Source organism: Nocardia sp. NPDC024068, assembly GCF_040638875.1.
Lineage (GTDB): Bacteria > Actinomycetota > Actinomycetes > Mycobacteriales > Mycobacteriaceae > Nocardia.
In genome coordinates this window covers 112878-167768 of sequence record NZ_JBEZYU010000001.1, presented here as the reverse complement: position 1 = coordinate 167768, position 54891 = coordinate 112878, and the positions used below count along the sequence as shown (strand labels likewise).

At 67.0% G+C, this 54891-nt stretch carries 58 protein-coding genes and 2 pseudogenes (2 of these 60 running past the window's edge); 35 read left to right on the top strand and 25 right to left on the bottom strand.

The genetic code is table 11. The features are described from left to right. A protein-coding gene (locus AB0F41_RS00845; protein ID WP_357420565.1) for an SDR family NAD(P)-dependent oxidoreductase crosses the window boundary here: on the bottom strand, positions 1–649 show its 5' portion. The gene continues 152 nt to the left of window position 1, outside the view; 649 of the gene's 801 nt are visible here — the first part of the coding sequence; the start codon lies at positions 647–649; the stop codon falls past the left edge of the window. A 216-nt stretch (positions 650–865) separates the two neighbouring features. Between AB0F41_RS00845 and AB0F41_RS00840 the strand changes: the two genes are divergently transcribed. From AB0F41_RS00840 to AB0F41_RS00825, 4 genes are all read left to right on the top strand, one after another. After that, a complete protein-coding gene (locus AB0F41_RS00840) occupies positions 866–1753 on the top strand; it encodes an alpha/beta hydrolase (RefSeq protein WP_357420563.1) in 888 nt (295 codons plus the stop codon). Between the two features lie 111 nt (positions 1754–1864). Beyond that, positions 1865–2563: a class I SAM-dependent methyltransferase gene (locus tag AB0F41_RS00835; protein ID WP_357420562.1), complete on the top strand. Its 699-nt coding sequence runs from the start codon at positions 1865–1867 to the stop codon at positions 2561–2563. A gap of 47 nt (positions 2564–2610) precedes the next feature. After that, positions 2611–2898: a metalloregulator ArsR/SmtB family transcription factor gene (locus AB0F41_RS00830; RefSeq protein ID WP_357420560.1), complete on the top strand. Its 288-nt coding sequence runs from the start codon at positions 2611–2613 to the stop codon at positions 2896–2898. Between the two features lie 2 nt (positions 2899–2900). Continuing rightward, complete coding sequence (locus AB0F41_RS00825; RefSeq protein ID WP_357420559.1) at positions 2901–3290, top strand: VOC family protein; 390 nt, start codon at positions 2901–2903, stop codon at positions 3288–3290. A 69-nt stretch (positions 3291–3359) separates the two neighbouring features. Here the strand turns inward: AB0F41_RS00825 and AB0F41_RS00820 are convergent, their stop codons facing one another. Next, entirely contained in the window at positions 3360–3986 is a 627-nt protein-coding gene (locus AB0F41_RS00820; RefSeq protein ID WP_357420557.1) for a hypothetical protein, read from the bottom strand. Positions 3987–4171: 185 nt separating this feature from the next. On the opposite strand from AB0F41_RS00820, the gene AB0F41_RS00815 reads away from it, so the two are divergent. Together AB0F41_RS00815 and AB0F41_RS00810 are read left to right on the top strand one after the other, a co-directional pair. Next, a complete protein-coding gene (locus AB0F41_RS00815; protein WP_357420556.1) occupies positions 4172–4570 on the top strand; it encodes a hypothetical protein in 399 nt (132 codons plus the stop codon). Between the two features lie 4 nt (positions 4571–4574). After that, complete coding sequence (locus tag AB0F41_RS00810) at positions 4575–5138, top strand: PadR family transcriptional regulator (RefSeq protein ID WP_357420554.1); 564 nt, start codon at positions 4575–4577, stop codon at positions 5136–5138. Between the two features lie 3 nt (positions 5139–5141). On the opposite strand, the gene AB0F41_RS00805 is transcribed toward AB0F41_RS00810, so the two are convergent. Then, positions 5142–5708 (bottom strand): TetR/AcrR family transcriptional regulator, encoded by a 567-nt coding sequence (locus AB0F41_RS00805; protein ID WP_357420552.1) that lies wholly within the window; start codon positions 5706–5708, stop codon positions 5142–5144. Between the two features lie 59 nt (positions 5709–5767). Here AB0F41_RS00805 and AB0F41_RS00800 point away from each other — a divergent pair, with 59 nt between their 5' ends. Beyond that, positions 5768–6508 (top strand): SDR family oxidoreductase, encoded by a 741-nt coding sequence (locus AB0F41_RS00800; RefSeq protein ID WP_357420550.1) that lies wholly within the window; start codon positions 5768–5770, stop codon positions 6506–6508. Positions 6509–6517: 9 nt separating this feature from the next. Here AB0F41_RS00800 and AB0F41_RS00795 read toward each other — a convergent pair whose 3' ends face one another. Further along, positions 6518–7024 carry a carboxymuconolactone decarboxylase family protein gene (locus tag AB0F41_RS00795; protein WP_357420549.1) on the bottom strand — a complete coding sequence of 169 codons (507 nt, stop codon included), beginning with the start codon at positions 7022–7024 and terminating at the stop codon, positions 6518–6520. Between the two features lie 33 nt (positions 7025–7057). Here AB0F41_RS00795 and AB0F41_RS00790 point away from each other — a divergent pair, with 33 nt between their 5' ends. Together AB0F41_RS00790 and AB0F41_RS00785 are read left to right on the top strand one after the other, a co-directional pair. Beyond that, complete coding sequence (locus AB0F41_RS00790; protein WP_357420547.1) at positions 7058–7588, top strand: MarR family winged helix-turn-helix transcriptional regulator; 531 nt, start codon at positions 7058–7060, stop codon at positions 7586–7588. Between the two features lie 31 nt (positions 7589–7619). Continuing rightward, positions 7620–8717 (top strand): DUF4185 domain-containing protein, encoded by a 1098-nt coding sequence (locus AB0F41_RS00785; RefSeq protein WP_357420545.1) that lies wholly within the window; start codon positions 7620–7622, stop codon positions 8715–8717. 37 nt (positions 8718–8754) lie between these two features. Here AB0F41_RS00785 and AB0F41_RS00780 read toward each other — a convergent pair whose 3' ends face one another. Both AB0F41_RS00780 and AB0F41_RS00775 read right to left on the bottom strand, forming a co-directional pair. Continuing rightward, positions 8755–10344 carry a GMC family oxidoreductase N-terminal domain-containing protein gene (locus AB0F41_RS00780; RefSeq protein WP_357420544.1) on the bottom strand — a complete coding sequence of 530 codons (1590 nt, stop codon included), beginning with the start codon at positions 10342–10344 and terminating at the stop codon, positions 8755–8757. Between the two features lie 20 nt (positions 10345–10364). Further along, entirely contained in the window at positions 10365–12116 is a 1752-nt protein-coding gene (locus AB0F41_RS00775; protein WP_357420972.1) for an aldehyde dehydrogenase family protein, read from the bottom strand. A 124-nt stretch (positions 12117–12240) separates the two neighbouring features. Between AB0F41_RS00775 and AB0F41_RS00770 the strand changes: the two genes are divergently transcribed. Beyond that, positions 12241–13476 (top strand): helix-turn-helix domain-containing protein, encoded by a 1236-nt coding sequence (locus tag AB0F41_RS00770; RefSeq protein ID WP_357420542.1) that lies wholly within the window; start codon positions 12241–12243, stop codon positions 13474–13476. Between the two features lie 187 nt (positions 13477–13663). Here the strand turns inward: AB0F41_RS00770 and AB0F41_RS00765 are convergent, their stop codons facing one another. After that, a complete protein-coding gene (locus AB0F41_RS00765; protein ID WP_357420541.1) occupies positions 13664–14599 on the bottom strand; it encodes a LysR family transcriptional regulator in 936 nt (311 codons plus the stop codon). Positions 14600–14660: 61 nt separating this feature from the next. Between AB0F41_RS00765 and AB0F41_RS00760 the strand changes: the two genes are divergently transcribed. Further along, on the top strand, positions 14661–15071 hold the full coding sequence (locus AB0F41_RS00760; protein ID WP_357420539.1) for a DUF5997 family protein: 411 nt from the start codon (positions 14661–14663) through the stop codon (positions 15069–15071). Positions 15072–15273: 202 nt separating this feature from the next. Here the strand turns inward: AB0F41_RS00760 and AB0F41_RS00755 are convergent, their stop codons facing one another. Then, positions 15274–16656: a lipase family protein gene (locus AB0F41_RS00755; RefSeq protein WP_357420538.1), complete on the bottom strand. Its 1383-nt coding sequence runs from the start codon at positions 16654–16656 to the stop codon at positions 15274–15276. 421 nt (positions 16657–17077) lie between these two features. On the opposite strand from AB0F41_RS00755, the gene AB0F41_RS00750 reads away from it, so the two are divergent. Further along, on the top strand, positions 17078–18430 hold the full coding sequence (locus AB0F41_RS00750; protein ID WP_357420537.1) for a lipase family protein: 1353 nt from the start codon (positions 17078–17080) through the stop codon (positions 18428–18430). Positions 18431–18531: 101 nt separating this feature from the next. On the opposite strand, the gene AB0F41_RS00745 is transcribed toward AB0F41_RS00750, so the two are convergent. After that, positions 18532–19341, bottom strand: coding sequence for a TetR/AcrR family transcriptional regulator (locus tag AB0F41_RS00745; RefSeq protein WP_357420535.1), 810 nt, complete (start codon positions 19339–19341; stop codon positions 18532–18534). Positions 19342–19575: 234 nt separating this feature from the next. On the opposite strand from AB0F41_RS00745, the gene AB0F41_RS00740 reads away from it, so the two are divergent. From AB0F41_RS00740 to AB0F41_RS00730, 3 genes are all read left to right on the top strand, one after another. Beyond that, positions 19576–20301 (top strand): ABC transporter ATP-binding protein, encoded by a 726-nt coding sequence (locus AB0F41_RS00740; RefSeq protein WP_357420534.1) that lies wholly within the window; start codon positions 19576–19578, stop codon positions 20299–20301. Beyond that, positions 20298–21632, top strand: coding sequence for an FtsX-like permease family protein (locus tag AB0F41_RS00735; RefSeq protein WP_357420532.1), 1335 nt, complete (start codon positions 20298–20300; stop codon positions 21630–21632). Before AB0F41_RS00740 ends, AB0F41_RS00735 begins: the two co-directional genes overlap by 4 nt. A 63-nt stretch (positions 21633–21695) precedes the next feature. After that, entirely contained in the window at positions 21696–22958 is a 1263-nt protein-coding gene (locus AB0F41_RS00730; protein WP_357420530.1) for a saccharopine dehydrogenase NADP-binding domain-containing protein, read from the top strand. A 19-nt stretch (positions 22959–22977) separates the two neighbouring features. On the opposite strand, the gene AB0F41_RS00725 is transcribed toward AB0F41_RS00730, so the two are convergent. The 4 genes from AB0F41_RS00725 to AB0F41_RS00710 all read right to left on the bottom strand — a co-directional run bounded on the left by AB0F41_RS00725 (position 22978) and on the right by AB0F41_RS00710 (position 27713). Next, a complete protein-coding gene (locus tag AB0F41_RS00725) occupies positions 22978–24261 on the bottom strand; it encodes a cyclopropane-fatty-acyl-phospholipid synthase family protein (protein ID WP_357420529.1) in 1284 nt (427 codons plus the stop codon). A gap of 232 nt (positions 24262–24493) precedes the next feature. After that, positions 24494–25366, bottom strand: a complete 873-nt coding sequence (locus AB0F41_RS00720; RefSeq protein WP_357420528.1) for a sugar phosphate isomerase/epimerase family protein — start codon at positions 25364–25366, stop codon at positions 24494–24496. Then, positions 25363–26553 carry a dihydrodipicolinate synthase family protein gene (locus tag AB0F41_RS00715; RefSeq protein ID WP_357420527.1) on the bottom strand — a complete coding sequence of 397 codons (1191 nt, stop codon included), beginning with the start codon at positions 26551–26553 and terminating at the stop codon, positions 25363–25365. The genes AB0F41_RS00720 and AB0F41_RS00715 overlap by 4 nt, the downstream gene beginning before the upstream one ends. Further along, complete coding sequence (locus tag AB0F41_RS00710) at positions 26550–27713, bottom strand: Gfo/Idh/MocA family oxidoreductase (protein ID WP_357420526.1); 1164 nt, start codon at positions 27711–27713, stop codon at positions 26550–26552. The genes AB0F41_RS00715 and AB0F41_RS00710 overlap by 4 nt, the downstream gene beginning before the upstream one ends. Before the next feature lie 173 nt (positions 27714–27886). Between AB0F41_RS00710 and AB0F41_RS00705 the strand changes: the two genes are divergently transcribed. From AB0F41_RS00705 to AB0F41_RS00690, 4 genes are all read left to right on the top strand, one after another. After that, the gene (locus AB0F41_RS00705) at positions 27887–28918 is read left to right on the top strand and encodes a LacI family DNA-binding transcriptional regulator (protein WP_357420524.1); all 1032 of its coding nucleotides are present in this window, start codon (positions 27887–27889) and stop codon (positions 28916–28918) included. Between the two features lie 135 nt (positions 28919–29053). Further along, a complete protein-coding gene (locus AB0F41_RS00700) occupies positions 29054–29926 on the top strand; it encodes an ABC transporter permease (protein WP_357420522.1) in 873 nt (290 codons plus the stop codon). 43 nt (positions 29927–29969) lie between these two features. Continuing rightward, positions 29970–31010: an ABC transporter substrate-binding protein gene (locus tag AB0F41_RS00695; protein ID WP_357420520.1), complete on the top strand. Its 1041-nt coding sequence runs from the start codon at positions 29970–29972 to the stop codon at positions 31008–31010. 17 nt (positions 31011–31027) lie between these two features. Beyond that, entirely contained in the window at positions 31028–31831 is an 804-nt protein-coding gene (locus AB0F41_RS00690) for an ABC transporter ATP-binding protein (protein ID WP_357420518.1), read from the top strand. Positions 31832–31913: 82 nt separating this feature from the next. Here the strand turns inward: AB0F41_RS00690 and AB0F41_RS00685 are convergent, their stop codons facing one another. Next, complete coding sequence (locus AB0F41_RS00685; protein WP_357420516.1) at positions 31914–32441, bottom strand: MarR family transcriptional regulator; 528 nt, start codon at positions 32439–32441, stop codon at positions 31914–31916. Positions 32442–32606: 165 nt separating this feature from the next. Here AB0F41_RS00685 and AB0F41_RS00680 point away from each other — a divergent pair, with 165 nt between their 5' ends. Both AB0F41_RS00680 and AB0F41_RS00675 read left to right on the top strand, forming a co-directional pair. After that, positions 32607–32951: a DUF1801 domain-containing protein gene (locus tag AB0F41_RS00680; RefSeq protein ID WP_357420515.1), complete on the top strand. Its 345-nt coding sequence runs from the start codon at positions 32607–32609 to the stop codon at positions 32949–32951. 240 nt (positions 32952–33191) lie between these two features. After that, the gene (locus AB0F41_RS00675; protein ID WP_357420513.1) at positions 33192–34724 is read left to right on the top strand and encodes an FAD-dependent oxidoreductase; all 1533 of its coding nucleotides are present in this window, start codon (positions 33192–33194) and stop codon (positions 34722–34724) included. Positions 34725–34917: 193 nt separating this feature from the next. On the opposite strand, the pseudogene AB0F41_RS00670 reads toward AB0F41_RS00675, so the two are convergent. After that, a pseudogene (locus AB0F41_RS00670) lies at positions 34918–35211 on the bottom strand (SDR family NAD(P)-dependent oxidoreductase); the annotation flags it as partial. Between the two features lie 181 nt (positions 35212–35392). Here AB0F41_RS00670 and AB0F41_RS00665 point away from each other — a divergent pair. Continuing rightward, complete coding sequence (locus tag AB0F41_RS00665; RefSeq protein WP_357420511.1) at positions 35393–35635, top strand: CsbD family protein; 243 nt, start codon at positions 35393–35395, stop codon at positions 35633–35635. A 260-nt stretch (positions 35636–35895) separates the two neighbouring features. Continuing rightward, on the top strand, positions 35896–36141 hold the full coding sequence (locus AB0F41_RS00660) for a DUF6480 family protein (RefSeq protein ID WP_357420510.1): 246 nt from the start codon (positions 35896–35898) through the stop codon (positions 36139–36141). 45 nt (positions 36142–36186) lie between these two features. Here AB0F41_RS00660 and AB0F41_RS00655 read toward each other — a convergent pair whose 3' ends face one another. Further along, a complete protein-coding gene (locus AB0F41_RS00655; protein WP_357420509.1) occupies positions 36187–36798 on the bottom strand; it encodes an NAD(P)H-dependent oxidoreductase in 612 nt (203 codons plus the stop codon). A gap of 191 nt (positions 36799–36989) precedes the next feature. On the opposite strand from AB0F41_RS00655, the gene AB0F41_RS00650 reads away from it, so the two are divergent. The 3 genes from AB0F41_RS00650 to AB0F41_RS00640 are packed head-to-tail and all read left to right on the top strand — an operon-like array spanning position 36990 to position 39039. Next, positions 36990–37379 (top strand): Clp protease N-terminal domain-containing protein, encoded by a 390-nt coding sequence (locus tag AB0F41_RS00650; RefSeq protein WP_357420508.1) that lies wholly within the window; start codon positions 36990–36992, stop codon positions 37377–37379. Positions 37380–37398: 19 nt separating this feature from the next. Next, positions 37399–37803, top strand: coding sequence for a hypothetical protein (locus AB0F41_RS00645; RefSeq protein WP_357420507.1), 405 nt, complete (start codon positions 37399–37401; stop codon positions 37801–37803). Between the two features lie 39 nt (positions 37804–37842). Continuing rightward, on the top strand, positions 37843–39039 hold the full coding sequence (locus AB0F41_RS00640; RefSeq protein WP_357420505.1) for an alcohol dehydrogenase catalytic domain-containing protein: 1197 nt from the start codon (positions 37843–37845) through the stop codon (positions 39037–39039). Between the two features lie 126 nt (positions 39040–39165). Here AB0F41_RS00640 and AB0F41_RS00635 read toward each other — a convergent pair whose 3' ends face one another. Further along, positions 39166–39600 carry a hypothetical protein gene (locus AB0F41_RS00635; protein WP_357420971.1) on the bottom strand — a complete coding sequence of 145 codons (435 nt, stop codon included), beginning with the start codon at positions 39598–39600 and terminating at the stop codon, positions 39166–39168. Between the two features lie 174 nt (positions 39601–39774). Next, positions 39775–39951 (bottom strand): annotated as a pseudogene (locus AB0F41_RS00630) (DNA ligase); the annotation flags it as partial. Between the two features lie 163 nt (positions 39952–40114). On the opposite strand from AB0F41_RS00630, the gene AB0F41_RS00625 reads away from it, so the two are divergent. After that, on the top strand, positions 40115–40345 hold the full coding sequence (locus AB0F41_RS00625) for a hypothetical protein (RefSeq protein ID WP_357420503.1): 231 nt from the start codon (positions 40115–40117) through the stop codon (positions 40343–40345). Between the two features lie 5 nt (positions 40346–40350). Continuing rightward, the gene (locus AB0F41_RS00620; RefSeq protein WP_357420501.1) at positions 40351–40584 is read left to right on the top strand and encodes a hypothetical protein; all 234 of its coding nucleotides are present in this window, start codon (positions 40351–40353) and stop codon (positions 40582–40584) included. 425 nt (positions 40585–41009) lie between these two features. On the opposite strand, the gene AB0F41_RS00615 is transcribed toward AB0F41_RS00620, so the two are convergent. Together AB0F41_RS00615 and AB0F41_RS00610 are read right to left on the bottom strand one after the other, a co-directional pair. Next, positions 41010–41171 (bottom strand): hypothetical protein, encoded by a 162-nt coding sequence (locus AB0F41_RS00615; RefSeq protein WP_357420499.1) that lies wholly within the window; start codon positions 41169–41171, stop codon positions 41010–41012. 41 nt (positions 41172–41212) lie between these two features. Next, the gene (locus AB0F41_RS00610; protein WP_357420497.1) at positions 41213–42994 is read right to left on the bottom strand and encodes a thiamine pyrophosphate-requiring protein; all 1782 of its coding nucleotides are present in this window, start codon (positions 42992–42994) and stop codon (positions 41213–41215) included. A gap of 136 nt (positions 42995–43130) precedes the next feature. Here AB0F41_RS00610 and AB0F41_RS00605 point away from each other — a divergent pair, with 136 nt between their 5' ends. Further along, positions 43131–43409 (top strand): hypothetical protein, encoded by a 279-nt coding sequence (locus AB0F41_RS00605; protein WP_357420496.1) that lies wholly within the window; start codon positions 43131–43133, stop codon positions 43407–43409. Positions 43410–43431: 22 nt separating this feature from the next. On the opposite strand, the gene AB0F41_RS00600 is transcribed toward AB0F41_RS00605, so the two are convergent. The 5 genes from AB0F41_RS00600 to AB0F41_RS00580 form a co-directional block, all read right to left on the bottom strand. After that, the gene (locus AB0F41_RS00600) at positions 43432–44658 is read right to left on the bottom strand and encodes a cytochrome P450 (RefSeq protein WP_357420494.1); all 1227 of its coding nucleotides are present in this window, start codon (positions 44656–44658) and stop codon (positions 43432–43434) included. 19 nt (positions 44659–44677) lie between these two features. Further along, positions 44678–45718: a radical SAM protein gene (locus AB0F41_RS00595; protein ID WP_357420492.1), complete on the bottom strand. Its 1041-nt coding sequence runs from the start codon at positions 45716–45718 to the stop codon at positions 44678–44680. 498 nt (positions 45719–46216) lie between these two features. Further along, positions 46217–47476 carry a cytochrome P450 gene (locus AB0F41_RS00590; protein ID WP_357420491.1) on the bottom strand — a complete coding sequence of 420 codons (1260 nt, stop codon included), beginning with the start codon at positions 47474–47476 and terminating at the stop codon, positions 46217–46219. A 418-nt stretch (positions 47477–47894) separates the two neighbouring features. Next, the gene (gene corA / locus AB0F41_RS00585) at positions 47895–48920 is read right to left on the bottom strand and encodes a magnesium/cobalt transporter CorA (RefSeq protein ID WP_357420489.1); all 1026 of its coding nucleotides are present in this window, start codon (positions 48918–48920) and stop codon (positions 47895–47897) included. Between the two features lie 195 nt (positions 48921–49115). Then, the gene (locus AB0F41_RS00580) at positions 49116–49958 is read right to left on the bottom strand and encodes a helix-turn-helix transcriptional regulator (RefSeq protein WP_357420487.1); all 843 of its coding nucleotides are present in this window, start codon (positions 49956–49958) and stop codon (positions 49116–49118) included. A gap of 101 nt (positions 49959–50059) precedes the next feature. Here AB0F41_RS00580 and AB0F41_RS00575 point away from each other — a divergent pair, with 101 nt between their 5' ends. From AB0F41_RS00575 to AB0F41_RS00550, 6 genes are all read left to right on the top strand, one after another. Continuing rightward, positions 50060–50788, top strand: coding sequence for an SDR family NAD(P)-dependent oxidoreductase (locus tag AB0F41_RS00575; RefSeq protein WP_357420486.1), 729 nt, complete (start codon positions 50060–50062; stop codon positions 50786–50788). Positions 50789–50913: 125 nt separating this feature from the next. Then, positions 50914–51315, top strand: a complete 402-nt coding sequence (locus tag AB0F41_RS00570; RefSeq protein WP_357420484.1) for a hypothetical protein — start codon at positions 50914–50916, stop codon at positions 51313–51315. Positions 51316–51530: 215 nt separating this feature from the next. Then, on the top strand, positions 51531–51980 hold the full coding sequence (locus tag AB0F41_RS00565) for a CinA family protein (protein ID WP_357420482.1): 450 nt from the start codon (positions 51531–51533) through the stop codon (positions 51978–51980). Positions 51981–52108: 128 nt separating this feature from the next. After that, positions 52109–53032 (top strand): crotonase/enoyl-CoA hydratase family protein, encoded by a 924-nt coding sequence (locus tag AB0F41_RS00560; RefSeq protein WP_357420481.1) that lies wholly within the window; start codon positions 52109–52111, stop codon positions 53030–53032. Next, the gene (locus AB0F41_RS00555; protein WP_357420479.1) at positions 53029–54636 is read left to right on the top strand and encodes an AMP-binding protein; all 1608 of its coding nucleotides are present in this window, start codon (positions 53029–53031) and stop codon (positions 54634–54636) included. Before AB0F41_RS00560 ends, AB0F41_RS00555 begins: the two co-directional genes overlap by 4 nt. After that, positions 54633–54891, top strand: the start of a protein-coding gene (locus AB0F41_RS00550; RefSeq protein WP_357420478.1) for a TetR family transcriptional regulator. 374 nt of this gene lie beyond the right edge of the window; the window shows 259 of its 633 coding nt (coding positions 1–259); its start codon is at positions 54633–54635; its stop codon lies off the right edge, out of view. Before AB0F41_RS00555 ends, AB0F41_RS00550 begins: the two co-directional genes overlap by 4 nt.

Genomic DNA, 54891 nt, shown 5'->3' with positions numbered 1-54891 from the left:
ACATCGACAGATCGGCATCGGCAGGCAGGCCCGGGCCGGCGCTCTGCCCCGCCGCGCCGGTGCCGTCGGTCATACCGGAGGAGATCGATCCGGGCTGGACGGAGTTGAACCGGATGCCCTGCTTGCCGAACTCCATGGCGAGAGCGTGGGTCATCGCCTGGATACCGCCCTTGGAGGCGGCGTAGGCGGACATGTACGGATGCGCGTAGGCCGCGGAGGTCGAACTGAAGTTGACCACCGCGGGCGCGACACCGGCGCGCAGGGCGGCAATGGCTTCGCGGGTGACCAGGAAGGTGCCCACGAGGTTGATCCGCAGGATGTGCTCGAAATCGGCGAGGGTGGTCTGTTCCAGATGCGCCGAACGCAGAATTCCGGCCGCATTGACCAGGGTGTCGAGCCCACCCAGCCGGTCCACCGCAGCGGCGACTCCGTCCCGGACCGAGGTTTCGTCACCGATATCGACGGTCAGGGTGCTCAGCTTGTCGGTGCCGGCTTTCGCCTCGGTGTCCCGCAGGCCTGCCTCGCTGATATCGGCGGCGACCACCCGGCCGCCTTCGCGCAGTATCCGGAGAACGCTGGCCTGACCGATCCCGGAGCCACCACCGGTGACGAGGACGCGACGGCCGTCGTAGCGTGCGAGGTTGGTCATTGGACGGGCTCCTGCTCTCGGATCGGCGGGCCTCGTCGCGACCCGCTCGGGTTTCCCAGCATGGACTCGCCACGGCCGTACAGCGCCGCGACCTTCCGCTCAGCAGGAGAAAAGCGCGCTCGGGTCGTGTCACCGCGGCGCCGCCGTGCGTCGTCGGCCGGTTCGTCCGCGGCGAGAAATCGCGTCCAGGTGACCGACGCCTCTACTGTCGAACCCGTGAGTTCGCGCGTGGGACATTTCCGGACCGAACAAGGACGTGCCGCCTACCTGCGGCCGTATGAGGCGGCCATGTCGGAACTCCCGCCCCCGGACCGGACCCATGACCTGCCCACATCGTTCGGGACGGTCCGCGCCTACGAATGGTCGGGTCCGGCGGACGCACCCGAGACCGCGATCCTGCTCGTGCCGGGGCGTTCGTCGGGCGCGCCGATGTGGTCGGCGAACCTGCCCGGGTTCCTGGCCACGCACCGGGTGTTCGCTTTCGATGCGCTCGGTGACGCGGGCCTGTCGGTGCAGAACACACCGTTCACGCATTTCGACGATCAGGCGCAGTGGATCGCCGAGGCGGTGGTGGCGCTGACCTCGGGACGCGTCCATGTGGTCGGTCATTCGTTCGGTGGCGCGACAGCCGTGACCTACGCGCGGGTTCATCCGGAACGAGTGGCGTCGCTGGTCGCGCTGGAGCCCGTGTTCACCTTCGCCTGGCCGCCGCCCTGGGTGTTCTTCTGGACCACCGTCGGCGCGCTGCCGTTCGTCTCCCGGAGCCTGCGAGAGAAAGCGCTGGGCAGGATCGGGGGCGAGGATTTCGCGAGTGCCCGCGAGGATCCGACGGCGCAGATGATTGCCGCCGGCACCGAGCATTTCGTCGCGGCTCTGCCCACTCCCCGCCTGCTGTCGGATGTCACGGCCACACCGCTGTCCATGCCCGTCTACGTCGCGATCGCCGCGCGTGACTCGCTCGCCGGGGGCGACAGGGCGGCGGCTCGGGCACGCCGACTGCTGCCGGACGCCACGGTGACAGTGTGGCCCGATACCACCCACTCACTACCGATGCAGGTGCCCGAAGCGCTCGGCGCGGCACTGCGCGCCTTCTGGAAGGCCTGAATCGAGGCGCCGCTCCACGGTATCCGGCCACCGGTCACGGGTGGTCTCCGGCGAGCAGATGGGGTGGGCGGTTACATGTACTCGCGCCGATCAGGCTGATAGTCGTGGGGGATGACCACACCGGAGGATTTCGAATTCGAAGCCGTCTACCGAGGTGACGGCCCGTTGGGTCCCGGCGCCGCACCGCCGTGGAGTATCGGGGAACCGCAACCCGAACTCGCCGCGCTGATCGACCAGGGCCGGTTCCACGGCGATGTGCTCGACGCGGGGTGCGGCGAGGGGGCGATCTCGCTGTACCTGGCCGAACGCGGTTTCACCACCGTGGGGCTCGATCTCGCACCGACCGCGATAGCCTCGGCGCGGGCCGCGGCCGATAGGCGTGGGCTCAGTGGTGCGACCTTCGATGTCGCCGATATCACCTCGTTCACCGGCTATGACGGCCGATTCGGGACGATCGTCGACAGCACGCTGTTCCATTCCATCCCGCCGCAAGCGCGAGAGGGTTATCTGCGGTCCATCCGGCGCGCCGCCGCGCCGGGGGCATCGTATTTTGCTCTGGTCTTCGACCGGGCCGCCCTGCCCGACAGCACCGGGCCCGGACCGGCGCCGGTGACGGCCGAGGAATTGCGGGCTGCGGTCTCGCCGTTCTGGGTGATCGATGAGATCGCGCCGGCGCGTATCCACGGCAATATGCTCGACGCGCTCGACGCCCCCGCGGGCGGTCCCGGAGTGAAATTCGAGGGCCTGCGGGATGAGGCGGGCGGCCGGAAATCGGTGCCGGCCTGGTTGCTGTCGGCGCATCGGGACTGAGGGCGGCGGCATTGACATGCAAGTCATGACTTGCATATCCTGGATGGGTGAACAACGGCACCGACCCCGGCGGGGTGTTCAAGGCGCTGGCCGAGCCCACCCGGCGGGTGATTCTCGATGAACTCGCCGAGCGCGACGGCCAGACGCTGTTCGAGCTGTGCGGACGGCTGACGATGCGACACGGGTTGTCGTCCACCCGGCAGGCCATCTCGCAGCATCTGGACGTGCTCGCCGCGGCCGGCCTGGTGACCGCCACCCGGGAGGGTCGCTACAAGTTCCACCACCTGAATCGAGAACCGCTGCGGAATCTCACCGATCGCTGGCTGAAGGAGTAGAGATGCGGATCAATCTGACGAGTGTATGGGTCGACGACCAGGCCCGGGCGCTCGGTTTCTATACCGAGAAACTCGGGTTCGTGAAGAAGACCGACGTGCCGGCCGGTGAGTACCGCTGGCTCACCGTCGTATCGCCGGAGAACCCGACCGGTGTCGAATTGTTGCTGGAACCCGACGGTCACCCGGCGGCGAAACCGTTGAAGAGCGCGCTGGTGGCCGACGGTATCCCGTTCACCTCGTTCGCGGTCGACGATGTGCACGCGGAATACGAGCGGCTGCAGGCGGCGGGTGTGCTATTCACGCAGCCCCCGGTGGACCACGGCCCGGTCACCACCGCCGTCCTCGACGACACTTGCGGCAATCTCATTCAGATCGCCCAGTACAAGGCCTGATTCTCGCCGATCGGCTCCGCCGGCGGCCGATGCCCGCGAGGAGGTGAAACCTCGCGGGCATCCGTGTGTTCACAGTCCTTGCGGGCCTTGCGAACGCAGGTCGTCCACTTTGCGCATGGCCTCCCGTAATTCCTCCAGCCAGGCGTCCGTGTGCTGCCCGGCCAGCTTCACCGTCCATGCCAGCGCATCGGCGCGCGATCGGGCAACACCGGCGTCGACGAGCGTATCGAGCACTTTGCGTTCCGGCTGGCGCAGCCGGGTCATCACCGGTACCGCCAGATGCGTGAACAACACTCGCTCGCCGTCTACCGAAACACCCCACGCCACACTGCGCCCGTAGCGCCGCTGGGCTTCGTCGGCGATCTGCATCCGGGCCGCGCGGGTGGACTCCCGGAATCGGGCGATCGCGCCCTCTTTCGTGGCGTCCGGGACCTTGCGCGTCGCATCGTCGTCCGGCGTCTCCGCCCCGGTCTCCGCGGACTTCTCGGCGTCGGCGGGCGAGCCCGGGGCCGGCAGCGGCAATTCGCCGATCACGACGATTTCGTCGCGGTCGATCTCGATGGCGGGTGCGCCGGTGAACCATTCGTCCGGCAGTCGCCCGGCGAACCAATCCGGTACGTCCGTGGTCTCGGGTAGGTCGGCCTGCTGCCAGCCGCCCGGTCTGCCGAATCCTCGTCCTCGATGTCCGTGCCTCATGGGATTCACCTTCTCACCGCGTAGCGATTACTTGATTACAACGTTACTCCGCTGGTCTGCGGGCGGTTTATGCCTTCAGCGAACTTCCTCTCGAGCTCTTCTAGTCAAATTTGTCTACTGCCTCTATGCTGGACGCAGCTAGCCAAATTTGGCTAGACTTCGTCCGCTTCAACGAGGTGAGGAAGATGTCTTCGATTTCCCCGTATGTGATGGTCGACCGTGCGAATGACTATCGAGTGTTCCTGGAGCGTGCCTTCGAGGCCGAGATCACCGATTTCGTCGTACTGCCCGAAGACCCCGGGCGGGTTCTGCATGCCCGGGCCCGCATCGGTGACAGCGAACTGTTCTTCGCTGATTCGGGGGAGGGAGGGCAGCGCTGCCTGAAGTCCCCGGACGAACCGGTTCACGTGCAGTTGTGGGCGACGGTGCCCGACGCCGACAGCGTCTACGGGCGCGCGATCGACGCGGGGGCGCGGCCCGCGCAAGAGGTCACTGCCCAGTCCGACGGTAGCCGGCTGGGTGGGTTCGTCGACCCGTTCGGCACGCTCTGGTGGGTGAATACCACCGCGCCCGTGGGGGTCTGACCGGATGTCGGCGGTCCGGCTGCTCGCGCTCGGCGCGGTCCGGCGACGGGGGCGCGCGCACGGCTACCAGGTCCGTGCCGACCTCGAGTCCTGGGGTGCCCACGAATGGTCCAGTGCCACTTCGGGTTCGGTGTATCACGCGCTGAGATCCGCGGCGGGTCGCGGTCTGCTCCGGGAGCACGAGGTCTCACCGAGTGCGGTGGGTGGGCCGCCCCGCATCGAATACGAGCTCACCGACGACGGGGAACGGGCCTATCTGGACCTGCTCCGCACGGCATTGTCCAGTCGTGATCCGCGGATGGATCTGCTGGCCGCCGCCGTCGGCTTGATCGAGGATCTGCCCCGGGCGGAAGCCGTTGATCTCCTGCGCCGACGCGCCGCCGCGATGGACGACTGGGAGGCCGGAATCACCACACATCTGCCGCCGGATGCCGATCTCGCCACCTGGGGCCCGGTCGGCGATGTCATCGGGTTGTGGTTGCATACCGCGCGCAGCCGGGCCGAATGGACGCGCGCACTGCTGGATCGGGTCGAGCGGGGTGCGTACCGGATGGCGGGGGAGGTGTAGAACTCAGGTGCAGGGTGCGCGGAGGCCGTCGACGAGGATCGACAGCAGTCGCGGACCCCGTGCGTCGAGTTCGGTGTCGTCGAGCCGCGACAACCAGCTGATGAGCACGATGACGTCACGGGCCTCGGCGTCGGCGCGGACCGTGCCGGCCGAGCGCCCGGCGGCGAGCAGTAACTCCACCGACTCGCCGATGGGGCCGAGGCTGTGCGCGGCGAGGTCGCGCGAAGTGCCGGCCTCGACGGCGGCGAAGACATCGCGTTTGACCCGCGCATAGGCGGCCACCCGGTCGAACCACGCCGCCAGCGCGTCCAGTGGCGGGTGCGAGGCCAGTAGATCCGGAGCCGCGGCGATCAGCTCGTCCACTTCGCGGTGGTAGACCTCGGCGAGAAGATCTTCCCGAGTCGGGAAGTGCCGGTACAGCGTGCCCTGTCCGATACCGCACGCCTTCGCGACCGCGTTGAGCTTGAGCTCTCCCGGCTCGCGCACGAGGTCGCGGGCGGCGGCCAGTATCCGCTCACGGTTGCGCTGGGCGTCCGCACGTCGGGTGCGACCGTCAGCAGAAGCGGACATGTGTCCGCTATGCTGGTCGGGGTAAACGGACATATGTCCACTATAGCCGGAGGATCGCTATGACAATTGACGGCAAGGTCGTCGCCATCACCGGCGCCAGCAGTGGAATCGGTGCGGCCACAGCGCGTCATCTGGCCGCACTCGGCGCGGCCGTCGTTCTCGGGGCCCGCCGCACCGACCGGCTCGACCGGCTGGTCGCCGATATCGAGGCGGACGGCGGCCGGGCGGCCGCCGTCCGGGTAGATGTCACCGATCCCGCCGACCTCCTCGCGCTCGCCGAACTGGCCGTCGAGCGTTTCGGCCGGTTGGATGTGCTGGTGGGGAATGCCGGGGTCACCCGGATCGGCGTGATGGCCGACCTCGATGTGGCGGGCTGGTCGGCCATGGTCGACGTGAACGTCAAGGGGATCCTGCACGGGATATCCGCGGCGCTGCCGATCTTCCGGCGGCAGGGTGGCGGTCACCTCGTCACCGTCGTCTCGACCTCCGGGCTGAAGATCGTTCCTACCCAGGCGGTGTACGCCGGAACGAAGAACGCGGTGCGCGCCCTGCTGGAAGGGTTGCGGCAGGAGAGTATCGACGGAGTGTTGCGGACGACATCGATTTCACCCGGCTATGTCCGCACCGAACTCATCGACAACGCCGTCGACGATCCGGCCGTGCGGGAGCAGGCCAGGCGGAACATGGCCGAACTCGGTATCGACCCCGTGGCGGTGGCCCGGGCGATCGCGTTCGCGATCGACCAGCCCGAGGATGTCGAAATAGGCGACCTGACCATCCGGCCGACCCGTCAAGGCTGAGGCCGGGGCTCAGGTGGCTCGGACGAGGCGATTGGCCAGGGTGGACATCGTGTAGGTCCCGATACCGAATACGACCTCCAGCGCATTGCGTCTCGTGTATCCGTGGGCCAGAAAGGCTTCGAGTGTCGCGTCGTCCACACCCCCGGCGGTGGCGAGAACGCGGAGGGTGAAATTCCGGATCGCCTCGAGGTCGCTATCGGGCAATGACTGTTGTTCGCGCAGGGCGGTGATCAGGCCGGTCGGCGCACCGAGTGCGCGGAGCTTGCCGGTGTGCATCGCGACGCAGATATGGCAGTCGTTCCGCGCCGCGACGGTCATGATGACGACCTCCCGGGCTACCGGATCCAGGGTGCAGCCCTCGAAACTCGCGCTCATGGCCAGGAATCCATTGAGCAACTCGGGAGATTCGGCCAGCCGGCGCACGGCGTCCGGTACCGAACCGGAGGGACCGGCGACGGCCCGGATGGCCGCGTGGGATTCGGGTGGTGCCGTCTCGGCGGTATGGGCGGTGAACATCTCTCTCCTATGATGGACAACATGGTTGACGATATGAGCAGAATGGTAAACCAGGTTGACCATCTTGCCAAGGGTGATGCCTCGGCCCCGGGCGACGATGTGCGCGCGGGCTACGAACTTCCTCTACTCCTGTTCGCGGGGTTTCGGACCCTCATCGACGAACTGCATGCCGAGCTGGGACGGCGAGGTCATCCGGAACTGCGTCCGGCACACGGATTCGCCATGCAGGCGATCGGTATCGACGGCGCGTCGGCCAGTGATCTCGGACGTCGGCTGGGCATCTCGAAACAGGCCGCGGGCAAGACTGTCGATCGCCTGGTCGCTCTCGGCTATGCGGAACGAGCCCACGACCCCGCCGACACCCGGCGCAGAATTGTTCGTCTCACCGCCCGCGGTGTCGACGCGCTGGCCCGGTCGGCCGAGATCTTCGGGCGATTGCGCGCGAACTGGTGCGGCGAACTGGGGGAGGGCCGGGTCCGCGCGATGGAGGACGATCTGCGCACCGTCGCGGCACCGGTCGCCTACCGGCTGGACGCGGCCGGGTGGCTGGGTGGGATGAATTGAAAATCACGGGACGAGGGCTACCCTCGGGGAGATGCCATCGGCCGGACAGCTACCCCGCAATGGAATCCGACTGTGTGACGAACCTGGCGACTCGGCGAGCCGACGCGGTCTCGGCTCGGGCGATCTCTGCATTCCGTACCACCGCGCGCACGACGGCACCTGGGGTTATGTCTGGGGCGACTGCTGGCGGGGGAGCAGTCAGACCGGGGCCTACCTGGGCTCCCCGCTGGTCCTGACGCAGGACGCCTTCGACGCGTCCGGCCGCAGTCCGATCGAGTTCACCGGGCAGCTACCCGGCAACGGACCGGCGCGGCAGGTGTTCGACTACGCACATCGGCAGGACAACGGGTTCGGTGTCACGGAGGTTTCGCGCATACCGAACGACGCGATCGAGATCCAGGGTCGCACCTTCGTCCAATACACCTCGGTGCACACGTGGGTCCCGGCGAACTCCCCGGTCGACGGTTCGGCGTTCTCAGGGCTGGCGTATTCCGACGATTTCGGTGTGACCTGGCGGGATTTCGAGCACCACTGGCACGGCGAGGCGCTCGGTCTCGACGGAAATCCGTACGGTATGTGGACTTTCGCGGGTATCGATCCCGACGGCTACCTCTATATTTTCGCCAAGCGCTGGAACGGGAGCCATCACTACCGGCGGGACCACGGATATATCCAGCTCTTCCGCTACGAACCCGAGGATTTCGTACGCGGTGACTTCGCCGCCCAGCAGAACTGGGCCCATGTCGGCGGACATTGGGGTTGGTACCCGGCGAACCGGTATCCCCCGACTCCGCTCTTCGGCCCCGGCCACGATCTCGGTGAATTGTCGGTGAAGCGGCTGGGTTCCACCTACGTGATGTCGTATTTCGACTGCACCGACCTGAGCATCAAGACCCGTACCGCCACCCGGCCCGACGCCCTGTGGTCCGACGAGACGATCCAGGTGGTCCACGATGATTCGCACCCGCCGTCGCATAGGGGTAAACCCTGCTCGCCGACGCTCTACGGCGGATACATCCACCCGGGGTCTCTCGCGCCGTCGTATCTGACGCTGACGATCAGCCAATGGAACGGAGCCGTGGGCGCTACGCCCTATACGGTGAACCAGTGGACCGGCCTGTCCGCCTGAGCACACTCCGGCGCCCGGGCGGACAACCCGGTAGCACTCAGGACATCAGGTCGGCCGCTTTCTCGCCGATCACCACCGACGGCGCGTGCGTATGGCCGCGGATGATGGCCGGCATCACCGATGCGTCCGCGACCCGCAACCCCTCGACGCCGCGCACCGACAGGTCGGGTGCGACGACGCTGTCGGCGTCGCTGCCCATCCGGCACGTGCCGACCGGGTGGTACAGGGTGTGGGAATGCCAGGTCAGGGCGTCTTCGAGAGTTTCGTCCAGGGTGGCCAGTTCGCGTTTGGGCTGAAGGAAACGACCCAGGGCGGAACCGAGCGGGCCGGTGCCGGCGATCCGGTGGGCGATCCGCAGTCCCTCCAGGACGGCCGCACGGTCGGCGCCCTCACTATCGGACAGGTAGTTCGGGTTCACCAGTGGTTTGGCGCCGGGTGCGGCCGCGGCCAGAGTTACGGTGCCCCGGCTCTGGGGTTTGAGCAGGATCGGGCCGACGGCCACGGCGTGACCGGGAGCGACGCCGATACCTTCGTCGAAGAACGGGGCGGGGCCGAAGATCAGTTCGAGATCGGGAAGTTCGAGTTCGGGGCGGCTGCGCACGAAACCGTAGGCCTCGCCGACATTGGAAGTGAGCATCCCACGCCGGCGGATCAGGTAGTCGAGGAGCTGGCGGGGTTTCTCGGCGTCGAACAGGGTGCCGGATTCCACGGCGAACCCGATCAGCGATACCAGGTGATCCATGAGGTTGCGGCCGACCTCCCGGGAATGACGCAGCACCGGGATCCCGTGTGCGCGCAGCTGCTGTTCGTCCCCGATACCGGAGAGCATGAGCAGTTGCGGTGTGTTGATGGCACCGCCGCAGAGCACGACCTCCTTGCGGGCGCGCACGGTGAGCACCCGATCACCCCGGCGGTACTCGACGCCCACGGCGCGGGTTCCCTCGAAGATCACCCGATCGGCATGCGCGCCGGTGACCACGGTGAGATTCGGCCGCCGCCGCGCAGGTTTGAGATACGCGTCGGCGGTGCTCCACCGCGCGCCGCGCTTCTGATTCACCATCGTCTCGCTGAAACCCTCGGGCTGCGGGGTATTGGCCCGCACCCGCTTGTAGCCGGCGAGTTCCGCGGCGGCCAGGAAGTCCCGCGTCCACGGGCTCGCGCTGCGCTGATGCGCGACCTGCAGTGGACCGGCGCGCCCCTCGTCGGGTTCGCTCGCGCCTTCGACGGATTCGATCTTCTTGAAGTATTCGACGACGTTGGCGAACGACCAGTCGTCACCGGCGGCCCGTGCCCACTCGTCGTAGTCGGCGGCGAAACCGCGCACCCACATCATCGCGTTCATCGATGACGAGCCGCCGAGTAGCTTGCCACGCGGATACAGGATCCGGCGATTGCCCAGTTCGGGCTGCGGGGTCGTCAGATAGGACCAGTCGCATTCGCTCTGGAACAGTTTGGAGAACGCGGCCGGGATATGGGCGAACCGGTTCTTGTCCTCGGGACCGGCTTCGAGGGCGAGCACCTGGTTCGCCGGTTTCTCGCTCAGCCGGGCGGCGAGGACCGCGCCGGCCGAACCGGTCCCGACGACCACGTAGTCGACGGTGGACGGCGGGGTTGTCTCGGCATTCATCGGTGTACTCCAGACGAGGTTCAGCCGCGCAGGGCGGAGGCGAAGATAGCGGGCAGGCGGGTCCAGCGGGGGGTGGCGGCGAAGGCGGTGAGCCGGCGGCCCGTGGTCGCGGCGGTCCGGTTGGTGACGAACCACGGTGGCGTGGGGGTCAGCGCCCATTCGCGGTGCAGTATCGAACGTGGTGCGGGGCGGAACGGTCCGCGGACCACGGTGCGTTCGACCTCGTCGATCAGCCAGGCATTGTGGACGACACCGATACCGCTCTGTACGTCGTCGAGGGTGTGGCCGGGATAGGCGCCCCAGGTCGCGGTGGGAGTCAGGTAGCCGACTCCTGTCCAGGCGTTGATCGCGACGGTGCCGTAGCGCAGCCGTTCGATCATCGCGTCGAAGTCCGCGCCGAGCGCGGCGATCGCGTCCGGATGCGCGACGATATTGACCCCGAGCGTCCCGGTCAGCCGTTCGTTGGCGGTATCGGCCGCGGCACGGGTGAACGCGGCGCCGGTACCGGGCAATTCGATCACCCCCAGAACCGGGGCGAAGTACTCCGAGGAGAACAAGGGTTCGGCGGCCGCCGGATCGAGCCCGGTGACCAGCAGGCGTTCGCCCTGCGCTCCGAGTCGCCGGGCATCGGGGTAGGCGGAGCGCGCGGTGGCCATACGATCGTCGCTTCCGGGGTAGTAGGCATGGCGGCGCGGTGCCCGATCGAGCGCCTCCGCCAGCGCCGCGAGGAACGCGTCCTTCTGTGCCCACTCGGCGGAGACGATCACCGCCTGTGAGGCCACACAGTTGTAGCCACCGTTGTGGAGGCGCTGGGTGGCGATGTGCTCGGCCTGGAAGGCCAGATCGGCGCTGCTCCACTCACCGGGAACCACGATGGTGGGTGACACTCCGCCGAGCTCGCTGGTGATCGGTTTGTCCAGCAGCGGTTCCCCGGCCGCCTTCCGTCGCGTCGCGTCCGCCCCGGTGCCCCAGACGATCGCGTCGTGGGTGTTCGCGCTGCCGGTCATGTGGACATGCGCGATCCGCTCGTGGGTCACCAAGCGGCCGCCGACTTCGGCGCCGCCGGTGAGGATCCGCACCGCCCCGAGTTCGATCAGCGGGGCGAAGATCTTCTCGAACACCGGGCGCAACGGGTCGGTGACCGGGTTGAGTTTGAGCGCGACCACCCGGTTGTGCGCGATCAGCTCGTATACCGTGTCCAGCGGTGCGATCGAGGTGATGTTCCCGGCGCCGAGTACGGCCCCGATACCGTGGGTGCGTCCCGGGTCGAGCTGTGCGAGCCCCGCGGTGGCCTTCGCCGCGGCGGGGCTGACGCCGCGCCGGAGCCAGACCTGCGCGCTGAAGCCGCTCAGCAGCAGCTCGTCGTACAGTCCGGTGGGAAGTACCTCGACGGTGACCCGGTTTCCGGCGGCACCGAATGTGGCACCGTCCAGCGGGCTGCGTCCGTGTTCCAGCGACTCCAGGGTGCGCGACAGGGCACCGAGGGCGGCGGCCAGCACGTAGGGGCCGGACAGCCATTCCTCCCCGACCAGTGGGGACGCGGCGTCGAGTCCCTTGATCCGTGCGGCGACCTCCACCCATTCCCGGGCATACTCCCCGGTGAGTGCGCGTATCCGGTCGAGCAGGGTGCGTCTGCCGGTCATCGTGACCAGGGACCATCGCTGCTCGCCCTCGGCCAGTTCGGCCAGGGCGGTATCGAGAACTGAGTGGGCCGCGGTGGCCGGTTCTGTCTGCACGGGGCGCTCCGGAGCTACAGGTGGGAAACTGGACATCCTGAGTGTGACTGTGCTCACGACTTATCGAAATGTGTCGCCGTTGCGACTTGGGTAACGCCATTTGTGCTCAAGCACAAGGCGACTGTGTTCCAGGCCACGATCGGGCGGTTACACTCTCGGTATGAGCGCGCCGGTGCCCGTGACACGAACCCCTCCCGAATCGGCCTTGGCTGCCGGTTTGGTGCCGGCGGTCGAGACGATGGCCGAGACCCTCGTGGGCCGGATCGCGACCGGCGATCCGGCCTATGCGCAGGCGGGCCTGCTCACCGAAGAGCAGCTGTACACGACCTGCCGGGAGAACCTGGCCGCGATCATCGGCGCGCTGGCGGGGGCGCAGCCGTTACGCCTGCAATCGGCTCGGAACGCGGGCCGGCTGAAAGCCGAGCAGGGCATACCGGTCGCCGCCCTGCTGCACGCCTACCGGCTGGGCGGCCGCCTCATCTGGGAGGAGTTGACCGCCCGCTCCGCCGGGCCGGGCGACCCACGACTCCACGACCTCGCCACCCGGCTGTGGGAACTCATCGATCTGTACTCGGATACCGCGGTCGAGTCCTATCGCGAGACCGAGGTCCTGCTCGTCCACTCCGACGCCCAGGTGCAGGGCCGACTCATCAGGACCCTGTTCGACGACCATTCCGGCAACCCGGGCCGTGTACTCGACGCGCTGCGGACCCTGGGATTCCCGGAACGCGGAAGCTTCGCCGTCGTCACGATCGATACCGAGCCCACCGCGCCCCTACCACAGCAGCTCACCACGGCACTGCGGGACCTCGGCGTCCATTCGGTCTGGGACGCGCAGATCGACGCGCATATCGGGCTGCTTTCGGCGGTATCGGAGACGGTGCTCGAGCGCGGCGCCGCCGTTGTCTCGGCGCACGCGGACGCCCGGGTCGGTATCAGCACCGCCTTCTCTGCCCCGCACTCCATCACGGCGGCCCTGACCGAGGCGCGGCTGGCGTCCCGGTCGGCGCGCCCGGGTACCACCGCCACGGTCCGGTACGGCGCGGAGCCCGTCGCCCACCTGCTGGTCGCGGTTCCCGATGTGGGGTTGCGGGCGGCCGGGCAGATCCTCGGGCCACTGCTGCGGCTGCCGGACACGGAACGTCGCGATCTGCTGGAATCCCTGGACGCCTGGTATCGGTGCGGGGGCTCGGCCGCGGGGGTCGCCGAGATGCTGCACTGTCACCGCAATACGGTGCGCTACCGGTTGCGCAAGATCCGTGACCTCACGGGTCGCGATACCACCGACCCCCGCCAGTCCGCCGAACTGTACGTCGCGCTGGAAGCGCTCACCCTCCTGGAGGGCGCCCGCGGCGAAGGTATTTCGCGGTATTCCGCGGTGACGACGCCCGGGTAGGAGCGTGCCCGCCGATCTCATCGGTACGAGCTCGCCCCTCTTCGCCGGAACCACCGTGTCGGTCACCGGTCGGCTCCGCCCGCGTGCCACACCTTCGACGGCCATTCCGCACGGCCGGGGCCTTCCGTTCTCGCCGACCTTGGCGCGCCTGATTCCGACCAGCTGCCGAGCTGAGAAGCAGAGCGCGCTAGCGTTTGCGGCCCCGTGCCGGCTTCTTCTTGGAGGCGATCGGTTTCCCCGCGGGACGCCGTCGCTTCCCCGGGGGTTGCGGCGTGCGCGATTCTGGTTCGGTGCTCTTTCCGGCGGGGGAGCGGGAGCTGTTTTCCGAGCGGCCGCGCACTACGCCGATGAACTCCTCGACCAGGTCTGTGGTCCGGTCCGGCGGCCAGGCCAGGGCGATTTCGGTGTCGTCGGTATCGGTCACCGTGCGGTAGACGAGGTCGCGGCGGTGATGCAGGCGGGCGATCGAATGGGGCACGATGGCGACGCCGACTCCGGCGGCGACGAGCTCGATGGCGGCTTGGGCGGCGTCGATATCGGAGGCGTCCTGCAGGCGCTCGTCCGCGAGATCGGCCATGGCGACCTCGTCGAATAGTGCAATCGCGTGGTCCTTGGGGACCACGACGACGGGCAACTCACGGTAGAGCGGGATCGCGTTCAAACCGCCGCGGTCGATCGGCAGGCGGACGAAGCACATGTCGACCCGGTCCTCGCGCAGCGCCGGCTCCTGGTCGGCCTGGGCGACGGCGACCAGCTCGAGCGGTGTATCCGGGAACCGCCGGCCCCAGATCCGCTCCCACTTGGTGACGGTGACGCCGGGCACGAACCCGACACGCAACGCGGCGGGGGCGGTGGCCGCCGCGGTGCCCACCTCGTTCTCGGTCCGCGCCATGATGTCGCGCGCCTCGCGCAGCAACTCCCGTCCCGCATCGGTCAGTCGGGTCGGCTGCGCCCCGGGCACGAACAGCTTCGTATCGAGCTCGGTCTCCAGGTCGATGACCGTGTGGCTGAGCTTCTGGCGGGAGATGTGCAATGCCTTCGCGGCACGTGCGAAGTGCAGTTCCTCCGCGACTGCGGCGAACCAGCGCAGGCGCTGCACATCGATCGAGGAGAACCGGCTCATACCGGCCAGCGTATGGCACCGCAGCGTCCGGACCCCCTCGGCGGCCCGATACGCTGTTCCGGTGAGCCTGGACAAGAAACCGCAGATGATGAAGCCGCTGACCGCGGCAAACAAGCTCGGCATCTATCTTCCGGCGGCTCCCGAAGAGTTCCGGAACAACCCGATCTCCCGGACCGAGGTGGACGAGCTCCGGGCGAACCCGCCGCAGTGGCTCACCGAACTGCGCCGGACCGGACCGTTCCCGCGCGATATCGTGGCCCGCAAGCTCGGCGTCTCCAACAGCGGCCTGACCCGAGCCGGAGTGCCGGACTCGCTCACCGCCGACGAGATCGCCGCTTTCCTCGCGGATCCGCCGGAGTGGCTGATCCGCGAACGCGAGAGCTATGCCGCCGTGCGCGCCGAGGACGAACGCGCCCAGGCCAAGGAGGCCGCACGCCGGGCCGCGACCAACCGGTCGGCGAAGGGCCGCTAGTCGTTCCGATCGGTGATCATCGTCGCGGCCCACCGCCGGCAGTGGAAGAGGCGGTCGTAGTGGAACGGGGTCCCCGGCAGCCCGGCGGCAACGCGGACGTCTGTGCGGGCGGCCGCACTGCCGAGAGAGCCCGGACTTCGCGCGGGCAGGGTGGCCGTAACCGGCTGCCTGCGGGCGCGAACGTCGTTGTGGCGTCCTGGCTCTAGGAGCACTCGGTCGGCGTGGGCTCGCCGTGCAGACGCGCGTCGAGCCAGTCGAAGGCACCGGGGAATCCGGTGGCCAGACCGGTCACGTGCTCACCCGGCTCGCTGCGGAAGACCGCCGGGACACCGCGGGCGCACTGAGTGCGATACAGCTGCTGTGCCCCCGCGAGCGGAATCCAGAGATCGTGGGCGGCGTGGTAGATGTACAGCGGTACCGCCGACGTCCGGTCGCCCAGATCCGTGCGGGTGAAGATCTCGTCGGCGATGGCGCTGTCGAGCGGATGCGGAATATTCGCCGCGATTTCGAGCGGTATCCCGACCACACCCAGCGGGCCGAGCGCCTCGCCGCAGACGTTGTTGACCGGCGACGTTGCCACCCACTGCGCCAGATGGTTCATATTGTCGAGGATTTCGGGATGCTCGCGGGCATAGGCGAGCACGACCGCCAGCAGTACTCCCGAGGCGAATTTGCCGTCGAAACTGTTCGCGACGACTCTGTTGTCGGTGACGAGCCCACCCATCGCGGCGCCCACCACCACGTCGGCCAGTTCCGGCGCGTAGTCGGTGAGCAGCATGGCTGCCGCATAGGAGGCGATCGCGCCTCCGGAGTATCCGGTCAGCGCGAAGCGGCTGGCACCGAACTCGGATCCGGGCATCGAACGCACGGCGCGAATGCTGTCCAGGACGACCTGTGCGGCGACGTTCGGTTCCGCGTAGGCCATGAACGGGCCTTCGTGATCGGGAATCAGCACCGCGTACCCACGGTTCACCGCCGCCGCGGTCGTCGGTGTCAACGCGTCGATGGCGCTGCTGCTGGTGCCGTCCTCCCCGTGTGCCATCACATAGCCGGGCGTACACCGCAGGCCGAGGGAGTTGATCGGCTTGTTGTCGACCAGGACCGGCCGGCCGCCGGGGCCCGTCCACGCCGCCGCCGGAACCACCAGGGTTGCCGTGCCGAAGGAGGGCGCCCCCGCCGCGGCCGTCGAGCGGAACTTCAGCAACACGGCACGGCCGACCGGCGCGGCGATCCGCGGCGCGGCGATCGCGGTGATGTCACGCTGTTCGATCACCTCGCCGGCGGCCATCCGGTCCATCGCGGCGGGCCACGTATCGAAGATCGGGTCACCCGTCGGCGGGGACTGCACCGCGTGCCACAGTGCTGCCGATTGCGGAGACAGATCGCCGATGGGTGGTGCAGGTGCGGCGGGTAGCGGTGGCGGGGGGAGTGCGTCATCGATACCGCGCTGCAGGCCGGAGGGCGCCGAGGGGTCCGGTAACTCCTCGGCCATCGTCGATGGCACGCCCACGAGGATCGAACAGCCCGCTGTGGTCAGCACCGCCAGCGCCCGTACGAGACCTGTTCGGGCACAGCGCCAATTCATAGAGCTACCTCTCGAGATCAGTGAAGTTGCCTTCGGGTCGATGCCGCCGAAGGCACGCAGAAGCCGCCGCGTGTCCACCCAGCACAGTGAAATGCCCTGGCAGACAAGCGGTTAGACGGATAGAACAGTAGTCGTTGCGAGCGGTTTTCCGGTCATCGTGGCGTCGGGTTCGTACTTGTCACCGCGGGCCCCCGATGCCGTGTGAATTCGCCACGAAGACGCCGGATGCCTTCGGCCCCTGCGCCTCTGGCAATTACACACGGCCGGGCGGTCGCTGTCGCGTCGAACTCCCCGGTATGGCGGAAACCACAGTGGGGCCGATGATCTGCTGTGAACGGCCATCGATCTCGTCGATCGTGGCGGATCGAGGCCGGCGACTGTCGATACTGAGGAAGATTTTCTCGGAATGAGGGTGAGGGTCGTGAAGCCGCTGCTGGCAATCGTGGTGACCGTGCTGGTCGGTTGTACGTCGTTGGGCGGGCCGCCGTCCCGTGCGCACGCGGATCCCACAGCGGACTCGGGAGCACCGGCGGTCGAGAACCCGTCACCTCTGCAGCAGTGGATCGACGGCACGATCCCCGCCCCGGCCCGGTTCGCGGGCGGTGAGCCCGAAGCGGCGCTGTGGCGCGCGGTATTGCCGTCGGCGACGGACGATCCGATGTTCGACGCCTGGCCCGCCGGCCTCGCGACCCTGTCGCCGGGCCAGATCATCGAAACGCGTGACATCACCACCACGACCGCCGCGAGAATGGCGACGCCCATCTCGCGGGCGACGCTGCTGAAATTCCGGTCCACCTCCGCTTCGGGCGGTCCGTCCTTCGGGACCGCGACACTGATCGTCCCGGCGACTGCGTGGACCGGACCCGGGCCCCGGCCGGTGGAGGTGAACGCGATGCCGATCAACTCGCTCGGCTCGCACTGCACCCCCGGATATCAGTTGTCGCACGGTCTCCTGGATCGGCCCAACACCGATCTCCCGGTCTTCCTGCCGTCGGTCTGGTGGGCGCTGAGCAAGGGACACGCGGTCCTCATGCCGGACCACGAGGGTCCGTTGATGGCCTACGCCGAACCCACTATCGCCGCACATGTGATGCTGGACGCCATCCGCGCCGTCCGTGCCCACGTCCCGGGTGAATTCGGTGCCAGCCGATATGTGGCCATCGGCTATTCCGGTGGTGCGATCGCCGCGTACGCGGCGGCCATGCTGCTCGACGAGTACGCACCGGATCTGGCGGGTGTGCTGATCGGCGCGGCAGCGGGCGGTCTGGTCACCGACAATTCGAGCGTGGCCCACCAGTTCAACGGCAACATCTCCTCCGGAATCCTGTTGACGGTCGCGCTGGCGGTCGCCCGCGAACACCCCGAGATCCTGCGATACATGAATCATCTCGGTCAATGGGTCGCGACCTCGCCACTGCGTGATATCTGCGGCGATGCCTCCGGGCCTCTCGGTGTGGTCGGCATTCCGATCGACGTCGCGGCGAATACCGCGAACGCGCTCGACACCCCGTTCGCCGCGAAAATGTTCGAGCGGTTGGACCTGACCGGCCGGACCTCGACCGTACCGCTGTACATCTACCACGGCCTGCACGATCCGTGGATTCCGCTCGACGACGCCCGGCGCATGTATGAGCAACAGTGCAGCCGTGGTGTTTCCGCCATCTTCCGCGTCGTGGGCGGCGAGCATCTGATCGGTTATGTCACCGGCTATCCCGAACTCGGCGGCTGGATCGATGCGCGCCTGCGCGGCGAGCCCGCACCGAGCGAATGCTGAGGGGCTGAGGGCCGCCCAACTCGACAACGTCGAGAACGGCGGGTCGTCGAGGAGCCGCCGCCAGTGGCGGCCAGGTCGCCGTCGGCGGCGCTCCCGCTGCGCTAGCCGGCAGGTCGGTCGGAGATGATCTTTTCGACGCCGTCGAGTAGGCAGCGCAGCCCGAACTCGAAGATGCTGTGCGGCTGTGAGGCTTCGAAAGCGTCGGCTCCGAACTGCGCGATCATCGGCAGCGGGCTCGAGGTGAACGCTTCCTGGATTCTGCCGCTTCGGGCGCCGAGCCATTCCTCGCGGGTGTCGTGCGCGAACTGCTCCACCGCCAGCGGATAGGCCGAGCTCTGGGTGTGGGTGGAAACCATGATCGCTATCCGGACCATAGTGGGGAATTCGAGGCCGAGGTCGTCGACCGCGCGGATACGCCAGTCGGTGTACGACATCAGTTGCGGTGCGATCGGCGGCCGGGTTGTCAGGGCGAAAAGCTGCGGAATCCAGGGGTGTTCGCGATATATCTGCCATTCGTTGCGGGCGGAGAGTTCGAGTTTGGCCCGCCAGCCCGCTGGGCCGGGTTCCGGTAACGGATGCTCGCCGAAGACCGTGTCGATCATGAGTCGCCCGAGTTCCTCTTTTCCGGAAACGTAGCGATAGAGGGACATCACCCCGACGCCGAGTTCGGCGGCGGTGCGGCGCATGGACGGGCCGGCGCCGCCTTCGCGGTCGATCAGGTCGATCCCGGCCCGCACAATGCGATCGACGGAGAGCGCGGTGCCCGGCGAGTCCGTGGGTTCGCCGGCCTGCTGCTTTTCGGCGACACGTTCCCGGTATGCCCGCGCCCGGCATGCGCGGGAACAGTACTTCGCGGGCCGGCCGCGGGTCGCGGATGGCAGTTCGCGGCCGCACGTTCGGCAGGTCGGCATGCGATCCTCTTTTCGTCACGTAATTCGGTTCGGTGACGAAAGCCTACCCGGAGCGGTCAAGTGTGTCGAAAACGAGCAATCTGGTGAGATAAATGGCTATTTACTGGATGTTATCCATAGGATTCTATGGCTTCCGGCGAGGTCGGGTACGGTGTATTTATGACTCGTACGATGTACTCAGGAAATAGGTCGCACCCGGTCGCATCCGCGCGGTACAGCGTGGAGTTGCGTCAGGTGGTGAAGGTGTACGGGGGAGGCGCTACCGCTGCCAGGGTCCTCGATGGCGTGAGCTTGGGGTTTCCGCGTGGGACGTTCACGGCGGTGATGGGGCCCTCCGGCTCGGGGAAGAGCACGCTGCTGCACTGCGCGGCAGGTTTGGATCAGCCGACATCAGGATCGGTTTCGATCGAGGGAACCGAACTGACGACCCTCGACGAGGCCGAATCGACCCGTCTCCGCCGCGACCGGCTCGGCTTCATCTTCCAGTCCTACAACCTGGTCCCGACCTTGACGGTCGCACAGAATGTCACGCTGCCCATGGAATTCGCCGCCCGGCCGATAGCGAAAGGTGCCGTGCGTGAGATCTTGGCGCGGCTCGGCCTGGAGCAGTACGCGCAGACGCGACCCGCGGCGCTTTCGGGCGGTCAGCAACAGCGAGTGGCGATTGCCCGAGCGCTGCTCAGTGCTCCCGCGGTGATTTTCGCCGACGAGCCGACCGGCGCTCTGGACAGCCGCTCCGCTGCCGAAGTGCTCAGTCTGCTGCGAGAGGCGGTCGACAACTGGGGGCGAACCATCGTGATGGTCACCCATGATCCGGTCGCCGCAGCGGTGGCCGACGCCGTCGTGTTCTTCGCGGATGGGCGAGTGGCGGACGTAGTGCCGCACCCCAGTGCAGCGCAGGTGGCCGCGCAGATGACACGGTTGACCGACGGCGTCGTCTCGCGGGGTGGCGCCCGATGATGTGGCGTATCGCCCTGCGCACGGTCTCCGCGCGGGTCTCGGCGTATATCGCTTCCGGGTGTGTGATCGGTGCCGGCACGTCGTTGCTCACGGCCTTTGCCGTGCTGGCCGAGACCGGTATGGGCGCACCGGGGGACAGCGGAGAATCGCTGGCCATCCTGGCGGCGATCATGGGGAGTTGGACCGTCGTCGTCGTGGCGTTCGGCATCGCCTCCACGGTCGCCCTCGGAATACAGCAGCGCAGACGGGAGCTGGCTCTGCTCAGGCTGATCGGAGCGGAGCCCCGGCAGGTGCGCGCGATGGTGCTGGGGGAGACGACCATCGTTGCGTTGCCCGCGGTGGCGGCCGGCCTCGTACCGGGAATCGGTCTCGGCGCGTTCCTGCTCGGCCGGATGTCCGCGGCCGGTGTGGTCGATGCGTCGATCGGGCTCTCCGTGAACGGGACGACCCTCGCAGTGGGCGCGGCGGTCTCGTTGCTCTCCGCGGTGGCGGCGGCGGTGCTGGCGGGCCGGCGCGCGGCGAGGATCGCCCCGGTACTCGCACTGGCCGACGCATCGGGTGCGGAGGCGGTGGTGCTGTCGCGGGTCAAGGCGATCGTGGGCGTGACCTTCGTGTTGATCGGCATCGGCTCCGGAGCGGGAACGCTGTCCATGGCCGACGGACCGTTGCTCGCCGCGGTGGCCGGGCCCGCATGCATCGGAGTCGCCATCGGCCTGGCGCTGTTGAGTCCTCTCGTCGTTGCGGCGGTCGGGTGGACCGCGCCCCTGATTTCGAGCAGTGTCGGCCGCTTGGCCGTGCGTAACCTGCACGCCCGCGCCGCCGATGCGAGCACGGTCGTCGGCACACTGACCTTGCTCGTCGGCATCGCTACCGGCACTCTGTACATGCAGAGCACCGAAGACAGTATCGCCGGTCGTACACCGAATGAGATCGGCCCACAGTTCGCGGCGGCGAACTACCTGATAGTCGCGATGATCATCGCCTTCTGTTCGATTGCGGTCGCCAACTCGTCGATCGCAGCGACCTGGCAGCGCCGCAGAGAGTTCGGCCTCCTCCAGTTGACCTCGTCGTCACGGAACCAGGTACTGGGGGTGGTGGGAGTCGAAAGTGCCGTCGTCACCCTTATCGCGGTTGTTCTCGGCACGATGGCGGCGGCAGCGACCGTCACTCCCTACAGCATCGTCAAAACCGGGTCACCGATCCCGGGCGGCCCATGGTGGATGTATCCCGCAATCGTCGCGGCCGCTTTCTCGATCACCGTCGCCTCGACCTCGTCGACGACTGTCCGCGCCACCCGCATCCGACCGGTAATCGCAGTGACGACACCGTGAACATCACGCGAGAACGACCTCCAGAGCGACCCCGCGTCCAGTACGCATAGAAAGTAGGCAACCATGGCCGAGTATCGGGAGTTCGACCTCACCCTTTTCGGCGCAACAGGTTTCGTCGGCGAAACCACCGCGCGGTACCTCTCCGGCGCCGCTGGAGAATCCGCACGAATCGCACTGGCCGGGCGTTCACCGGAGAAACTGCGCGCACTCCGCGACAGACTGGGATCGGGCGCGGCGAGCTGGCAACTGATCGTCGCCGACGCCGCGGATCAGGACAGTCTCGACGCCCTCGCCGCACGGACGGCGGTCGTGATCACCACCGTCGGTCCGTACCAGCGGTACGGTCTACCGCTGGTGGCCGCCTGCGCGAAGGCCGGCACCCACTACGCCGACCTCACCGGAGAATCGATCTTCACCAGGGACGTGATCGACCGGTATCACGAGCGGGCGGTCGCTACCGGCGCCAAGATCGTGACATCCTGCGGTTTCGACTCGATTCCTTCGGACCTGAGCGTCTACCAGCTGTATCGTGCCGTCGTCGCGGACAATGCCGGCGAACTGGAGGACACAACTCTCGTCGCGACGGTGAAAGGTGGTGTCAGCGGCGGCACCATCGACTCCGCGCGTGCCATGTGGGAAGCCATCGCCGCGGATCCGGCCACAAAGGTGCTGATCTCGGATCCCTATTCGCTGAGCCCGGACAGATCGAGGGAACCGCGCGTCGGCCGGCAGTCCGATCACGCCTTCGGGCGCGCGGCTGCCATCACCCCGAGCCTGCGGGGCTGGGTCGGGACATTTGTCATGGCGCCGCACAATACGAAGATCGTGCGCCGCAGCAACGGGCTGCTCGGATGGGTCTACGGCGCGAACTTCCGCTACCGAGAGGTGATGGACGCGGGAACCTCGCCTGCGGCGCCGCTGATCGCCGCCACGGCGGCGGGCGGTGTCGCCGCCGGAATGCGCGCGGTCGGAGTGCTGTCGAGGTCGTCGGCGGGTCGCCGGCTTCTGGATCGGATCCTGCCCGCGCCGGGCACCGGACCGGACGAAAACGAACGCGCGCAGGGGTGGTTCCGGATGACGACCCACGCCCGCACCTCCACGGGCGCGGAGTACCTGGCAACCTGCGCCGGGCAGGGGGATCCCGGGTATCAGGCCACCGCGGTCATGCTCGGTGAGAGCGGCCTGTGCCTGGCCTTCGACCGCGCCCGGCTTCCTGGATTGTCTGGAATTCTCACTCCCGCGACAGCAATGGGCGACGTGCTCACGGAGCGGCTGCGCGCCATCGGGATGAACATCGACGTCGTTGCGCAACCACACCGAGGGTGACGCGATTGTTTCCGCGTGTCTATTCCCAGAGCCGCCGGGTCGCGGGCATGCCGGCGTTCCCCGTGGCTTCCGGCACCACACCGAGTACCTGGTGAATCCCGAGTCCGCCGTCCTCGAAGCCCAGGGCGGAGGCCGCCATATAGAGCCGCCAAATCCGGGCTCTTCCTTCGCCGACGAGTGGAACCGCCTGTTCCCAAGCGCTTTCCAGATTCGCAACCCACCTGCGAAGAGTGCGCGCGTAATGCTCGCGCAGGGCTTCGACGTCACGAACTTCGAATCCGGCGCGTTCCATGGCCAACACCACCTCGCCCACGTCGACGAGTTCGCCGTCCGGGAAGACATAGCGCCCGATAAACGAGCGGCTCTGCATGATGGAACCGCCCGGCGAGGAGATGGCATGGTTGAGCAGCCGGCCACGCGGGCGCAGCAGTGCGCGCATGGTGTCGAAGTACTCGGCGGCACGCTTGGAGCCGACGTGTTCGAACATACCGATCGAGGAGATGGCGTCGAACTCTTCGCCGCGCAGGTCCCGGTAATCGGCGAGCCTGACCTCGACACTGCCCGACAGCCCCGCGTCGGCGACCCGCCGGCGGGCGAGCTCGACCTGAGCACTGCTGATGGTGACGCCGACGACCCGCGCCCCATAGGCCGACGCCGCGTGCATCGCCATGGAACCCCAGCCGCATCCCACGTCGAGCAGGCGCATATTCCGCTGCTCTGTCATGCCCAGTTTGCGGCAGATCAGGTCGTGTTTGGCGCGCTGGGCGTCCTCCAATGAGCCGTCGCCGTCCGGCACGAACCGCGCGCAGGAGTAGGTCATGCTGGGTCCGAGCACCAGCCGGTAGAAATCGTTGCCGACGTCGTAGTGATGACTGATCGCCGCCGCATCGCGACGTTTGGTGTGCAACGGTCCGCGCTCGGGTCGCGCCTCCTCCGGCGGTCGCCGCGGGCGGCGGCCGAGCGCCCCGAGTTGCCGCGCCGCGGCGATGGCCTGCCAGGCCGCCCCCGGACCGAGCCGGGCGTCGTTCGGCGCGGTCGACTGGAGTGCTCGCAGCATCTTGAAGATATCGCCGTCGAGATCCACTGTGGCGGAGACGAATGCACGTGCCAAGCCGAGTTCGCCGGGCGCCCAGACCAGGTGGCGCAGCGCATCCTCGGATCGCACGCGCAACGTGCCGGGGCTTTCACCCTCCGGGAGGATGGTGCTGCCGTCCCAGAATTCGAACCCGATCGCAGGGCGCGGGCCCAAAGTGGCTCGTAGCAGCGGTTCGAACGCGGCGGCGATCGTGGCGTTGTTGCCCATCCGACCACTATGGCCCGCGCAGCGCTGCTGGTGTGGCAACGACTCGGGCCATCCTAACCACGGTGCGGCCGGACCGGTCTCACCGCCGCGGACGGCCCCTCGATCACCTCCGGCAGGGCCACTGCCGCGACGAACAGGCCGCCGGACCGGACCGCCGCGCCGGCGGCGGCGAATGCTGCCGGGTAGCCGGCGAGGCCGTTGCTCAGGACGGCCGCGGCCTGCCGGGCCCGGCTCAGTCCAGAAGTGAGGGAAGGACCAGATCACGGTAGCGCTGCTTCATCGTCGCGAGCACCTCGTGGCCGTCGCCGGCCCATACCGCGGCATTGAAGATTTCGACCTCGACGTCGCCGCGGTAACCGGCCGTGCGAACCCATCGGCCGATGGTCGCGAAGTCGATGACCCCGTCGCCCATCATGCCCCGCGACAGCAACGGATCGGCGGTCATCGGGTTCAACCAGTCGCACACCTGATACGAGCTGATCCGCCCGGACGCGCCGGCCTGTGCGATCTGTTCTTCCAGTGCGGGATCCCACCAGATGTGGAAGGTGTCGACCACGACACCCACGGTCTCCGCGGGATACGGCTGCGCCATCGACAACGCCTGTGCCAGTGTCGAAATCACCGCACGGTCGGCGCAGAACATCGGATGCAGCGGTTCGAGGGCAAGCCGGACACCGCGCTCGGCCGCATACGGGACGAGCAGAGCGAGCCGCTCGTCCACCCGCGCCCGCGCGGCGGCGAGGTTCCGGTCCGGCATACCGCCCACCACCATCACCAGTTCCCGCGTGGCCAGTGTCGCCGCATCGTCGATGGCGCGGCGGTTGTCGTCGAGTGCCGCCTGCCCGTCGCCCGGCTCGGTCAGGAAGCCGCCGCGGCAGAGACTGGAGACCCGCAACCCCGCATCGGTGACGATCTTCGCCGCGGCCGCGGCCCCGATTTCGTCGACCCGATCGCGCCACAGTCCGATCGCTCCGAGCCCCGCACGGGCAGCCCCGTCCACCGCCTCGGCGAGGGTCCACCTTTTCGTCGTCGCGGTGTTCAGCGACAGCGACCGGTACGGGTCGGCCAGATCGTACGGCTTTTCCGCTGCCGCAACCGATGTCATGATCCAATTCCGTTCAGTTCGAGGTAGATCCGCATCCGGTGCGCGGCCAGTTCCGGGTCCGACAGCAGGCCGGCCTTATCCGCGAGCCGGAACAATTCGGCCATATGGGGTACGGATCGGCCCGTGGACAGCCCTGCCACCATCGAGAAGCCGGGTTGTTTGTTGTTGAGCCACGACAGGAACGCGATACCCGTTTTGTAGTAATAGGTCGGCGCCGCGAAAATATGACGCCCGAGTTCCTCTGTGGCGCACAGGATCGCCGAGGCGCGGGTCGTATTACCGTTGTCGAGTTCCTGTAGCGCGGTGGAGGCGGCCGGGTAGATCGCCGCGAAGATTCCCAGCAGCGCGTCCGAATGCCCGTGCTCGTCACCGATGACCAGCTCGGGATAGTTGAAATCGTCGCCTGTATACAGCCGGACCCCGTCGGGCAGCGCGCGCCGCAATGCTATTTCGTGCGCCGCGTCGAGCAGGGAGACCTTGACGCCGTCGACTTTCGCTCTGTTGTTCTCGATGAGCGTGCGGAAGGTCTCGGTCGCGGTATCGATATCGGCGCTGCCCCAATATCCGTACAGCGCGGGATCGAACATGGTGCCGAGCCAGTGCAGGATCACCGGCCGATCCACACCGGCCAGCAATCTCTCGTAGACGTAGCGGTAGTCGGCGGCCGAATCGGCGATACGTACGAGTGCCCGCGAGGCCATCAGGATCACCTGCGCTCCGGCGTCGGTCACCACGTCGATCTGCTCGCGATAGGCATCGACGATCCTGTCGAGTCCGGCCGGGCCGGCGGGGAGGCCGGCGAGGTCGAGCTGATCGGTTCCGGCGCCACAGGCGAGTCTGCCGCCGACAGCCGCCGCCTCGGCGCCGGAGCGCCGGATCAATTCCGCCGTCGCTTTCCAGTCGAGACCCATTCCGCGCTGTGCGGTGTCCATGGCATCGGCGACACCGAGCCCGTAGGACCACAGTTCGCGGCGGTAGGCCAACGTCGCGTCCCAGTCGACGGTTGCGGGCGCACCCGGTGTGTTGTCCGCCGTCGCAGCGGGAATCACATGTGCGGCCGCGAAAGCCACGCGCGAGGTGATCGGCCGCGTCGGCCGGGTCCACGCGCCCGGCGCGCCGAGAACGTAGGGTTCGAGCCTGCCGTCGATGGGCAGCACGACCGACACACCCGTGGACGTCGGGTTCACAGCGTGACCTCCGGGATCTCGATGCGGCGGCCTTCGGCGGAGCTGCGCAGTCCCAGTTCGGCCAGCTGGACGCCGCGCGCGGCGGAGAGCATCCCGTATCGGTGCGGCCGTTCGTTCACCACGTCGGTGAGGAACTCCTCCCACTGCAACTTGAAGCCGTTGTCCAGATCCGCGTTCGCGGGCACCTCCAGCCATTGGTCACGGAACGGCTCGGTGACCGGGAGGTCCGGGTTCCAGACCGGCTTGGGCGTATGCGAGCGATGCTGCGCCACGCAGGTGCGCAAACCGGCGACGGCGGAGCCGTGTGTTCCGTCGATCTGGAATTCGACGAGCTCATCGCGGTACACGCGCACTGCCCACGACGAGTTGATCTGTGCGATAACGCCGTTCGCCATCTCGAAGATCCCGTAGGCGGCATCGTCGGCGGTGGCCGGATACGGCGTGCCCTGTTCGTCCCATCGAGTGGGGATATGGGTGGTCGCCTTCGCGGTCACCGCCTCGACCGTGCCGAGTAGGCCCTCGAGCACGTAGTTCCAGTGACAGAACATATCGACGACGATGCCGCCGCCGTCTTCGGCCCGGTAGTTCCAGCTGGGCCGCTGGGCGGGCTGGCCGTCGCCCTCGAAAACCCAGTAGCCGAATTCGCCGCGCAGCGAGAGGATCCGGCCGAAGAATCCTTCGTCGACGAGCCTGCGCAACTTCACCAGGCCGGGCAGATAGAGCTTGTCGTGCACGACCCCCGCGGTGACGCCGGCGTTCGCGGCCACTCTGGCGAGTTCGACGGCCTCGGCCAGGGTCTCGGCGGTCGGCTTTTCGGTGAAGACGTGCTTACCCGCTTTCATCGCCGCCGCGAGGGCCTCGGCGCGACGGGACGTGACCTGCGCGTCGAAGTAGATATCGACGGACGGATCGGCGATAACGGCGGCGGCGTCGGTGCTCCATTCGGCGATGCCGTGTTGTTCGGCCAGTTCGGCGAGCTTCGCGGCATTGCGGCCGACCAGGATCGGTTCCACCAGAACACGGGTGCCGTCCGCGAGCAGCAATCCACCGCCGTCGCGAATCGGCAGGATCGATCGCATCAGGTGCTGGCGGTAGCCCATGCGACCGGTGACGCCGTTCATGGCGATGCGGAGCGTGCGCGGGGGAGTGGAATCGGGCATGGGAATGTGCCTCTTCTGATTTGCGTGGCCGACGACCGCAGAACGGGTCGTGGACGGTGCGGAGGGAACCGCACTTCTCGAGTGGACAAGTCAGCGTCGGAATGCGCTTTCCAAGCTATGCTAGTCGCGAAGTCCGGTCAACCCCGCGTACCGAGAGAACGAGGCACGAATCCATGGCGGCTGTGAGATTGCAAGACGTCGCGACCCGGGCGGGCGTATCCCTGGCGACCGCGTCTCGCGTGCTCAACGGCTCGTCACGGGTTCCCGGCGAAGGCGTCGCCGATCGGGTCCGCGCCGCCGCCGCCGAATTGGGGTATGTGGCGAATGCCCAGGCCCAGGCCCTCGCGCGGTCCTCGACCGGACTCATCGGGCTCGTCGTGCACGATATCGCCGACCCCTACTTCTCCTCGATCGTGCAGGGCGTCCAGACGGCGGCGCGCCGGGCGGGCAAGCTCGTCCTGCTGGCCAGCACGCAGCGCGATTTCGATATCGAACGCGAATCCGTGAGTACCTTCATCTCGCACCGCGCCGATGCGATCATCCTGGCGGGTTCACGTCAGAGCGGGGATCTCGACCGCGATCTGGAGAAGGAATGCGCGCGGTATCTGGACAACAGCGGCAAGGTTGTCGTGATCGGGCAGCCGCTGCCCTTCGGGGCCGCGGTCGAACCGGAAAACCATGCCGCATCAGCGCAATTGGCGTACGCGCTCCTCGAGCAGGGCCACCGGGATTTCGCCGTCATCGGCGGGCCGGGCAATATCCGGACCGCTGTGGACCGGCGCAACGGCTTCGTCGAAGCTCTCGCGACTCACGGCGTGACACCGCTGGTGGAGATCGCGGGGGACTTCTCTCGCGACGGTGGCTTCAGCGCCGCCCGCCGCCTTTCCGCCGCGTTGGAGCTGCGTCCCGGACCGGCCGGCGACGTCGTGCCCTGCGTATTCGCCGTGAGCGACGTGATGGCGATCGGGGCGATCGCGGCGTGGCGTGAACTCGGCCTCGCGGTGCCCGGTGATGTCTGCGTCGCCGGGTTCGACGATATCCCGACGCTGCGTGACCATGTGCCCGGACTGTCGACGGTAGCGCTGTCGCTGGTCGACATCGGAGAGCGCGCCGTCGCGCTCGCGCTCGACGACTCCGCAACGACCTCGCATATCCACGAATTCGTGCCCGGCCGGGTGATTCTTCGCGAGAGCAGCCTTTTGTAATCGCTCTGACCTGCGGAGATTAGAAACTCTTGACAGTGTGGGTCCGGTCACACTAGCCTCGGTTCAAGCTTCGGAAAGCGCATTCCCGGCGGGTGCAGTGCGAACCCCGCTCCACTACTAGCTTTAGGACTCCAGATGGCGGTAGTCACGTCCGTCGAGGCCAGTTCCTCCGCACCGAAAGCGACGAAACCCGTCCGCACTCGGCGCCGGAAGCTCCCATCTCTCTCCACCCTGTGGTCGACCATGTGGCGGCCGCTCGCCCTGGTGGCGGTGCTCGTTGTCGCATGGTGGGCCGTCACCGAGTTCGAGTTCGTCGAGCCCTATATCCTGCCGTCGCCGGCGGATACCTGGCGCACCGCCGCCGACAACTCGGCGTACCTGCTCGAGAACACCTGGGTGACGACCTACGAAACGGTGGTCGGCTTCGTTATCGCCGCGGTGATCGGCGAGGCCGTCGCGCTGATGATGATCTACTCACGCGGTATCGAGCGAACGATGTACCCGCTCATCCTCTTCGCGCAGGTCATACCCAAGATCGCGATCGCACCGCTGTTCATCGTCTGGCTCGGTTTCGGTACCAGCCCCAAGATCCTCGTCGCCGTACTGATGGCATTCTTCCCGATCGTCATCTCCGGTATGGCCGGGCTGCGCTCGGTGGATCCCGAGATCCTCGAGCTCACCTCGACCATGGGGGCGAGCAATTGGAAAACGTTCGTGAAGGTGCGTTTTCCCGCATCACTGCCACAGTTGATGTCCGGTCTCAAGATCGCCGCCACCCTTGCGGTCACCGGCGCCGTCGTCGGCGAATTCGTCGGCGCGAACGAGGGGCTCGGCTATGTGATCCTGCAGGCCAACGGAAATATCGACACGGCGATGCTGTTCGCCGCCCTCATCATCATGTCCCTGCTGGGCATCATTCTGTTCGCGATCATCGAAATCGCCGAGCAGTTCCTCATCCCATGGCACGCCTCCCGTCGATCCACGGCCTCGGTCGTCGGCGCGGCATGAGCACGTCGAACAACCGTTTTAGCGCCACAGCTGGAGAACTCGCATGAAATTCGGAATTCGCACACTCACGACGATCGGCGCCGCCGCGGTGGCCTCGGTCCTGGTATTGACCGGTTGCGGAGGCGGCGGCACCGCCGCGAAGGATCCCGGCACCGACGGGCAGACCACCGCCGTATCGCTGATGCTCAACTGGTACCCCTACGGCGAGCACGCCCCGTTCTATTACGGAGTGCAAGAAGGCATATTCGCCAAGCACGGAATAGATCTGAAGATTTCGGCCGGCCAGGGCTCGACCAAAACCGCGCAGGCCACCGGTTCGAAACAGACCGACTTCGGCTGGGCCGATACCCCGGCTGTTCTCGGCAATATCGACAAGGGCGTCAAGATCAAGAGCGTCGGCGTCTTCCTACAGACCACGCCGTCGGCAGTGCAGGTATTCGCCGATTCGAATATCCGGACCCCGGCCGATCTGGCGGGTAAGACCATTGCCGTCTCCGCGGGTGACGCGCCGACGACGACTTTCCCGGTCTATCTCGACAAGGCGGGCGTTCCGGCGGATCAGGTGACCCAGCAGAGTCTCGACTCGGCGGGCAAGATGTCGGCGATGCTCTCGGGCCGCGTCGACGGGCTCATCGGATTCGCGCACGACCAGGGTCCCACCATCGCGAACAAGAGCGGTAAGGAGGTCCGCTACCTGCGCTATTCGGATCAGGGCCTGAGTTTCTTCAGCAATGGCCTGATCGCGAATCAGGCCACCATCGAATCCTCGCCCGAACTGGTGCAGGCCATGGTCGATGCGACCAGCGAGGCCTTCGCCGCCGCGGTCGCGAAACCGGAGGCCGCGGTCGCCGCGATGGAAGGCAAGGATCCGCAACTGCCGCCGCAGCAGGTACTGCTCCAGCAGTGGCAGCAGACCATCCCGCTGCTCAGCACACCGGAGACCGCGGGTAAGGCGCCGGGCACCAATTCCGAAGCCGATTGGCGCGCCACCGTCGATGTCCTCAGCGGCGCGAAACTCCTCGACAAGGCCGAGGACCCGGCCAAGTACTGGGATTCGCAGTTCACACCCACCAGCAAGCCGTGACCAGAGCAGGTGACGATATGAGCACATCCACCGACACCATCGCCCGCACCGATACCGCGGTCGCGGTAGCCGACCTGACCGTACGGTTCTCGTCCACCCGAGGCGAGGTGACCGCACTCCGGGATGTCGACCTGCAGGTTCGTCGAGGCGAATTCGTTTCGATCGTCGGTCCGTCCGGCTGCGGTAAATCGACACTGCTGAAGGTCGTCGCCGGCCTCACCGATCCGAGCGGGGGCAGCGTCGAACTCGGCGGCGCCCCCGTGCGTGGGCCGCAGCGCAATATCGGCTACGTATTCCAGCGCGCCGCACTGCTGGAATGGCGGACCGTCCGCAAGAACATCCTGCTCCAGGCCGAGATGCGCGGTATTAGCAAACGGGCGGCCGCGGCCGAATGCGCGCGTCTGATCGAGATGACCGGACTCGAGGGATTCGAGAACGCCCTGCCGCACGAACTCTCCGGCGGCATGCAGCAACGGGTCTCGCTGTGCCGGGCCCTGCTGCACCAACCGGAGGTGCTGCTGATGGACGAGCCGTTCGGTGCGCTCGACGCGCTCACCAGGGAGCGGATGAACGTCGAGCTGCATCGGATCTGGCGGGAAACGGGCACGACGGTACTGCTGGTCACCCATTCGGTGGCCGAGGCCGTCTACCTCGCCAACCGGGTGGTCGTGATGAGCCCGCGGCCGGGCCGGATCATCGAATTGCTCGACGTCGACCTGCCCGCGCACCGGAATTACGCCACGACGATGGAGGCGCCGGAATTCATGACGGTCGCCAACCGGGTCCGGGATCTGCTCGGCGCGGTGGCGCAAGCGGACTGATATCCCCGCCGGCCCGCCGCCGGGAAAGTCGACCGCGCCGCAGCTGCACTTCGGCGCGGTCGACTCGCCGGTCCGGGCCGGTTTACTCGCTGTCCGGATGGTCGGGGGATTCGAGCGTGTGCAGCAGAGTTCGTAAGAGGTCTTCGAGGGCGGCCTGCCCCGGTCGGGGGAGTGCGGACAGTAGTCGCGTGACGTTGGCGGTATGCGCGGTCATCGCCTCGTCCACCGTGGTGTAGCCCTTTTCGGTCAGCCGGATGTGGAAACTGCGCCGGTCATTGGGGTCGAGTGTGCGTTCGACCAGGCCCGATGCCACCAATCGATCGATCCGGTTGGTCATTCCCGCTCTCGTGAGCAGCAGCGCGGCCGAGAGCTGTGACGGGATGAGTGTGTACGGCCGGCCGGCCCGGCGCAAAGTCGCCAGGACATCGAATTCGCCTGGCTGCAGCCCGAATTCGGTGAAAACTCGCTCCTGGGCCGGGCGGAGGAGAAGAGCCGCCCGGCCCAGGCGGCCGACCAGTCCGATCGCGGTCAGGTCCAGATCCGGGCGTTCACGCGCCCACGCTGCGACGACGGCGTCGATGGAGTCGCGTTCGGGGGTGTTCTCACTCATGCTCCCATCCTATTCGATGCTTGATAGTTAGACATCTAACTATCAAGTGTGTGATCATCGTCGCATGCGGTCATCCGACCCGCGGTCTGGGGCGCCGGCGCGTTCCGCTCGGCCCGGTCAGGCGATCCGCGAGACCTGATCGCCATCGAATCCCAGGAGGGCACCATGGCCGACGAAGTCACTCGCTACATCGACAAATTGCCGCCGTGGCAGAGCGATATCTGCCGGCAACTGCGTGCGATGATCCGCACGACGATCCCCACCGTCGATGAGCAGATCCAGTACGGAAAACCGCACTTCCTGAAGAACGGCAGACATGCCGCGGTGATCCACGCCGGGAAGAACAAGGTGTCGTTCATGCTGTTCAATGCCGCCGAGGTCGACGCAGTCAAAGGAGTGCTCAGGTCGATGGGCAACGGGGAACGAAAGACCGTCGATATCGTCGAAGGCCAAGATATCGACTATGACCTGCTCGCCGACTTCTTGGCAAAGGCGAGCAGCGGCCTCTGAGCGCGCGGCCGGGTGCCGGGCGATCGAGAACACCCCCAGCACCCGCGGGATGCGGATCTCACCGGGGTCCCGATGCATCCGGGCCTCGACGAACTGTGCGCCGAAAGAGTGCAGCGCGAATACGCCGCGTCCGTGGCGAGGTCCGCAACCCGCCGGTACGTCGGGTGACCTGGTGGTAACGCAACGGCGGCGGCGCGGACGGACACGTGTCGGCGGCCCGGTCCGGGGTAGCCGGGCGCTATGAACTCACCGATCGGAGTGCCCGAGTCCTACTGGATGCAATCGACCGAGCAGACATCGTATCCACGGGTGACCGGCGATATCGATGCCGATGTCGCCGTGATCGGCGGTGGTATCGCCGGTCTCTGCTGTGCCTGGGAGATCGCCGGCACCGGCCGGTCGGTCACGGTCCTCGAGGCGGACCGGATCGTCAGCGGAACGACGGGATACACGACTGCCAAGGTGAGCGCGCAGCACACCCTGGTCTACGACTCGTTGCGGTCGTCCTTCGACGCCGAGACGGCCGGCATGTACGCCCGATCCCAGCAGGACGCCGTCGAGCATCTGGTACGAACGGCCGCGGACCTGGGCATCGACTGCGAACTGGAACGGGCACCGGCCTACACCTACGTCACCGCGCCGGAGGGTGTCGATCAGATCCGTGCGGAGGCCGCCGCCGCCACCGAGGCGGGACTTTCCGCGTCGCTGGTCACCGAGACCGGGCTGCCGTTCGAGGTGGCGGCGGCGATCCGCGTGGAGGGCCAGGTGCAGTTCCATCCCCGGCGCTATCTGCTCGCCTTGGCCGCGGAGTTGACCCGGCGCGGTGGCCGGATTTTCGAACGCACCCGGGTGCTCGGGCTGGACGAGGGAGATCCCTGCCGATTGTCGACCGAAGACGGCGCGACTGTACGGGCCCGTGATGTGGTGATCGCGACGCACTATCCGGTGTTCGACCGGGCGCTGCTGTTCACCCGGCTACAGCCGCGGCGAGAACTGGCCGTCGCCGGCCCACTGAGCGCCGACGCCGACCCTTCCGGGATGTACATCACCCCGGAAGAGAACACACGTTCGGTGCGTACCGCGCCGTACCGTGACGGCCGCAGACTGCTCATCGTCACCGGTGAACATCTACGGCCGGGCACAGCATCGACGGTGGACCGGTTCGACCGGCTCGCCACCTGGGCGCGCGAGCACTTCCCGGTGGACTCGATCGACTACCACTGGGGTGCTCAGGACAACACGACCTCCGACGATCTGCCCTATATCGGGCGCTTCCATCCCGGTGCGCGACATGTCTACGTCTCGACCGGATTCGGTGGCTGGGGTATGACCCACGGGATCGCGGGTGGCCGGATCCTGGCCGCCGAACTGGCCGGAGACCCACTGCCGTGGGCGAGAATCTACGATCCGCGTCGGCTCCACCCGGTCGTCGAGAGTGGCAGTCTGTTGAAGTCCGGCCTGGACGTCGGCCGCCACCTCATCGGCGATCGCCTCGCTCCGAGCACCTTCCGGGACTCCTCCGACGACCTCGCACCCGGCAGCGGAGCCGTGATGCGCAGGTCGGGCCAGCGCTGCGCGGTGTACCGGGACGAGGCCGGACGGCTGCACACCGTTTCCGCGGTCTGCACCCACCTCGGTTGCCTGGTCGCGTTCAACGACGCCGAAACCAGCTGGGATTGTCCGTGCCACGGGTCGCGCTTCGATATCGACGGCAAGGTACTGGAAGGACCCGCCACCACACCGCTGCGGCCGGTCGAGACGGGCGAAGACTGATCTCGCCTCGCGGCCTCGACCGGCGCCTCAGTCGCTACCCGGAGGGTGCAGGTGGAAGATATGCCACGGCGAGGTCGGCCCACGTCGGGGCGCGATGGTGTAGACCCGGCGGCCGTCGATGGTTTGGCCGGTGATGTGGTGGCTGCGGCGCATGCGGCGTGGTGGCCGGGACCGTTTCGCCTCTTGATGGAGGCGGGCTGGACAGATCGCCCGCGACAGTGACCGCACGCCGGCCCGCGTCGTCCACCAGTTCGGCCACTTCCCGCGCGTCGTCGTGTTCGTCGAGGTAGGAGATCAACACATCGGCGCCCTCACGGGCGAAGGCGATGGCCACCGCGCGGCCGATACCGCTGTCCCCGCCTGTGATCACCGCCGTCTTTCCGGTCAGCTTCCCGGTGCCGCGGTAGCTGGTCTCACCGCAGTCGGGTACCGGGTCCATCCGTGACTGGACGCCGGGAACATCCTGCTGTTGTTCGGGAAAACCCACCTGGCCGGCTCCTTTCTCCTCTAATCGGAACTGGCGCACTACCCCCGGCGATGGCTGCCAATCCGGCCGGTCGCGGCGTGCTCGGGCGACCGGCGGGCCTTTTCGGCTCGGATTGAACCATCGGATCCCGGGTACGCGCCTCGTGTCCGCCCGAACAACCGAGCATTCGGAGGTAGATATCGTGGCCGATAAACAGTCTGGCCCGCGGGAAGGTCTGGAAGGTGCTGTCGAGGGCGTGAAGGGCAAAGCCAAGGAAGTCGGTGGCACGGTTCTGGGGAACGACGAACTGCGTGACGAAGGTGTCGCCCAGCAGGACAAGGGCGAATCGCAGCGTGAGGTCGCGCAGAAGGAAGCCGAAGCCGAGAAAGCGCGCTCCGAGGCCGATGTAAACGAGGCGCGGCAGCGTTCGCGACAGGGCCGGTAATACCGGTCGGCGTGCGGGGAACATACCCGAGCGGTATGTTCCCCGTCGGCGTGCGGACAGGGGTCCCGCGATGAGGAGAAGTCGTATCGGCTTGGTGGAGCGAGTCGTGTGTCGACGCGGTGCTGCTCCCCGAAACCGCACTACGTTCACGAGCGGTTCCAGCGAGCCCGTTGACGCCGCGGTGGGGACACGTGATGGGGCTGCGTGGGGAATGACCTCGACACCGGTGACCGCGCCAGGTGGAAGGAAGGTGTGATTCGATGGCCGACAATCCTGCACAGGATCCCGGTCCGGCCCGGGACCCCGACCTGGAACCCGGTGGTGGGGTGACACCGGGTGCCACACCGCCGGAGACCCCTCAGACCAGTGGTCTGTCCGCACCCGAACCGCGAACCAGTAATCGGTTTCCGCCGACCGGCACCCTCGCCATCATCCTGACCCTGTTGCTGGTCGCCCTGGTCGCGGCCGTGGCCGTGGGATTGGTGGTGGTGGCCGTCGGTGGCTGACCTCGCCTCCGTGGGGCGAGGCCGACTGCGCGGCCGGGCCCCGGTTCAGGTGTAGGCCGGGTAGGGCTGCGTGGTGAGCACGCGAGCCGCGTGGGCGGCATTGCGTGCCATGGTTGCGGTGGTGGTGGCCACCGCATCGGGGACGGCGGGAAGGTCTTTGTAGTCGGTGCCGCCCATCGCCTGATCATTCCAGTAGGTGCAGCCCTGGGCGGGGACCGTGTATCCCATATCGTTGAGGCCCTGGAAGAGATCGGCGACGATCTTGTGTGCTCCGTCCTCGTTGCCGACAACGGCGGCCGTGGCCACTTTGCCCACCATCCCCGGCCTGCCTTCGCCATCGGCCTCCGAGAGTTCGGCGTCGAGCCGCTCCAGGACGCGTTGCGCGATCGAGGACATATGCCCGAGCCAGGTCGGGGTGGCGATCAGCAGGATATCGGCGGCGATGATCTGCTCTCGGATGCGGGGCCATTCGTCTCCGTCGCCTTCGTCGGCGGTGATCCCGGGCGCGACGTCGTAGTCGGCCACGCGTACCACCGAGCCCTCGACACCGTGCCGGGCGAGTTCGTCGAGCACTTGGTGCGCGATCAGGTCACTGCTCGAGTCGGCGGGCGATTTCTTCAGTGTGCAGACCAGAGCGAGGGCGGTCGGTGCGGCCACAGTGAACCTCCTGGGCGTCGGGATGAACGATCTTGTGTGCGCCTACCCCGGAATCGTGTCCGCATACCCGCCGGAACGACCACAGGATCAGCGTTTAACGAACCGATTCCCGGGCACCTCGCGCAGCAGTGACCCTTGTGCGCGGCCGGGCCGCCATTCGCGCCACCTTGTCATCGTGAGAGGAGATGACCATGACGTTTTTCCCGCCGGACCAGGGGAGTACTCCGTTCGACCAGTTTCTGGCCCAGTTCTTCGGTGGGTACGGGCCGGCCCGCCGGGAGCGCTCGGTCGATCTGACCCGGCTACTCAGCCAACCGGCGCCTGATCTCCTGGTTCTCGCTGCCGAGCAGGCGGCGGCGTCGGGCCGGCAGCACCTCGACACCGAACACCTGCTGTGGGCGGCGACCCGCATCCCTACGATCGCAGACATTCTGCAGGGCGCCGGCATCGATGCCGGGGATATGGGCGGGCGGCTCGAACAAGGGATGACCACCGGAGCGACGGCCACGCCGGTCGGGTTGTCTCCCGGGGCGGAACGCGCACTGATCGACAGCCATCAGATCGCCCGGGAGTTGGCGTAGTCGAAGAAAGGATGAAGCGATGACCGAATCGGATGGATCCTACGAACCTCCTACGGAATCGTCCGAACCTGTCGAGACCGACCCCGTGGCCCTCAGCAGTGCGGAGGATCTCGACGAAGACCCCTTGCACGAAGATCCCCTCGAAAAAGGCATGGACCCGCCGGAGCATTGGTCCGGGGTGGACAAATACGGCATGACGACACGCGAACAGGCCGAGCCACGCGCACTGCGCGAGCGGCTTGCCGAAGAAGAACCCGATACGACCACGGAAACCGGAGATGACCCTCGGGATGTGCCCGACGACGAACGCTCTCGGCGACCCGCCGGGGACCTCGGGCCGGGACAGTACGAACAGGAGCTGGGTATCGCCGCCGATATACCCGGTGGCTCTGTTCCCGACCAGATCCAGGAGCCGCCCGACTGACCCGGTCGAGCCGCTGCGGTAACGGAAGAAAGGTACGTGATGAAGGCCGTGACATGGCAGGGCCGGCGCGAGGTCGGAGTCGAAACCGTACCCGATCCCCGGATCGAGGCAGGGACCGACGCGATCATCCGAGTGACCTCCTCGGGTATATGCGGTTCCGACCTGCATCTGTACGAAGTGCTCGGCGCGTATATGAGTAGGGGCGATGTGCTGGGCCACGAGCCGATGGGCATTGTCGAAGCGGTCGGAAGCGCGGTGAAAACCCTGCGCGAAGGCGACCGGGTCGTCGTACCGTTCCAGATCAGTTGCGGCGCCTGCTATATGTGCGATCAGGGCCTGCCGACCCAGTGCGAGACGACGCAGGTGACCGGACAAGGCAGCGGTGCGGCGCTTTTCGGCTACTCCAAGCTCTACGGGCAGGTGCCGGGTGGGCAGGCGGAATACCTGCGCGTCCCGTACGCCGACGCCACCCACATCAAGGTGCCGCACGGGCCCGAAGACCAGCGATTTCTGTATCTGTCGGATGTGTTGCCCACCGCCTGGCAGGCGGTGGAGTACGCAGCTGTGCCCGCCGGCGGATCGGTCACCGTGCTCGGGCTGGGGCCGATCGGCGATATGGCGTGCCGGGTCGCTGCCCACCGGGGCTTCCGGGTGATCGGTGTCGACCTGGTCGGCGAAAGGCTGGCACGAGTCGCGGCCCGGGGGATCGAGACCGTCGACCTCACCGAGGTGGGGGACGGGCTGGGCGACGCCATCCGCGACCGGACCGACGGCCGGGGAACCGATGCGGTGATCGATGCCGTCGGGATGGAAGCACACGGGTCACCGCTCGGTTCCATCGCGCAACGTTCGGTCACGTACCTGCCCGATGCGGTGGCCGAAAAACTCAGCGACACCGCCGCCATCGATCGGCTGACGGCCTTCCGTAGCGCGATCGACATCGTCCGCCGCGGCGGAACGATATCGCTTATCGGCGTGTACGGGGGAATGGTCGATCCGCTCCCGATGCGGATCTTGTTCGATAAGCAGATCCAGCTGCGTATGGGTCAGGCCAACGTCACCCGGTGGGTCGACGACATCATGCCGCTACTGCGTGACGACGACCCGCTCGGTGTGGATTCCTTTGCCACACATCGGCGTCCGCTCGCCGCCGCCCCGGACGCGTACAAGATGTTCCAGCAGAAGTCGGACGGGGCCGTCAAAGTTGTCCTCGATCCCACGGAACAGCTCGTGTAGTCGTCGCCGGATCCGGTCCGGCCGCACTCCATCGGCGAGTGCGGCCGGTTCAGGAAGAGGTGCCGCGCAGTCCGGACGCCGGGAACAGCACCCGGTCGGGGTGGGTTATCTCTACCTCGGTACGGGTCATCGGTGTGTCTCCCTCACAACGTCCTCGGCGGCCTTGTCGGTGCGCAGACGCAGACCGGTGTAGCGAGGGTGGCGCAATTTGCTGTCGCGGGTCCACTCGGTGAAACCCACCTGGGCTACCAGTTCCGGATGCACCCAGTGGACATCGGTCTCGCGGACCTTTCCCCGGGATCGGGACCTCGACTGCGCGGCGAGCGCCTCGACGAGTTCGGGATAGGTGGTATCGAGCGATCGCCTGTTGCGTGAGAGCAGTCGTACCCGGTCGCCGTCGCGGAAGGCCAAGCAGCGCTCTCCATCGAATTTGCGTTCGAAGATCCAGTCCGGGTCGTCGAACCGCTGGTCGGTCAGGGTCGCCAGCGTCGGTGACCGCCAGTCGGGCACCGCCTCGTCTCGCAGCGCGGTACGCAGGTCGTCGGGTAGCCGTATCGTCATGACAGGTCGTCCGGAGTGCGTCCGGACAACACCGACTCCGGCCGGGTGCGCACCGGGTTCCGCCGGGCGTCGGCGCCCTCCCCGGTGCGTTTGACGAGGAGCCAGGTCTCGTCGTCGCCGGTCGGCCATCCGCTTGTCCTTCGGATCGGTGGAGGGTCCCTTCGGCACCGCCCAGGACACGAGTACGCCGTCGATCTCGATCCGGAAGTCGTAATGGTCGGTGCTCGCCGCATGGTGCTGGATCACGAACCGCGGCGCGCCCCGTGCGCGCCCCTGTTTCCGTGGTTGCCGCCCGCGTGGCTCGGGGCTGTGGCCGGACGGGCGCTTGTTGCGGTACTCCTCCAGGCTCATATCCGGGCTGGACCCGCCCACGGGAACTGAAACCCGGCGGCCGATCGCCGACCGCGCGTGATGACCGGAGGGATATGTGTTTCTCCGGGCTCGACCCGGGTAGGCCGCTCACTGACGGCGGACCGCCGTCAGTGGAACAACCCGTTCAGGAGGTGCGGAGACCATGGCAATCGAACAGGAGACCGGGCAGGTCACCGGCACGAAGGACAAGGACTACAACCTGCTCTGGTTCGCCGAGAACTGCCTGAGCAATGCCTTGCGCATGGAGGTGTACAGCCAGGATGCCGAGCGGACCGGCGATAGTGAGCTCGCCGAATTCTTCAAGCGGGCCCAGGGCGAGAGCCGTAAGGGAGCCGAGCAGGCCAAGGCGCTGCTCGCTGCGCGATTGGCCTGATTGCCATGGCCGTCTGCGATACCTGCGGTAACGACTACGACAAGGCCTTCACCGTCAGCCGCGACGGGCGGTCCTGGACTTTCGACAGTTTCGAATGCGCCGCACATGAACTCGCGCCGATCTGCGGACACTGTAGCTGTCGAATCCTGGGCCACGGCGTGGAAGCGGACGGCCAGGTGTTCTGTTGTGCGCATTGCGCGGACAGGGCCGGTTACGCTTCGCTCGTCGATCGTGCCTGAGTGATGCGGCCGGTGCGACGGGTGCGGTTCCGGCACCGCGGCCGTCCAACGCCTGCCGAGGTCGGGCAACTCAGAAAGCTCGCGCGGCCTCGGGGGCGTATGGCCCGGGACGGAGTGGAACGGGTCCGCTGCTTTTTCACGAACGAGCCGACGACCTCTGCGGCCAACCGGCCATGCTGTACATATCGAGACCGTAGACGCCGACCGCACGTGACGTTTCCCATCGTTGTACTCACGCAACCATTCGACGAAATCGCGGACCACGTGGCTTCCCCGAGGAGTACGCACCGGGCGTCGCCCACGAAATCGAGTAGGGCTCCGTCGCACCGGCCGCCGGCCCGTGGTCCGTCGGCAGCACGCTGTCGGAGTCGCGGAAAACGCTCCTCGCCATACCGCCGCGCTACCCGGTCCGGGTACGGGGCCGGCTAGTCCATTCCGCTCGACCCGGTCGGTGTCGACTCGTCGGATTCGATGTCTTCGCCGACCGGGTGCTCGTCGGCATGCGTGGTTTCGGAGTGCTCGTCGGCGAAATCCGGCTCGTCCTGTAGCTCGGCCGCAGTCCTGGGATCGGGGTTCGGTGTGTTCATGCGGGTGCGGATACCCACGCGGCCGCGGTCCACGCAGCGGATCATGGACGGAACTCCTGGGCCTTGGTCTTCGCCCCCTGCACGATGAGATGCCATGCCTCCGGGTCGCCGCGCAGTACCGATTTGCCCATATCTTTGATCTGCTCGTAGGTGGCGTGGGGCGGGATCGGTGGCATCTCGGGATCGCAGCGCACGTCCAGCACCGTCGGGCCCTGAGTGGCCAGGGCTCGATCCCACATATCCGCGAGATCGTCGGGGTGGTCGACCGAGATGCCGTCGAGGCCCATCTCGTGGGCCAGGTCGGCGTAGGGCACGTCGGGCAGGCGCTGCGATTCCTCGAACTTGGGTGCTCCGCCCATGGCTCGAAGCTCCCAGGTGACCTGGTTGAGGTCGTTGTTGTGGAATACACAGATGATCAACCGCGGATCACTCCACAGGTGCCGATAGCGCGCGATGGTCATGAGCTCACCCAGGCCGTTCATCTGCATGGCGCCGTCGCCGACGAGGGCGATCGCCGGCCGGTCCGGGTGGGCGAATTTCGCGCCGATGGCGTAGGGAACGGCCGGTCCCATCGTGGCGAGTGTTCCCGAGAGTGATCCGCGCATCTCGCCCCGGAAGCGCAGGCAGCGGGCATACCAGTTCGTCGACGACCCCGAATCGGCGGTGACGATCGCGTTCTCGGGAATGCGTTCGGACAGTTCGGTGACCACCCGCATCGGATTGACCGGTTTCGCTTCCAGCGCCGCCTGCAGTCCGATGGTCTCCCACCAGCGGGCGATATTGTCCTCGATCGTGGTGCGCCAGGCGCGGTCGGTCTTGCGCTGGAGCAGCGGAATCAGTTGCCGCAGCGTGGCCCGGGCATCACCGACCAGGTTCACTTCGGTGGGGTAGCGCATTCCGATCGACGCCCCGTCGATATCGATCTGCACCGCGCGGGCCTGGTCGAATTCCGGCAGGAACTGTGAGTAGGGAAAGTTGGACCCGACGATCAGCAGAGTGTCGCAGTCCCGCATCATCTCGTAGCTGGGCCGGGTTCCGAGCAGGCCGATCGAGCCCGTGACGAAAGGCAGTTCATCGGAGAGCACGTCTTTGCCGAGTAGGGCTTTGGCGACCCCGGCGCCGGTGAGTTCCGCGATCTCGACGACTTCCTCCGCGGCCCCGCGTGCTCCTTGTCCGACGAGGATCGCTACGCGGGAACCGTGATCGAGTACCTCGGCTGCCCGTTCGATTTCCGATTCAGGCGGGGTCGCGGTGGTGTGCGGGCTGCTCGGCGGGCTCGACGGAACGTGTTTGAACTCGTGTTCGGGTGGTCGGTACGGCTCCTCCTGCAGGTCGGCGGGAATTATCACGACCGTCGGTGCGCGGCGCGTCATCGCGGTGCGAAATGCTCGGTCCAGCGCGTTGGGCAGCTGGCTCGCGACATTCACCTCGACCAGATAGTCGGAGGCGACGTCCTTGAACAAGGACTGCAGGTCCACCTCCTGCTGGTAGCTGCCGCCCATGGCGCTTCGTGCGGTCTGCCCGACGATCGCGACCACCGGAACGTGGTCGAGTTTCGCGTCGTAGAGGCCGTTGAGGAGGTGGATGGCACCCGGCCCCGAGGTGGCGGCACATACCCCCACCTGTCCGCTGAACTTGGCGTAACCGGTGGCCTGGAAAGCCGACATCTCCTCGTGGCGGGCTTGTACGAAGCGCGGTTGGTTATCCGCGCGACCGAAGGCGGCCACGAGGCCGTTGATCCCATCGCCCGGATAGCCGAAGACCTGCTCGACTCCCCATTCGCGTAGGCGTTGCAGTACATAGTCGGCGACCTGCAGCGACATGAGCCCTCCTGCGTCTCGGGTAGTGATACGCCGTTGCCGGCGTCCTACCCGGTCGATGCCGGTTCAACCACGCCTGCCGGCCGTGCGGGCCGGGTGGTGAGCCACCGCGTGGCCGGGCATACCGTGGCCTTCCGCGATGCCGGCCCGGCCTGGAGCGCGGGTATCCCGGAGTCGCGGTGATGGATTATCGGCCTGCCAGCTCGCCGGCGACCGTGGTGACGGCGTGCAGGCCCGCGGCGATGAGTGGGCGTTCGCGGCTGCCGCGGCGGGCGGCGGATATCTGCTCTATCAGAGCCGCGTCACCGGAACCGAGGACGCCCCCGACGGCCCGGATCAGGCCTCGCCCGTGCCGCCACCATCGCCACCGGACCGGGTGCTCGCCGTTGCCGGTGGGCTCGCCTTCGCACGGCAGTGAAACGTCGGCTACGTCATGACCATCAGGTGTCGACGACAACGGGCAACCGGCGCACGCCGTGGAGCGCGCGGGAATGCAGGGGGGAAATCTTTCCCGCGATGTGGGCGTTCGGATACCTTTCGAAGAAGCGTTGGACGGCGATTGCGGCTTCCGCGCGGGCCAGCGCGGCGCCGATGCAGAAATGGATCCCGGCACTGAAGGTGAGGTGGCGATGAGGTTCCCGGCGTCGCGGATCGAACAGGTCCGGGTCGGTGAAGACTTCCGGATCCCGATTCGCGGCGGCGAGGAGTAGCACGATCGGCGTTCCCGCGGTGATGGCACGATCGGCGAGCCGGGTATCGGTCTTGGCGACCCGGACGACGTACTGGACGGGGGTGTCGTAACGCAGGGATTCTTCGATCACCGGCGTGTAATCGCCGTCGGCCGGGCGGAGGTGGGGCTGCCGCAGCAGCATGTGGAGAGTGTTCCCGAGCAGGTGTGTCGTGGTGCCGAAACCGCCGACCAGGAGCATGCTGCACGTAGCGATGGCCTCACGCAGGGTCAGCTGTGCCGGGACCTGCTGCGCCAAACCGGCGATGAGCCCGGCACTCTGCGGGTCGACGTGGTCCAGACGATCCTTGAAGTACGCCGTCATCTCGGTGACGAGTGCACGGGAACGCTCCCGTTCCTGCGCTGTCCGGGCGCCGTCCAGTAACGAGGCGAGTACGTTTCCCCAGGCGGCGAAACGCGGGGCCTCCGTATCCGGTAGCCCCAGAATATGCGAGATCATCGCCATGGGAACGGCTTCGGCATAGTTCGTGATCAGATCGGTGACCCGGCCGCGTGGAAGCTCGTTCAGGCGGTGCTCGACAATCTTTTCGATCCGGGGCCCGAGGTCTGTGAGCTCGCGCCGGTGGAATGTGGGAGCTGCGAGGGATCGCAGCTCCGTGTGCCGGGGTGGTTCCAGCTTCAGGAAAGAGTCGTCGACCGGATGGACGAGCGTGGTGTCGCCGGTTGCATTGCGGCGCCGGGCCGACGCACCGATGGGCGCCGGCCCGAAATCGCTGCTGGTGAGCACCCGGTGGCTCAGGGCATGGGAGGCGGTGAACAGCAGACCGCGGCGGCTGGCGGCCAGTGCGCCTCGGGCGCGGACCTTCTCGTATTGCCGATGCCGGTTCGCCCCGGGGCGGGCCCAGAGGATCCGGGCCCCCGGGTCGCCCCGAAGGACATCCGAGAAGAGCCGCGCCTTCTCCAGAGATATTCGTGCCATGGTTGGGTGTCGCCCGACGCTATGCGCCGATAGCCGATTCGGCGGGTGTCTGCCGGGCGGGATGATAACTGGACCAGTAGTACTGGCGGTAGAAGTTCTCGGCCAATGTCACCCAGGTGTCCAGCTGTTCGAGATCGCCCAGGAAGCGATGCATATTGACCAGCAACCAACTCCACACGGCCTGACTGTCCCGGCAGTTGTCGCAGTCGCCGGTGGTGGCGCAGTACTGGACACTGTGATCGGTCCGATACGCGTTGAAGCGCCCGACAACCGGATGCCCCTCGACCATCCGCTCGGCATGTGCCGGGTGATCGTTGCTGATACTGGGGCAGGTCTCCGCGCCGAAGGTACCCCAATGCGTGCGGCCGGTGACCAGCGTGCGGTAGTAATAGGGGTGCCCGATAACGGTATCGGGATAGGTTTCGCGCATCCGGGTCATTTCCTGGATCGCGTGCTCTTCGTTACGTAGTCGCGCGGTGGGATCGGTGCCGTTGTCGCTGTAGTAACCGAAGTTGATCTGGTTGCCGTTGTTGGCGATGGCCTCGACAGTTTGCTCGAGGTACGGCATCCCGGCCTCGCTGAGCGTATAGACCCAGGTGGCCCGCGGGTCGTCGGCATAGATGCCCAGCGCTTTGCCGAACAACCCGCTGATCCGCCGGCCGTTGGGTCCGTGGCCACGCAACTCGTCGTCGACCGGTCCACCGCCCCACAGGGACACCGCGATGCCGACATCTTCCAGTCCGTCGTAGGGTATCGGCCGGGTCCCGTTCGTCACCACCTGGACATTCTGAATCGTCTCCGCGAACACTCGGACTCGATCGAGGACCAGTGCCGGTTCACCACCGATCAGCAGTGTGCTGGTGATCTTCTTGGTATCGCGCAGGTATTCGGCGAATGCGCGGATCGTGCCCAGGTCACGGATCTCGACGCTCTGCTTGTCCATATCGTGTTCGAAGAACCAGCAGCCCTTGCACCGCAGGTTGCAGGCATCGGTAACCCAGACCTCCACCGTTCGAATACCTCGGGCCACGTCGTTCACGCGCATCAAACGTTCGGCCAATGCCGGATCCTCTTGCGCGAGTTCGAATGCTCGGGTTAAAATGCGTTCCTTACTTGGCCTGACGTCCAGAAAAACTGGCTGAGCCACGACATCCTCCTCGGGGCGATGCGGCAAGGTGTGCGCTGCTAGATATCACCGGCGAGACGAACATGTCGACATTGACATTGTTGCCGATGCGTTGCCGAACCACTGGATCGGCGGGTGATTGGTGAGAATGCGGATACGGAACGGTCGTAGGGTACTGACCTCGTTAGCGCTAGAAACAATTCTAGAATAGTCCCGGCCACAGCGCGATCCCCCTGCGCTATCACTGGCGCTTTTTACGATACGCGCGAAGATGGCAGGACTTGTTCCGGCGCAACGGGATTCGGCGCGAAAATTCTACACAGTCATCTGCCTGGACTGTGGGGTGCTGTGTTCGCGAAGCTGTGGGGTGCCGTGTTCGCGAAAATGTGAATCACTCACAGTTCACCCGCAGGTTGCCGCAGCGCCGCGATGTCAGAGACCGAGGGGCGGTGAGGGCGGAAACATGACCGGCATCGCCGCGAGTGCGCGATGGAAAGGTCCTGGCCGCCAACGCAGTTGCTCGACCGGGCAGGCAAGCCGCATTTCGGGGAGCGCGTCGAGCAGCTGATCGATGGCGTTCTGGGCAATCATGTAGGCAACCGAACCGGCGGGGCAGGCATGCGGGCCCGAACCCCAGGCCACATGCGCGTTGTTGTCGGTGTATTGGCCCGAGTGGATCGCCGGATCGTTGTTGCAGGCCGACATGCCGATGACGACCGGCTGATCGGCGGGCAGCCATATCCCGTCGAGCATGATCGGCTGCCGCGGGTAGCTGAGGCAGTAATTCGCCATCGGCGGGTCGGTGTACAGCAGCTCGTTGAGTGCGTCCCGGGTTGTCGGAGCGGGATCGGGTGACGTACCGGTGAATCGGGGATCGGTGATCATGAGCAGCAGGGTGTTGACGGTCAGGTTGGTCAGCGGCTCGATTCCCGCCCCGTAGAGCACGGCCAGCTGGTGCACCATCTCCGAGTCCTCGAGCTGCGCCGGGTGGGCCAGCAGGCGGGAGGTGATATCGCGGCCGGGTTCGGCGCGTTTGAGCGCGACCAGCTCCAGGAGTGCTTCGTTGATCCTGGCGTCCGCATCGGTGGCGGCGGCGCCGCCTTCGAACATGGCGGCCATGCCGGCAGCGATGTGCTGCCCGAGATCCGGTGGGCAACCCAGCATGGCGTTGAGCACCTGGAAGGTCAGGGGGAAAGCGTATTGGCCGATGATCTCGGCTCCGCCGTCCATGCAGAAGTCGTTGATCAGCGGCGCGGCAATCGCTTCGACGTTCTGGTGCATGGAGAAGAGATCGACCCCGTCGAGGGCCGCTGTGATGGCCTGCCGGTAGCGGGCATGTTCCGTGCCCGTGCTGCGCATCACATTGGGGCGCCAGCCCATCATGGGCATGAGCGGGTGGTCGGCGGGAACGCTCTTCTCCCACGAACGCGCGTCGGCCGGAAAGTGCTCGGGATCATGGAAGATCCGGATCGCGGTGTGGTAGCCGATCACCAGGGTCGCCGGAATGCCGGGGGCCAGCTCCACCGGTGCGAGAGTTTTGTGCCGGCTACGCATCTGGGCGAAGACGCGATGCGGATCGGCGGCGTACTCCTCGGTGTACAGAGGAACGCGGGGGGTGGGATCGGTCTGACCGTTCCTGGAGTACGGGCATCCGGCGGTACCGGTTTCGGGCGACGGTATGGACTTGGTCAATGCCGGGAACTCCAATGACAGCAACAGCAACAGATCCGGGAATTTGTCCCATTCGGGACATCTCCTGTGTCGGAACAGTATTGGTGTGATGGATCGGCCGCAAGCGAGGGAGTAGTGCGATGGGCCACTACCGCCCCGAGTGGGAATGCGCCCGGGGCGATCGGCGAATGGCGCAAGGCCCCGGAAAGGGACAGTTGGATCGATGCCCAGCGGGTCGGCTCCAAGGTGCCTGGCCTGCATCAGAACCCGTGATGACCCGGTGTCGTGGTCGCCGGGCAGCCCGCACCATCCGGCCGTCCGTGAGGGCTTTCCCGCGTCGGTGCGCGAAATCAGAAGTTTTCGATGACACCTTTTTATATGTCACATTTCCGCCGAAATGCCGAACCTTTTCGGTGTCGACCGGCGACCATGCGGACTTCTACAGCCAGCCGTTGCGGCGAAACATCACGACCAGCCCGCCGCACGCCGCCACCATCACGGCCAGCACTGTCGGATAGCCCCAGGGCTGTTTGAGTTCGGGCATGTGTTCGAAGTTCATCCCGTAGATCCCGGCGAGCATGGTGGGCACAGCGGCCAGGGCGACCAGTGCGGAGATCTTGCGCATATCGGTGTTCTGCCGCACGGCGATACGGGCCAGAGTGGCGCTGATGAGCGCGGAGAGCGCATCGTCGAAATCGTGGACGCGTTCGGCGGCGGTGGTGTGATGGTCGGTGACATCACGCAGGTAGCGGCGCACCTCCTTGCCGAGACCGGACTCGGGCCGGGTGAGGACCTGCAGTGGTAGGTCCAGTGGCACCACCGCGCGGCGCAGCTCCACGATTTCGCGTTTGAGCTGATAGATCGATTCGATGGAAAGCTGGGAGCGGGGAGTGAACACTTCCTGCTCCATCTCCTCGACGTCGGCTTCGATCTCCCGCACGACCTCCAGGTAGGTGTCGACGACATGGTCGGCGATCGCGTGCAGCACCGCGCCGGGGCCCAGCCGCAGCCGTTCCGGATCGGCTTCCAGTTCCGCGCGAAGCGGCCGCAAGCCGGAATGCTCGCCGTGGCGGACCGCGACGACGAAATCGGCGCCGAGGAAGATCAGTATCTGTCCGGTGAGCACGATCTCGCTGACACTGTGCATATCGTGCTCGACGTAGGCCACGGTACGCAGCACGAACATCAGGGTGTCGTCGTAGCGCTCCAGCTTCGGGCGTTGATTTCCGGCCACGGCGTCTTCGACGGCCAGCCGATGCAACCCGAATACTTCGGCGACCTCGCCCATCTGATGGATATCGGGTTCGTGCAGACCCAGCCACACGAACCCACTGCTCTCGCTGTCGCGGACCTCGGCCAGCGCCTCTGCGAAGCCGAAACGCCCCGGCAGCCTGTGACCGTCGCGATAGATCCCGCAGTCCACCACCGCCCGGGCCACCGGCACCGGTATCCGTTTCAACGACACCCTCGGCTCGTCGCCGCGGTGACTCGACCCACTCAACACCCCCGCGAGCCTAGAAGCACCCGCACGGCTGCCCATCACTGGCCATCGTCATCGCCGCTCGGCTCCGCTGACCGATACGAGAACCGCACCGGCACTTCCCGATCCACGCCCGAAGCCAGGCCGCATGCGCGGCGGCCGAACCCTCCGCGCCCCGGGTCAGTAGCTGAATCGTTCGATGCCCGTGATACGCATGAGATCCAGCGCGCTGGCTTCCGGTGTGTCCGGCGGGGCGGAGTAGATGACGAAGGTTTGGCCGGTGTCCGGGACCAGAAGGGTGTCGCAGTCGAGAGTGAGCAGGCCGAACTCGGGGTGGTCGATCGTCGCGGTCGTGGCCCGGATCGAGCCGGACCTCCCGGCGCGCCACAGATCGTCGAACCGTGCACTGCCGGCCCGCAGCTCGGCGACGAGACGTACGAGATCCGGATCCTCGGGATACCGGGACTGCGCGGTACGGAGGCAACCCACACAGTGAGCGGCGGAGTCCTCCTCCTCCTCCGGCGTTCGTACGACCCGGTCGAGGCCCGTGCCGAGGAAACGCTGCCAGATGAGGTTGCGGTGCGCCGCCGGCCATTCGGAGAAGTCGCCGAGCAGAGCCGCAGCGAGAGGATTCCAGACCAGCACATCGGATTTGGCCGAAAGTACCAGCATGGGGCGGGCGGAGATCCGGTCCATCGTCCGGAGCACGCTGGAACCTACCAGCATCGGGACGTATCCCTCGTGCGGTGGTTCGCAGCCACTGAGCCGGAACACCAGATCACGGTCTTCATCGTTGACGCGCAATGCGCGGGTCAGCGCGCCGAGCACGTGCGCGGACGGTTTCGGCCCTCGCCCTTGTTCGAGCCGGACGATGTAGTCGACGCTGAGCCCTGCCAACTGCGCGACCTCTTCGCGCCGGAGTCCGGGAACCTGTCGCCGCTGTCCCGACGGCAGTCCGACATCACCGGGTTTGATCCGGGAACGCGCAGTACGCAGCACGGACGCGAGTTCGGCCCTGTTCATTCTTCTATCGTGCCCTGGGCGCCCGGCCGAGGGAATGGTACTGCCGGTCCCAGGGGCCGGCGGTCCTGGAGAGCCGGCGCGAAGATCGCGATGCTGCAGGTATGACAACGACAGCGGCCGCGACAACTGTTCTGGTGACCGGCGCGAACAAAGGATTGGGCCGCGAAGCCGTACGGCGTTTCGCGACCATGGGATGGCGGGTGTTGCTGGCCGCGCGAGACGTCGAACGGGGGTCCGCGGCAATACGAGAGCTGGCCGCGGAGGGCCTGCACGCGGACTTCGTACCGATGGACATCACCAGCGACGAGTCGGTGCAGGCAGCCGTTGATCTGGTGCGGACTCACACCCGGCATCTGGACGTCCTGGTCAACAATGCCGGTGTCGGTGCGCCGGCGACCCCGCCGGGCGAGACACGGGCCGCCGACGTCGGAGTGGTATTCGAGACCAACGTCGTCGGTACGATCAGGGTGACGAATGCATTTCTTCCGCTGTTGCAGGCCGGCGAGAATCCCAGGATCGTCATGGTGTCCAGCGGAATGGGATCCATAGCGACCATGACCGACCCCGCCTCGGCCGGTCTCGCGCCTCCCGCACTCGGGTACCCGGCATCGAAGGCCGCATTGAACATGATCACCAGCCAGTACGCCCGTGCTCTCCCCGGTATCCGAATCAACGCCGTCGACCCGGGTTATACGGCCACCGACCTCACCGCCCACCGCGGCTTCCAGACGGTGACAGAGGGTACCGACGCCATTGTCGATCTGGCCGATATCGATGCCACCGGTCCCACCGGTGGATTCTTCGACCGCAGCGGCCGCACGCCATGGTGAACGACGACCATTCCGGCACGGGAACGGGATCTCGAACCAGGCTGTTCGCGATCGGCATCGCGCTCCTGATCGCCGCGGGAGTCACCGGGTTCATCCGGGTGTCGGCAGAGGAGGAAGTAGACAGTATGAACGGAACCAGCGGGGCGACGACCGTCTTGTCGATCGGGCTACACCCCAGCGCGCTCGACTACAGCCGGCTACCGGGTCTGGACGAGGAGATACTCGCCGCGCGGATCGCCGCCGGCGATCGCGCGTTGCACGACGCGGGGTTCGATGTGGTGTCGTGTCTGCTACCGGCCGATCCCGATGCAGCGGAAACCGCACTGCGCGGGTGCGCCGCGGAGAAGCCTTTTGCGGTCGTGATGATCGGCGCCGGGTTGCGGGTGAGCCCGGAGCACACACTGCTGTTCGAGCGCGTCGTCAATGTGGTCGGCGCACTGTCCCCGGGGGTGAAATACTGCTTCAACACCTCGCCCGAGTCAACCATCGACGCCCTACGCAGATGGGTGTTACCGAGAGACCGGTAACACCGGCGGCCGCAGGTTTCGCCGCCGACTCCACGGGTAGGCGTCACCCGACACCGGATCGGACTCGGACGCACCGAGGCCTCGACGTTGGGAGAATTCGATGGTGCCCCGAGAGGTGGTCGCACAACTCGGTCACGAATGGCGCGCAGAGGTCGCCACCGATGTGCCCGGGGCGGTCCCGGAGGTGGATTGTGACGCATGAGGAATTGGGGCGTGTGATCGCCGAGCGCGCCCTGCGGCGGGGAGTGGGGATCGCGGTCGCGGAATCGCTGACCGCCGGCAATCTGGCCGCCGCGCTGGGTGCCGCACCCGATTCCGGAGAATGGTTCGTCGGTGGCGTGGTCGCCTATACGAAGCAGGCGAAGCGGCGAGTGCTCCGGGTACCGGATGTGCCGGTCGTGAGCGAGCGCGCCGCCGAGGCGATGGCGCGGGGAGTTCGTGAGCTGCTCGCCGCCGATATCGCCGTGGCGGTGACCGGGGTCGGCGGCCCCGGTCCGCAGGACGGTGAACCGGCGGGTTCGGTGTGGTTCGCGGCCGCGACCTCGAGCGGCGCGACCACCTGGCATCACCTTCTCACCGGGGATCCGCCGCGAATCCTGGACGACACCGTCACCTGCGCTCTGGAGAAGCTCGCCGAACTCGTGGGCGCACCGTTGCCACCGTGACGGACTGTCCGAAACCCGGGTGTGCATCCCTGTCCATCGGTCGAGGTGACCCTCGGTACGACTATTGACAGTCCGATTGGACTGTGAAAATGTACCGGCACCATCGCCGCCGAGATTGGGACGCCGACATGACTTTCACCGGGACAACGGTCGACTACGAAGTGCGGGCGCATCGCGCCTACCTCACCTTGAATCGCCCGGACCGGCTGAACGCGATCACCGGCGAGATGGCCCGCGAGATCGGCGAGGCAGTCGCCGCGGCGAACGCCGACGATTCGGTGCGGGTGATCGTGGTCCAGGGCGCGGGGCGCGCGTTCTGCGCCGGCTACGACCTGAAGCTCTACGCGGAAGGCGGTGCGGAGCACCAGGGTGCGGTCTGGGATCCGATCAAGGATTTCCGGATGATGAAGGCCAATACCGACCACTTCTTCTCGCTCTGGCGCTCGTCCAAACCGACCGTGGCGAAGGTGCACGGATACGCGGTGGCCGGGGGTAGCGATATCGCGCTCTCCTGCGATCTGGTCGTGATGGCCGAGGACGCGCGGATCGGGTACATGCCGGCCCGGGTGTGGGGCTGCCCGACAACTGCGATGTGGGTCTATCGCCTGGGCGCCGAACGCGCCAAAAGGATGCTGCTCACCGGCGACACCATCGACGGCACCCGGGCCCGGGAGTGGGGTCTGGTCATCGACGCGGTGCCCGCCGCCGAACTCGATACCGCGGTCGAAGAACTCGTCGACCGGATGGCCGGTATTCCCACCAATCAGCTGGTCATGCAGAAAATGATGATCAACCAGGCCTACGACAACATGGGTCTGCAGACGACCCAGAACCTGGCCGTGCTCTTCGACGGCATCACCCGCCACTCCCCGGAAGGCCGCTGGTTCGTCGACTTCGCGCAGCAGCACGGTTTCGACGCCGCGGTCCAGTGGCGCGATACCGGCCGTTTCATTCCCGACGGTGGCGGCGCCGTCCCCGCCGACGACGAAATCGCCCGGATGAAGCGCGAGCTGGAGGAGCAGGCGGCAGCCGCGCCGGAGACCGGCCGATGACAGCGCTCACCGAATCCTCGTGGCCGGTCGATGCCGGCCGGCCCATTCTGGACATCTCGGTCGGCCAACTGCTGCGGGAGGCGGCCGCCGAAGTACCGGACGGGCTCGCCCTGGTTTCGGTCGCCCCGGAACGCCGCGCCCGGATCTGGACCTATGCCGAGCTGCGCGACGATGCCGAGCATGCCGCTGCCTGGTTGCTCGACCGTTTCCGGCCGGGCGAGCATATCGCGGTGTGGGCGCCGAACGTCCCCGAGTGGCTCGTGCTCCAATACGGTGCCGCACTCGCCGGGCTGGTGCTGGTGACCACCAACCCCGCTCTGCGCGGACCCGAACTCGAGTACGCGCTCGACAAGTCCCATGCGGCCGGCGTCTTCTTCGTCGACAGCTTCCGCGGCACCGATATGACCGCGCTGGTCGATACGGTCCTGCCCGCGGTGCCCACTGTCCGTGCGGCCGTCGGCTTCGAGGGGTGGCTCGACGAGGTTCGCGGCACCGAGAAGCGGGCGGTGTTGCCGGTTGTCGATCCCCGGTCCGCCACCCAGATCCAATTCACCTCCGGCACCACCGGCCGCGCGAAACCGGCGGTACTCGCGCACCGGTCGATGGTCACCAACGCGGCCTTCGTGCGCGAGCGCTGCGGCGCGTCGCGAGGCGCGATATTCGCCACCGCGCTGCCGCTGTTCCACACCGCGGGATGCGGTCTCGCCGGACTCGGTTCGGTGCACCAGCGGGCCACGCTCGTCCTCGCCGAGATCTTCGATCCCACCACGATGCTGACCGCTGTCGAGGAGTACCGCGCCGAGATCTTCGGCGGCGTACCCGCCATGCTGCACGCCCTGCTCGCACACCCCCGCTTCGCCGAATTCGATCTCGGCGCGCTGCAGGTGGTGATGTCCGGGGGCGATGCCGTCCCGCCGGCGCTGGCCGACGGCTGGGCGACCGCCTGCGGCGCGGCGACCAGCGCCGTATACGGCCAGACCGAACTCGCTCCGATCGTGTGCCAGACGAGCCCGGCCGACAGCCGCGAGGACAACCTGTACACGGCGGGACGCCCCCTTCCCGGAGTCGAGGTATCCATCCGCGATCCCGCGACCGGGTCGGTGCAACCCCTCGGAGTCGAGGGTGAAATCTGCGCCCGCGGCTATCAGCAGATGATCGGCTACCTCGATATGCCCGCGGAAACCGCGCAAACGATCGATGCCGAGGGGCGTCTGCACACCGGTGATCTGGGGACCATGGACGAACGCGGCTATGTCCGCGTCACCGGGCGGCTCAAGGACATGATCATCCGCGGCGGCGAGAACATCTATCCGCGCGAGATCGAGGCGGCCCTCGCCGCGCATCCGGCCCTCACCGACGCGGTGGTGCTCGGACTGCCGGACGGGGCGTGGGGCGAGAGCGTGGCCGCCGTCGTCCGCCCCGATCCGGCGCAGCCGACCCCCTCATCCGCGGAACTGCACGACTACCTGCGGGAGCGTCTCGCCCCGCACAAGACCCCGAAATCCTGGTATCGCGTCGAGAGCTACCCCGTGAACGCCATGGGCAAACTGCAGAAATTCCGGCTTCGGGACCAGATCGCAGACGGTGAGCTCAGGCCGCTGTGAACCGGAAACCCGGTAACCCCGAATCCGCCGCGCGGCGCACCGGCGGCCTGACGCGGAAAGCGCAGCACGCGAGAACTCGTGCGGCGCTGCTCGACGCTACGGTCCGGTGTCTGGTGGACCACGGTTACGCGGATACGACCACCCAACGGATCCAGGACGAGGCCGGGGTTTCGCGGGGCGCCCTGCTGCATCACTTCGGATCGAAATCGGAGTTGCTCGTCGCCGCGATCCACCACATCGCCGATATCCGCCTGC

Coding starts and splice junctions, on each gene's coding strand:
- AB0F41_RS00835 (WP_357420562.1), top strand. CDS start 1,865: ATGACCACACCGGAGGATTTCGAATTCGAAGCCGTCTACCGAGGTGAC.
- AB0F41_RS00825 (WP_357420559.1), top strand. CDS start 2,901: ATGCGGATCAATCTGACGAGTGTATGGGTCGACGACCAGGCCCGGGCG.
- AB0F41_RS00820 (WP_357420557.1), bottom strand. CDS start 3,986: ATGAGGCACGGACATCGAGGACGAGGATTCGGCAGACCGGGCGGCTGG.
- AB0F41_RS00815 (WP_357420556.1), top strand. CDS start 4,172: ATGTCTTCGATTTCCCCGTATGTGATGGTCGACCGTGCGAATGACTAT.
- AB0F41_RS00810 (WP_357420554.1), top strand. CDS start 4,575: ATGTCGGCGGTCCGGCTGCTCGCGCTCGGCGCGGTCCGGCGACGGGGG.
- AB0F41_RS00805 (WP_357420552.1), bottom strand. CDS start 5,708: ATGTCCGCTTCTGCTGACGGTCGCACCCGACGTGCGGACGCCCAGCGC.
- AB0F41_RS00800 (WP_357420550.1), top strand. CDS start 5,768: ATGACAATTGACGGCAAGGTCGTCGCCATCACCGGCGCCAGCAGTGGA.
- AB0F41_RS00795 (WP_357420549.1), bottom strand. CDS start 7,024: ATGTTCACCGCCCATACCGCCGAGACGGCACCACCCGAATCCCACGCG.
- AB0F41_RS00790 (WP_357420547.1), top strand. CDS start 7,058: ATGAGCAGAATGGTAAACCAGGTTGACCATCTTGCCAAGGGTGATGCC.
- AB0F41_RS00785 (WP_357420545.1), top strand. CDS start 7,620: ATGCCATCGGCCGGACAGCTACCCCGCAATGGAATCCGACTGTGTGAC.
- AB0F41_RS00780 (WP_357420544.1), bottom strand. CDS start 10,344: ATGAATGCCGAGACAACCCCGCCGTCCACCGTCGACTACGTGGTCGTC.
- AB0F41_RS00775 (WP_357420972.1), bottom strand. CDS start 12,116: ATGTCCAGTTTCCCACCTGTAGCTCCGGAGCGCCCCGTGCAGACAGAA.
- AB0F41_RS00770 (WP_357420542.1), top strand. CDS start 12,241: ATGAGCGCGCCGGTGCCCGTGACACGAACCCCTCCCGAATCGGCCTTG.
- AB0F41_RS00765 (WP_357420541.1), bottom strand. CDS start 14,599: ATGAGCCGGTTCTCCTCGATCGATGTGCAGCGCCTGCGCTGGTTCGCC.
- AB0F41_RS00755 (WP_357420538.1), bottom strand. CDS start 16,656: ATGAATTGGCGCTGTGCCCGAACAGGTCTCGTACGGGCGCTGGCGGTG.
- AB0F41_RS00745 (WP_357420535.1), bottom strand. CDS start 19,341: ATGCCGACCTGCCGAACGTGCGGCCGCGAACTGCCATCCGCGACCCGC.
- AB0F41_RS00735 (WP_357420532.1), top strand. CDS start 20,298: ATGATGTGGCGTATCGCCCTGCGCACGGTCTCCGCGCGGGTCTCGGCG.
- AB0F41_RS00730 (WP_357420530.1), top strand. CDS start 21,696: ATGGCCGAGTATCGGGAGTTCGACCTCACCCTTTTCGGCGCAACAGGT.
- AB0F41_RS00725 (WP_357420529.1), bottom strand. CDS start 24,261: ATGGGCAACAACGCCACGATCGCCGCCGCGTTCGAACCGCTGCTACGA.
- AB0F41_RS00720 (WP_357420528.1), bottom strand. CDS start 25,366: ATGACATCGGTTGCGGCAGCGGAAAAGCCGTACGATCTGGCCGACCCG.
- AB0F41_RS00710 (WP_357420526.1), bottom strand. CDS start 27,713: ATGCCCGATTCCACTCCCCCGCGCACGCTCCGCATCGCCATGAACGGC.
- AB0F41_RS00705 (WP_357420524.1), top strand. CDS start 27,887: ATGGCGGCTGTGAGATTGCAAGACGTCGCGACCCGGGCGGGCGTATCC.
- AB0F41_RS00700 (WP_357420522.1), top strand. CDS start 29,054: ATGGCGGTAGTCACGTCCGTCGAGGCCAGTTCCTCCGCACCGAAAGCG.
- AB0F41_RS00695 (WP_357420520.1), top strand. CDS start 29,970: ATGAAATTCGGAATTCGCACACTCACGACGATCGGCGCCGCCGCGGTG.
- AB0F41_RS00690 (WP_357420518.1), top strand. CDS start 31,028: ATGAGCACATCCACCGACACCATCGCCCGCACCGATACCGCGGTCGCG.
- AB0F41_RS00685 (WP_357420516.1), bottom strand. CDS start 32,441: ATGAGTGAGAACACCCCCGAACGCGACTCCATCGACGCCGTCGTCGCA.
- AB0F41_RS00680 (WP_357420515.1), top strand. CDS start 32,607: ATGGCCGACGAAGTCACTCGCTACATCGACAAATTGCCGCCGTGGCAG.
- AB0F41_RS00675 (WP_357420513.1), top strand. CDS start 33,192: ATGAACTCACCGATCGGAGTGCCCGAGTCCTACTGGATGCAATCGACC.
- AB0F41_RS00660 (WP_357420510.1), top strand. CDS start 35,896: ATGGCCGACAATCCTGCACAGGATCCCGGTCCGGCCCGGGACCCCGAC.
- AB0F41_RS00650 (WP_357420508.1), top strand. CDS start 36,990: ATGACGTTTTTCCCGCCGGACCAGGGGAGTACTCCGTTCGACCAGTTT.
- AB0F41_RS00645 (WP_357420507.1), top strand. CDS start 37,399: ATGACCGAATCGGATGGATCCTACGAACCTCCTACGGAATCGTCCGAA.
- AB0F41_RS00640 (WP_357420505.1), top strand. CDS start 37,843: ATGAAGGCCGTGACATGGCAGGGCCGGCGCGAGGTCGGAGTCGAAACC.
- AB0F41_RS00635 (WP_357420971.1), bottom strand. CDS start 39,600: ATGACGATACGGCTACCCGACGACCTGCGTACCGCGCTGCGAGACGAG.
- AB0F41_RS00625 (WP_357420503.1), top strand. CDS start 40,115: ATGGCAATCGAACAGGAGACCGGGCAGGTCACCGGCACGAAGGACAAG.
- AB0F41_RS00620 (WP_357420501.1), top strand. CDS start 40,351: ATGGCCGTCTGCGATACCTGCGGTAACGACTACGACAAGGCCTTCACC.
- AB0F41_RS00615 (WP_357420499.1), bottom strand. CDS start 41,171: ATGAACACACCGAACCCCGATCCCAGGACTGCGGCCGAGCTACAGGAC.
- AB0F41_RS00610 (WP_357420497.1), bottom strand. CDS start 42,994: ATGTCGCTGCAGGTCGCCGACTATGTACTGCAACGCCTACGCGAATGG.
- AB0F41_RS00605 (WP_357420496.1), top strand. CDS start 43,131: ATGCCGGCCCGGCCTGGAGCGCGGGTATCCCGGAGTCGCGGTGATGGA.
- AB0F41_RS00600 (WP_357420494.1), bottom strand. CDS start 44,658: ATGGCACGAATATCTCTGGAGAAGGCGCGGCTCTTCTCGGATGTCCTT.
- AB0F41_RS00580 (WP_357420487.1), bottom strand. CDS start 49,958: ATGAACAGGGCCGAACTCGCGTCCGTGCTGCGTACTGCGCGTTCCCGG.
- AB0F41_RS00575 (WP_357420486.1), top strand. CDS start 50,060: ATGACAACGACAGCGGCCGCGACAACTGTTCTGGTGACCGGCGCGAAC.
- AB0F41_RS00570 (WP_357420484.1), top strand. CDS start 50,914: ATGAACGGAACCAGCGGGGCGACGACCGTCTTGTCGATCGGGCTACAC.
- AB0F41_RS00560 (WP_357420481.1), top strand. CDS start 52,109: ATGACTTTCACCGGGACAACGGTCGACTACGAAGTGCGGGCGCATCGC.
- AB0F41_RS00555 (WP_357420479.1), top strand. CDS start 53,029: ATGACAGCGCTCACCGAATCCTCGTGGCCGGTCGATGCCGGCCGGCCC.